Source organism: Rhodanobacter koreensis (genome assembly GCF_054782855.1).
The window spans coordinates 1-57,671 of the sequence record NZ_BAAGRR010000003.1 but is presented as its reverse complement, the minus strand read 5'-3'; the positions used below and the strand labels follow the sequence as shown (position 1 = coordinate 57,671).

The 57,671-nt window shown below is 61.1% G+C and carries 42 protein-coding genes; 15 read left to right on the top strand and 27 right to left on the bottom strand.

From position 1 onward, the window contains the following. Window positions 1-60 precede the first annotated feature (60 nt). Both ACYVKM_RS12070 and ACYVKM_RS12065 read right to left on the bottom strand, forming a co-directional pair. Window positions 61-687, bottom strand: coding sequence for a response regulator transcription factor (locus ACYVKM_RS12070; RefSeq protein ID WP_460877868.1), 627 nt, complete (start codon window positions 685-687; stop codon window positions 61-63). Beyond that, complete coding sequence (locus ACYVKM_RS12065; RefSeq protein ID WP_460877867.1) at window positions 684-3,551, bottom strand: PAS domain-containing sensor histidine kinase; 2,868 nt, start codon at window positions 3,549-3,551, stop codon at window positions 684-686. The genes ACYVKM_RS12070 and ACYVKM_RS12065 overlap by 4 nt, the downstream gene beginning before the upstream one ends. Before the next feature lie 345 nt (window positions 3,552-3,896). On the opposite strand from ACYVKM_RS12065, the gene ACYVKM_RS12060 reads away from it, so the two are divergent. The 8 genes from ACYVKM_RS12060 to ACYVKM_RS12025 all read left to right on the top strand — a co-directional run bounded on the left by ACYVKM_RS12060 (window position 3,897) and on the right by ACYVKM_RS12025 (window position 13,881). Beyond that, window positions 3,897-5,312 (top strand): aldehyde dehydrogenase family protein, encoded by a 1,416-nt coding sequence (locus tag ACYVKM_RS12060; protein WP_460877866.1) that lies wholly within the window; start codon window positions 3,897-3,899, stop codon window positions 5,310-5,312. A gap of 38 nt (window positions 5,313-5,350) precedes the next feature. Next, window positions 5,351-5,815: a nuclear transport factor 2 family protein gene (locus ACYVKM_RS12055; RefSeq protein ID WP_460877865.1), complete on the top strand. Its 465-nt coding sequence runs from the start codon at window positions 5,351-5,353 to the stop codon at window positions 5,813-5,815. After that, the gene (locus ACYVKM_RS12050; protein ID WP_460877864.1) at window positions 5,812-7,098 is read left to right on the top strand and encodes an efflux RND transporter periplasmic adaptor subunit; all 1,287 of its coding nucleotides are present in this window, start codon (window positions 5,812-5,814) and stop codon (window positions 7,096-7,098) included. The genes ACYVKM_RS12055 and ACYVKM_RS12050 overlap by 4 nt, the downstream gene beginning before the upstream one ends. Window positions 7,099-7,107: 9 nt before the next feature. Next, entirely contained in the window at window positions 7,108-10,254 is a 3,147-nt protein-coding gene (locus tag ACYVKM_RS12045; RefSeq protein WP_460877863.1) for an efflux RND transporter permease subunit, read from the top strand. A 3-nt stretch (window positions 10,255-10,257) separates the two neighbouring features. Next, window positions 10,258-11,709 (top strand): efflux transporter outer membrane subunit, encoded by a 1,452-nt coding sequence (locus tag ACYVKM_RS12040; RefSeq protein WP_460877862.1) that lies wholly within the window; start codon window positions 10,258-10,260, stop codon window positions 11,707-11,709. A 56-nt stretch (window positions 11,710-11,765) separates the two neighbouring features. Beyond that, on the top strand, window positions 11,766-12,473 hold the full coding sequence (locus tag ACYVKM_RS12035) for an MgtC/SapB family protein (protein ID WP_460877861.1): 708 nt from the start codon (window positions 11,766-11,768) through the stop codon (window positions 12,471-12,473). A 461-nt stretch (window positions 12,474-12,934) separates the two neighbouring features. Then, entirely contained in the window at window positions 12,935-13,231 is a 297-nt protein-coding gene (locus ACYVKM_RS12030; protein WP_460877860.1) for a hypothetical protein, read from the top strand. Window positions 13,232-13,335: 104 nt separating this feature from the next. Next, window positions 13,336-13,881, top strand: a complete 546-nt coding sequence (locus ACYVKM_RS12025) for an acyloxyacyl hydrolase (RefSeq protein ID WP_460877859.1) — start codon at window positions 13,336-13,338, stop codon at window positions 13,879-13,881. A gap of 105 nt (window positions 13,882-13,986) precedes the next feature. Here the strand turns inward: ACYVKM_RS12025 and ACYVKM_RS12020 are convergent, their stop codons facing one another. The 11 genes from ACYVKM_RS12020 to ACYVKM_RS11970 all read right to left on the bottom strand — a co-directional run bounded on the left by ACYVKM_RS12020 (window position 13,987) and on the right by ACYVKM_RS11970 (window position 29,550). Further along, window positions 13,987-17,934, bottom strand: a complete 3,948-nt coding sequence (locus ACYVKM_RS12020; RefSeq protein WP_460877858.1) for an NACHT domain-containing protein — start codon at window positions 17,932-17,934, stop codon at window positions 13,987-13,989. A 92-nt stretch (window positions 17,935-18,026) separates the two neighbouring features. Then, window positions 18,027-18,398, bottom strand: coding sequence for a DUF6375 family protein (locus ACYVKM_RS12015; protein ID WP_460877857.1), 372 nt, complete (start codon window positions 18,396-18,398; stop codon window positions 18,027-18,029). Window positions 18,399-18,430: 32 nt separating this feature from the next. Further along, on the bottom strand, window positions 18,431-19,336 hold the full coding sequence (locus ACYVKM_RS12010) for a radical SAM protein (protein WP_460877856.1): 906 nt from the start codon (window positions 19,334-19,336) through the stop codon (window positions 18,431-18,433). A 239-nt stretch (window positions 19,337-19,575) separates the two neighbouring features. Further along, the gene (locus ACYVKM_RS12005) at window positions 19,576-21,441 is read right to left on the bottom strand and encodes a TniQ family protein (RefSeq protein WP_460877855.1); all 1,866 of its coding nucleotides are present in this window, start codon (window positions 21,439-21,441) and stop codon (window positions 19,576-19,578) included. A 3-nt stretch (window positions 21,442-21,444) separates the two neighbouring features. After that, a complete protein-coding gene (locus ACYVKM_RS12000) occupies window positions 21,445-22,548 on the bottom strand; it encodes a TniB family NTP-binding protein (protein ID WP_460877854.1) in 1,104 nt (367 codons plus the stop codon). An 8-nt stretch (window positions 22,549-22,556) separates the two neighbouring features. Continuing rightward, complete coding sequence (locus tag ACYVKM_RS11995; protein ID WP_460877853.1) at window positions 22,557-24,488, bottom strand: IS21 family transposase; 1,932 nt, start codon at window positions 24,486-24,488, stop codon at window positions 22,557-22,559. Window positions 24,489-24,571: 83 nt separating this feature from the next. Next, entirely contained in the window at window positions 24,572-25,393 is an 822-nt protein-coding gene (locus ACYVKM_RS11990; RefSeq protein WP_460877852.1) for a hypothetical protein, read from the bottom strand. A gap of 354 nt (window positions 25,394-25,747) precedes the next feature. Next, a complete protein-coding gene (locus ACYVKM_RS11985) occupies window positions 25,748-26,488 on the bottom strand; it encodes a TSCPD domain-containing protein (protein ID WP_460877851.1) in 741 nt (246 codons plus the stop codon). Between the two features lie 130 nt (window positions 26,489-26,618). Further along, window positions 26,619-26,912: a hypothetical protein gene (locus ACYVKM_RS11980; RefSeq protein ID WP_460877850.1), complete on the bottom strand. Its 294-nt coding sequence runs from the start codon at window positions 26,910-26,912 to the stop codon at window positions 26,619-26,621. A gap of 148 nt (window positions 26,913-27,060) precedes the next feature. Further along, the gene (locus ACYVKM_RS11975) at window positions 27,061-27,324 is read right to left on the bottom strand and encodes a hypothetical protein (RefSeq protein ID WP_460877849.1); all 264 of its coding nucleotides are present in this window, start codon (window positions 27,322-27,324) and stop codon (window positions 27,061-27,063) included. Window positions 27,325-27,423: 99 nt separating this feature from the next. Next, window positions 27,424-29,550, bottom strand: coding sequence for an adenosylcobalamin-dependent ribonucleoside-diphosphate reductase (locus ACYVKM_RS11970; RefSeq protein WP_460877848.1), 2,127 nt, complete (start codon window positions 29,548-29,550; stop codon window positions 27,424-27,426). Between the two features lie 478 nt (window positions 29,551-30,028). Between ACYVKM_RS11970 and ACYVKM_RS11965 the strand changes: the two genes are divergently transcribed. The 4 genes from ACYVKM_RS11965 (at window position 30,029) to ACYVKM_RS11950 (ending at window position 35,059) form a co-directional block, all read left to right on the top strand. Beyond that, the gene (locus ACYVKM_RS11965) at window positions 30,029-31,429 is read left to right on the top strand and encodes a Do family serine endopeptidase (protein WP_460877847.1); all 1,401 of its coding nucleotides are present in this window, start codon (window positions 30,029-30,031) and stop codon (window positions 31,427-31,429) included. A 230-nt stretch (window positions 31,430-31,659) separates the two neighbouring features. After that, on the top strand, window positions 31,660-32,883 hold the full coding sequence (locus tag ACYVKM_RS11960) for a LysM peptidoglycan-binding domain-containing protein (protein ID WP_460877846.1): 1,224 nt from the start codon (window positions 31,660-31,662) through the stop codon (window positions 32,881-32,883). A gap of 12 nt (window positions 32,884-32,895) precedes the next feature. Next, complete coding sequence (locus tag ACYVKM_RS11955; RefSeq protein WP_460877845.1) at window positions 32,896-33,594, top strand: HAD family hydrolase; 699 nt, start codon at window positions 32,896-32,898, stop codon at window positions 33,592-33,594. Between the two features lie 85 nt (window positions 33,595-33,679). Further along, window positions 33,680-35,059: a leucyl aminopeptidase family protein gene (locus ACYVKM_RS11950; RefSeq protein WP_460877844.1), complete on the top strand. Its 1,380-nt coding sequence runs from the start codon at window positions 33,680-33,682 to the stop codon at window positions 35,057-35,059. On the opposite strand, the gene ACYVKM_RS11945 is transcribed toward ACYVKM_RS11950, so the two are convergent. Beyond that, window positions 35,047-35,658: a DUF4126 domain-containing protein gene (locus ACYVKM_RS11945; RefSeq protein ID WP_460877843.1), complete on the bottom strand. Its 612-nt coding sequence runs from the start codon at window positions 35,656-35,658 to the stop codon at window positions 35,047-35,049. The genes ACYVKM_RS11950 and ACYVKM_RS11945 overlap by 13 nt on opposite strands. 716 nt (window positions 35,659-36,374) lie before the next feature. Between ACYVKM_RS11945 and ACYVKM_RS11940 the strand changes: the two genes are divergently transcribed. Continuing rightward, entirely contained in the window at window positions 36,375-39,254 is a 2,880-nt protein-coding gene (locus tag ACYVKM_RS11940; RefSeq protein WP_460877842.1) for a TonB-dependent receptor plug domain-containing protein, read from the top strand. Window positions 39,255-39,356: 102 nt separating this feature from the next. Continuing rightward, window positions 39,357-41,216: a tetratricopeptide repeat-containing sulfotransferase family protein gene (locus tag ACYVKM_RS11935; RefSeq protein WP_460877841.1), complete on the top strand. Its 1,860-nt coding sequence runs from the start codon at window positions 39,357-39,359 to the stop codon at window positions 41,214-41,216. Between the two features lie 59 nt (window positions 41,217-41,275). Here the strand turns inward: ACYVKM_RS11935 and ACYVKM_RS11930 are convergent, their stop codons facing one another. From ACYVKM_RS11930 to ACYVKM_RS11875, 12 genes are all read right to left on the bottom strand, one after another. Next, window positions 41,276-43,531 (bottom strand): carboxy terminal-processing peptidase, encoded by a 2,256-nt coding sequence (locus tag ACYVKM_RS11930; RefSeq protein WP_460877840.1) that lies wholly within the window; start codon window positions 43,529-43,531, stop codon window positions 41,276-41,278. An 8-nt stretch (window positions 43,532-43,539) separates the two neighbouring features. After that, window positions 43,540-44,544 carry a lipoyl synthase gene (lipA, locus tag ACYVKM_RS11925; RefSeq protein ID WP_460877839.1) on the bottom strand — a complete coding sequence of 335 codons (1,005 nt, stop codon included), beginning with the start codon at window positions 44,542-44,544 and terminating at the stop codon, window positions 43,540-43,542. Between the two features lie 47 nt (window positions 44,545-44,591). Further along, window positions 44,592-45,266, bottom strand: coding sequence for a lipoyl(octanoyl) transferase LipB (gene lipB / locus ACYVKM_RS11920; RefSeq protein ID WP_460877838.1), 675 nt, complete (start codon window positions 45,264-45,266; stop codon window positions 44,592-44,594). A gap of 47 nt (window positions 45,267-45,313) precedes the next feature. Then, complete coding sequence (locus ACYVKM_RS11915; protein WP_460877837.1) at window positions 45,314-45,604, bottom strand: DUF493 family protein; 291 nt, start codon at window positions 45,602-45,604, stop codon at window positions 45,314-45,316. Continuing rightward, window positions 45,604-46,887: a D-alanyl-D-alanine carboxypeptidase family protein gene (locus ACYVKM_RS11910; RefSeq protein ID WP_460877836.1), complete on the bottom strand. Its 1,284-nt coding sequence runs from the start codon at window positions 46,885-46,887 to the stop codon at window positions 45,604-45,606. The genes ACYVKM_RS11915 and ACYVKM_RS11910 overlap by 1 nt, the downstream gene beginning before the upstream one ends. Before the next feature lie 74 nt (window positions 46,888-46,961). Further along, window positions 46,962-47,873 (bottom strand): septal ring lytic transglycosylase RlpA family protein, encoded by a 912-nt coding sequence (locus ACYVKM_RS11905; protein WP_460877835.1) that lies wholly within the window; start codon window positions 47,871-47,873, stop codon window positions 46,962-46,964. Further along, window positions 47,870-48,880: a lytic murein transglycosylase B gene (gene mltB / locus ACYVKM_RS11900; protein ID WP_460877834.1), complete on the bottom strand. Its 1,011-nt coding sequence runs from the start codon at window positions 48,878-48,880 to the stop codon at window positions 47,870-47,872. The genes ACYVKM_RS11905 and mltB overlap by 4 nt, the downstream gene beginning before the upstream one ends. Window positions 48,881-48,989: 109 nt before the next feature. Beyond that, entirely contained in the window at window positions 48,990-50,105 is a 1,116-nt protein-coding gene (rodA, locus tag ACYVKM_RS11895) for a rod shape-determining protein RodA (RefSeq protein WP_460877833.1), read from the bottom strand. Next, window positions 50,102-52,084, bottom strand: coding sequence for a penicillin-binding protein 2 (gene mrdA, locus ACYVKM_RS11890; RefSeq protein ID WP_460877832.1), 1,983 nt, complete (start codon window positions 52,082-52,084; stop codon window positions 50,102-50,104). The genes rodA and mrdA overlap by 4 nt, the downstream gene beginning before the upstream one ends. A 16-nt stretch (window positions 52,085-52,100) precedes the next feature. Further along, window positions 52,101-52,586, bottom strand: a complete 486-nt coding sequence (gene mreD / locus ACYVKM_RS11885; RefSeq protein WP_460877831.1) for a rod shape-determining protein MreD — start codon at window positions 52,584-52,586, stop codon at window positions 52,101-52,103. Further along, window positions 52,583-53,584, bottom strand: a complete 1,002-nt coding sequence (gene mreC / locus ACYVKM_RS11880) for a rod shape-determining protein MreC (RefSeq protein WP_460877830.1) — start codon at window positions 53,582-53,584, stop codon at window positions 52,583-52,585. The genes mreD and mreC overlap by 4 nt, the downstream gene beginning before the upstream one ends. 9 nt (window positions 53,585-53,593) lie before the next feature. Then, a complete protein-coding gene (locus tag ACYVKM_RS11875; RefSeq protein WP_077519223.1) occupies window positions 53,594-54,640 on the bottom strand; it encodes a rod shape-determining protein in 1,047 nt (348 codons plus the stop codon). 263 nt (window positions 54,641-54,903) lie between these two features. Between ACYVKM_RS11875 and ACYVKM_RS11870 the strand changes: the two genes are divergently transcribed. Continuing rightward, window positions 54,904-55,839, top strand: coding sequence for a carbohydrate kinase family protein (locus tag ACYVKM_RS11870; protein WP_460877829.1), 936 nt, complete (start codon window positions 54,904-54,906; stop codon window positions 55,837-55,839). Between the two features lie 58 nt (window positions 55,840-55,897). Here ACYVKM_RS11870 and glpK read toward each other — a convergent pair whose 3' ends face one another. Next, on the bottom strand, window positions 55,898-57,397 hold the full coding sequence (gene glpK, locus ACYVKM_RS11865; protein ID WP_460877828.1) for a glycerol kinase GlpK: 1,500 nt from the start codon (window positions 57,395-57,397) through the stop codon (window positions 55,898-55,900). Window positions 57,398-57,671 lie beyond the last annotated feature (274 nt).

Sequence of the window (57,671 nt, the reverse complement as noted above, 5' to 3'; positions counted from 1 at the left end):
CGGCTAGAGCAAAAGTAGGGGCTCTAGAGCACGCGATTCTCCTAAGGAGATGAGTTAGCGCTACTGAGGAAGGACAGGCTTGAGTTTATCGGTCATGCGGACCAATTCGATCAGCGACCTCGCTTGCATCTTTTCCATGACATTGCCTCGATGGATCTTCACGGTGGCTTCGCTGGCTCCGATTTCTGAGGCGATCTGCTTGTTGATCATTCCAGCCACTACTAGCGACATGACCTCCCGCTCGCGCGTGGTCAAGCAAAGATAACGTTCGTGCAGTTCGCGGACTTCGTCCTGTTGTTCACGTGCAGCGCGATCAAGCTGGAGAGCCTGCTGAATCGCGTCTAGCAAATCCTGGTCCCGAAACGGTTTCGTCAGAAACTCCACAGCACCCGATTTCAGCGCTCGGACGGACATGGGTATATCGCCGTGTGCGGTAATGAAAATGATGGGAATCTGTATGCCGGCATCAAGCAGTTTTCGCTGGAAATCGAGCCCACTCACCTGCGGAAGCCTTACGTCTAAGACCAAGCAGCTCGGGCCAGAGGTCGGCTTCTTGTTCAGAAACTCCAGCCCAGTCGCAAAGGACTCTGCATGTAGACCAACGGACTCGACAAGGTCCTGTACGGCCTGCCGCACACCATGATCGTCATCGACGATGAATACCGTGGGTGTGCCCGCTGGCTTCATACCTGAGTCTCGGTCTCGCGAGGGAGAACGAAGTGGAAGGATGCGCCTTTGCTCAGATTGGCGGTGGCCCAGACACGCCCACCGCACGACTCCACGATCGAGCGGGTGATCGTCAAGCCCATACCCGTTCCCTGCGGTTTGGTCGTATGAAAGGGCTCAAAAAGCTGTTCGACGGATCCCGTCGGCAAGCCTGTGCCGGTGTCGCTGATGGAAATTGAAAGAAGGCCGTCTGGAGTCGATCGCGATCGGATCGTCAATTCGCCCCCAGTATCTTTCATGGCCTCAATCGCGTTGAGCATCAGATTCATGAAGACCTGCTGAAGTTGTACGCGGTTTGCAAGGATTTTTGGAGTATCGCTCTCCAGTTCGGAATGGATCGCTATGGCGTGTCGATCCGCTTCCCAACTCAGCAGAACGGTCATGTCCCCGACTATTTCGTTCACGTCGATGATTTGGCGTTCTGCAAACGTCCCTGTCTTGTAAAAAGATCGCAAACTATCGATGACGTTGGCTGCGCGGTTGGCGTCCTGTTCAATCCTGGACGCTGTTGCGCGTGCTCTTTCCAGATCGGGCGGCTCGTGCGCCAACCATCTCAAGAGTGCGTTCGCACTCGTAATCGATGCAGCGATGGGCTGCTTGATTTCATGCGCCAGCGCTGCGGCAAGCTCACCCATCATGTTGACACGATTGATGTGTGCGAGGTCATTCTCCAATTGGCGTAGCCTTTCCCTCTCATCTTCGGCGCGTTTTCGTTCTGTTATGTCCATGGTGATGCCGACGTACTCACCTATTTCACCGAGCGGATTGTGGTGCCCTATGGTGCGCAGAAATCGTACAGTTCCATCGGGAAGACAAATCCGGAACTCGGGAATGTCGTAATCCGTTCTTGTGCGGATCGCATTCTCGATAACTGCTCTCACAGCAGGCCCATCTTCGGAATGAACGGTTTTCCAGAAATCTTCAAGCGACACAGGGCCCTGGCTGGGTTCAAAACCATGTAGGCGATAAATTTCATCCGACACATGGTGATTTTTGCCTGTGTGAAAATTGGTCGCCCAACTGCCGATGTGAGTGAGGCCTTGCCCTTCCGCGAGGTAAGCTCTCTCCCGCCGCAATTCCTGCGTGAGAAGCTCCTGCTCGGTGACGTCCATCGTGGTTCCGATGAAGCCTTTGAAGACCCCTTGCTCAACGACGGGAACCGCCACTGCACGAAGGTAGCGCAGCTGTCCGTCAGGTCGAATGATCCGCTCAATTTGATCGAATCCGCGATGTTCATCCAGCATGCGTTGAATGGACTCAGCGATGGCAGCGCGGTCCTGTGGATGTATGAGCGCTAGGTACTGTTCGACCGTTGGCGCACCGTTCTTCGGATCCAAACCATAGATTTTGTAAAGTTCGTCGGACCAGTAGTGACCTGAATCATTGAAGGCCCAGCTCCCGGTATGCGCGAGACGCTCTCCCTCGCTGAGATAGAACTGGCTCCGCTGCAGGGCTTCCTCTGCGCGTTTGCGATCGGTGATGTCCTGGGCCGTACCGAACATCTCGCATGCCACCCCCGATGCATCTCTTTTGACGGTACCGAGCCCTTGAATAGTGCGCACTTCACCGTCGGGACGAATGATGCGATGTTCCGCCGCAGTGTGCGCTCCTTCTTGAATGGCTTTCTCGGCCGTCCGAAAAACATGATCTCGGTCGTCGGGGTGGATCATTTTGTGGATCATCGCTATGTCGATGGAGCCGCTTTTCGGATCCAGCCCATAGATGCGATAGAGTTCATCAGACCACGTCACGCTGCCTGTGATGAGGTTCCATTTGTAATACCCGATGTGAGCCAGCCGTTGCGCTTCTTCAAGCCAATCCTTGCTCTCTTGCAGGTCGCGAGATAGAGCCTGTCGTTCTTCCTCAGCGCGTTTGCGCTCGGTGACATCCTGGAGGGTGCCAAAGAGTTTTCGCGGCCATTCCAACGACTCTCCGCTCGAATCAACCAGTGGCCCACCGCGTAGCTTTGAGGTGATGGCATGCACTGTGCGGACTTCGCCGTCAGGACGAACCACCCGAAACTCCGCTATGGGGTACGTGCCCGCCGAAAGGTCTACGTCTACTCCTCCGTAGAGGGCCTCTCGGTCATCAGGGTGGATCATGCCGCGGTTGGTGGCCATGTCCATTGGACGTTCTTGCGGCGATAAGCCAAAGATGCGATAGGTCTCGTCCGACCAGAGGATCACATTTGTCTCAAGATCCCATTCCCAGTGCCCTACATGAGCGACACGTTGGGCTTCTTCGAGTCTGGCGTTGCTTTCTTCCAACTTGAGAGCGAGCGCGCGTCGTTCATCGTCGGCGCGCTTGCGTTCGGTCATATCCGTAATTACGCCCATGTATTCGAGATTGCCCAAGCCATCTCTTCCGGCATGGGCAACCGCGTGGACGTATTTGATGATGCCATCAGGGAGAAGAATTCGATGCTCGACATCAAAGTCAATGCCGTTGTTGATGGCATGTTCCCTGAGCTTCTGCATGCGATCACGGTCTTCAGGGTGGATTCGGTCGAATGCTAGGTCGAGAGTAGGATTCGTCTCCCGATCGAAACACAGAATGTTTCGGGTTTCCTCCGACCAAACAAGTTCACCACTAGTAACCTTCCATCCGAAGGTTCCCGAATGACTAAGCTTCTGAGCCTCGGCTAGGTACTGCCAACGTCTTTGCAAGTCAGCCTGCGCCGCCTTCAAATCGTCATTGGCCTTCTCAAGCGCATTTCTTCGCTCCGCGTCCTTGGTTCTCAGGATGCGAAGTGCGTTGCCGAGCTGTTCTCGAACTCGATGCCAGCGACTGCGCAAGTCATTTGACGAAGCTGACATCTTAGACATCGCCTTTCGCTTGATCGGCCGTGTGCCAATCAAGCGACTGAATCAATAGCGAAGGGAGGCGAGCGTCCATTGTCGATTCCATCATCGACCGTGAAGTGATGCGCCAACGGTGCGTGCCAGATTCGACCGACCCTCTAACAGCGATGCGATCTGCTGCCGGATGCGAGAAAGGATGATGTCGTTGCTCATATGCGGTCTCATTGTCCGCTCGTTCAAGCGTGGCAAGGATAGCACTCGCGAATGGATCGCCGCGCCCGAAGCGCGTACTAGGAATATGTAATAGCAAGCCCTGACAGCGCCTCTTACGATGCAGCCGAGCTGTTCCATGTTTCCGGAGGAGATGTGATGAAGACCATCACGAAACACTACATTGACGGAGCATTTGTCGAATCCCATGGCCGAAAGGTCATGGAAAGCATCAACCCAACGAATCAACAGGTGCTTGGCAGCGTCATGCTAGGTGATGAGGAGGATGCGCGCCGCGCCATCGCCGCGGCCAAACGCGCATTCCAGACGTACTCTCGGACGACGAAAAAGGATCGCTCGGAAATCTTGCGTCGAATGTACGAAGTAACCTCAGCGCGCATCGGGGACCTCACCGACGCGATGGTCACCGAGTACGGCGGCGTCTCCCAATTTTCGTCGCTGATTGTGCAAACGGGAGTCGAAGCGTTCCGACAAGCGGAGAAGGCCCTCCAGGATCTTGAGTTGGAACGGAAGTGGGACAAAACGACGGTGCTTTTTGAACCTGTCGGCGTCGCCGGTCTGATCACCGCGTGGAACGCGAACGCGCTTTTCGTTTGCCTCAAGACCGCTTCCGCGCTCGCCGCGGGCTGTACCGTCGTGATCAAACCTAGCGAAATGAGTCCCTTGCAGACACAGGTTTTTCTGGACTGTCTGCACGAGGCGGGATTGCCGAAGGGGATCGTCAACGTGGTGAACGGCCTGGGTGACACGGTCGGTGCCGAGTTGGTGCGCAATCCCGATGTCGCCAAGATCTCGTTCACAGGGTCGGCTGCCGTTGGCCAACAAATCATGCGCGACGGCGCCGCCACGATGAAGCGCGTGACGCTGGAGCTGGGTGGAAAGTCTCCCAGCATCCTTCTGGACGACGCCGACTTCAACACGGCCGTTCCGCTGGCGCTCGGCATCGCGTTCTTGAACAGTGGGCAGGCATGCGCGGCGGGAACTCGCCTCTTGGTGCCGAAGAGTCGTCTTGACGAGGTCAATCGACTGATCGTCGATGCCGTGCGCGGTTTTGTCGTCGGGGATCCGGCGGATCCGAAGACCCTGGTCGGGCCGATGGTGTCGAAAAAGCAATACGAGCGCGTGCAGTCCTATATCCGCAAGGGAATCGAGGAAGGTGCCGAGGTACTGGTAGGTGGTGAGGGCCACCCGAAAGGCCTCGAACACGGCAACTTCATCAAGCCGACGGTGTTTACGAACGTTACGAACGACATGACCATCGCCCAAGAGGAAATTTTTGGCCCGGTTCTTTCCGTCATTGCGTACGACACGGCCGACGAGGCGGTGAGCATCGCGAACGATTCGAAATACGGACTACACGCTTTTGTGAGCGGAGCCGATGTGGAGCGAGCGCGACGCGTGGCGGGCCAAATCCTTGCCGGACGCGTCGTGATCAACGGCATGCGTGACGACCCACAGGCGCCTTGGGGAGGGTTCAAGCATTCGGGCGTTGGTCGTGAGTACGGCGCATTCGGCATCGAAGCCTTTCTCGAGCCGCGCGCAATTCTTGAGTGATCGCTTTTCCGACTCTTGAATCAACAAGAGAGAAAGTCATGAGCCAACACATTGTCATCTTTCCTGCTGAGGCTGCAGACCGTCTCGCCATTCGGGAGCTGGTGGAGGCCTATGCACATTGCGCCGATCGTCGCGATGCTAAGGGTCAGATGTCCTTGTTTACTGCGGACACTCACTTCGTCGTATTCATGGACGCCAAGGATCCCAAGCCTACATGGGAGCTTCGCTCGCGCGATGCGCTCGCTCCCGTCTTTGCAGACCTCAACAAATACGATGCCACCACCCATTTCGTCGGTCAGAGCACGATCCTCTCGCTGACCGACGACAAGGCCATTGGCGAAGCCTACTGCTTGGCGCACCACGTAACGGTCGCTGAGGGGAAGCGCCGTCTGATGATCGCATCGCTCCGTTACCTCGACACGCTCGTGAAACAGCACGGTAGTTGGTTGTTTGCGGAACGTTTGCTCTACGTCGACTGGACGGAAGAGCGCGCCATGTCGTGACGGCCGGGGATCTGTGGTGCGACTTCCCCCAGCACCATCCCCGCGCCGTCGCGGCAACCATCCTCACGCAGCCAATCGACGCGGGCGGCCGCGAGGCAAGAGAGGACGTGTCGAGTGTGTTGCTGCAGGGATCAACGATGAAAAGATTTGCGTTCGACATACCATTACAACTGGCGCTGGTTTTTGCGCTGGCTCTGTTCGGCTGTAGCCGGAAGCCGGCTCCTGCATCCGCATCACCTCCGCCACCCAAGGTGTCCGTTGTCACCCTCAAAGCGCAGTCGGTGCCGGTCACCACCGAGCTGCCAGGACGTGTGACCGCTTTCCGAGTGGCCGAGGTCCGCCCGCAGGTCAACGGCATTATCCTGAAGCGATTGTTTGTGGAAGGCAGTGAGGTCGAAGCAGGGCAACAGCTCTATCAGATCGATCCAGCGCCTTATGAAGCTAGCTATCACAGCGCGGTCGCGGCGGCGGCGGCGGCTCGCTCGTTGGCGGAGCGCTACAAGCCGCTAGCCGCTGCCAACGCGGTCAGCAAGCAGGACTACGACAACGCCGTCGCCGCCGACCTTCAAGCGCAAGCGGTGTTGGAGACGGCACGCATCAACCTGCGCTACACCAAGGTCCTGTCGCCCATCTCCGGTCGCATAGGTCGTTCCACGGTAACCGAAGGCGCGTTGGTCACTGCAAACCAGCCCACCGCGCTGGCGACGGTGCAACAGCTCGATCACGTTTATGTGGACGTCACGCAGCCCATCGGCACGCTGCTGCGCCTAAAGCGCGAGGCGGCAGCCGGGCAGCTGCACCAAAACGACGCCGGCCGAGCACCGGTGAGCCTGCGCCTAGAGGATGCCAGCGACTATGCGCAAACCGGGGCACTTCAGTTTTCGGAGGTAACTGTCGACGAGAGCACCGGCTCGGTGACGATGCGCGCGTTGTTCCCGAACCCTGACCGCATCCTGTTGCCAGGTATGTTCGTGCGCGAGCGCATCGAGGAAGGAGTCCGCCTGGGCGCGTTGCTAGTGCCGCAGCAGGGCGTCAGTCACAACGACAAAGGAGACCCGACAGCGCTGGTGATCGCCGCGGACAACACCGTGGCCCTGCGCGTCTTGAAAACCGACCGCGCAGTCGGCGATCAATGGCTGGTAAGCGCTGGTCTGCAAGAAGGCGATCGGGTTGTTGTGGAAGGGCTTCAACTCGTGCAGCCCGGCGCCAAGGTCCAACCGGAAGAATTCCGCGGGCCCTCGCAAGCGAGCCAGGGCGAACGCCTGTCGGCCAATCAGAAGTAGGAGATAGCGATGGTCAGGTTCTTCATCGACCGTCCGGTATTCGCCTGGGTGCTGGCGATCGTGGTCATGATGGCGGGTGCTTTGGCCATCACTGTCCTGCCGGTAGCGCAATACCCGAGCATCGCCCCGCCGGCGATATCGATCCAGGTCACCTACCCGGGCGCATCAGCGGAAACCGTTCAGAGCACGGTGACGCAGGTGATCGAACAGCAGCTTTCCGGTATCGACCACTTACTGTACTTCGGATCCGAAAGCGACAAAGACGGCACCATGACTATTACGCTGTACTTCGAGCAAGGAACGAATCCCGACATCGCTCAGGTACAGGTACAAAACAAGCTGCAGCTGGCTACGCCGTTGCTGCCGGCCGAGGTTCAGGCCCAGGGCATTCGAGTGGCCAAGGCGACAAGAAACTTCTTGCTCGTGATCGGCTTCTATTCCGCCGATGGCTCGATGAACAACGACGACATCAGCGATTACGTTGCGTCGCACGTCCAGGATCCGATCAGCCGCACTCCCGGTGTCGGCGACTACCAGTTGTTCGGATCCCAATACGCCATGCGTATTTGGCTCGATTCGGCACGGTTGGACAACTACGGCCTGACACCTGTTGACGTAACCAACGCATTACAGGCGCAGAACGTACAGGTTGCCTCGGGCGAGCTGGGAGGCCTGCCATCGGCCAAGGGGCAGCGCCTCAACGCCACCATCGTGGGCCCCCAGCGCCTGCAAACCGCAGAGCAGTTCGGACAGATTCTGCTGAAGGTCAACCCGGACGGCTCGCAAGTTCGCTTGAAAGACGTCGCCCGCGTCACCTTGGGTGGCGAGAACTATTCGATCTACGTCGAGTACAACGGCCACCCGGCGGCGGGGCTCGCCATCAAGTTGGCCACAGGCGCCAATGCGCTGGATACGGCCAAGGCGATCCGCGCCACGATGGATCGGCTGCAACCGTTCTTTCCGTCCGGCCTGAAAATGGTCTATCCCTACGACACCACGCCGTTCGTGAGTGTGTCCATCGAGGAAGTGGTGAAGACACTGTTCGAGGCCATCATTCTGGTGTTCTTGGTGATGTACCTCTTCTTACAGAACTTCCGCGCCACGCTTATTCCGACCATTGCCGTGCCGGTCGTGTTGCTGGGAACTTTCGGCATCCTTGCCGTCGCGGGATTCTCCATCAACACGCTGACGATGTTCGGCATGGTGCTAGCCATCGGCCTTCTCGTCGACGATGCCATCGTGGTCGTGGAAAACGTCGAGCGCGTAATGGCGGAAGAAGGTCTGTCGCCGAAAGAAGCGACACGAAAGTCAATGACCCAAATCACTGGCGCACTCGTAGGTATCGCTCTTGTGCTCTCCGCGGTGTTCTTGCCAATGGCCTTCTTCGGTGGTTCGACTGGCGTGATCTACCGGCAGTTCTCCATCACCATCGTTTCGGCGATGACGCTGTCGGTGCTGGTGGCCCTGCTCTTCACGCCTTCGCTTTGCGCCACGTTGCTGCGAAAGCCACACGGCGACAAGCACGAGCGCCGGCGGGGCTTCTTCGGTTTGTTCAACCGAGGCTTCGACAGCATGAATCGGGGCTATGAGCGCGGCGTCGGTCACGTCACGGCTCGGACCGGGCGCTACCTGTTGGGCTATTTGGCCATCGTTGTGTGCTTGGGGCTGCTATTCGCGCGAGTGCCCACATCGTTCTTGCCAGACGAAGATCAAGGCATTTTGTTCCTTCAGGTTGTCGAGCCTCCGGGCACGGCCAGCGAGTTGACGCAGCAAACGCTCAACGAAGTACGCGACTACTTCATGAAGGATGAAGCCTCCATCGTCAGCGACGTCTTCACCGTCAACGGATTCAGCTTCGGTGGTCGTGGCCAAAACGCTGGTTTGGCATTCGTACGGCTCAAGGATTGGAAGGATCGTCCGAGTAAACGAGATTCCGTGTTCGGCCTTGCCGAGCGGGCTAACCAGCGCTTCCAGCGCATACGGGGTGCGTTCGTCATCGCCTTCCCGCCGCCAGCCGTCCTCGAACTCGGTAACGCAACCGGCTTCGACTTCGAGCTGGAGGATTTGGGCAATGTCGGACACGACGCGCTCATGAAAGCTCGCGATCAGCTGATGCAAATTGCAGGAAAGGACCCGGCCATCGGCTCACTGCGGCCGAACGGCTTGTCGGATGAGCCGCAGTACAAGCTGGACATCGACTGGGAAAAAGCCAGCGCGCTCGGCCTATCGATCGACGACATCAGCCGAACGCTTGGCATAGGCTGGGGTTCGGCCTACGTGAATCAATTCGTCGATCATGGCCGCGTCAAGCGTGTATTCGTCCAGGGTGAGACGGCCTCGCGAATGCTGCCGCAGGACATGGACAAGTGGTACGTACGAAACGCCGTGGGCCGGATGACACCATTCTCCGCGTTCACCTCCGCACACTGGAGCGTCGGCTCGCCCAAGCTGGAACGGTACAACGGCACAGCGTCGTTGGAGTTCCTAGGCACCGCGGCGCCGGGGCGCAGCAGCGGTGATGCGCTGGCAGCGATGGAAGCAGCGGTGACAAAACTATCGAAAGGCATCGGTTACGAATGGACGGGCCTCTCCTACGAGGAGAAGAAATCGGGCTCGCAAGCGCCGGCGTTGTACGCCATCTCGCTTGCCATTGTGTTCCTATGCTTGGCGGCGCTCTACGAAAGTTGGTCGATTCCTTTTGCAGTCATGCTTGTGGTGCCTTTGGGGATTCTCGGCACCGTGAGTGCCACCTTGCTGCGCGGGCTTGGCAACGATGTGTTCTTTCAGGTGGGCCTGCTCACCACGGTCGGACTGTCTGCGAAAAACGCGATCCTCATCGTTGAGTTTGCGAAGGAGAACGTCGAGCACGGGATGGGTTTGATCGCGGCGACGATCAGCGCAGCACGGCAGCGCCTGCGCCCGATTCTCATGACCTCGTTTGCTTTCATCCTGGGCGTGATGCCGTTGGCGATTGCCACCGGCGCCGGTGCCGGCGGACGCATCGCCATTGGCACCGGCGTTATCGGCGGCATGGTAGCGGGTACGGTGCTCGCCGTGTTTTTCGTGCCGGTGTTCTTCGTCGCGGTGCGTTCGGTATTCAAAGGGCAGCGTGACCGAGACGAAGCGGTGCTCGCGCGGCCCGAGCTGGAGACCTGAGCCATGCAGTACAGATACCGGTTCGCTGTGATCGTTGTGGGAACGATGGCCTTATGTGCCTGCACGTTGGAGCCAAAATACGTTCGACCCGACGCACCCGTAGCGATGCAGGAGCGCAACATCGCTTCGGGTATACCTGCGGAAGACTTAGGTTGGCGAGCATTCTTCCCAGATCCACAGCTGCAGCAGCTCATCGTATTGGCTCTGGCCAGCAACCGCGATCTGCGCGTCGCCGCACTGAATGTCGAAGCCGCCCAGGCACGGTACCGGATCCAGCGTGCCGATTTATTCCCGACGATCGCGGCCAGCGCGACAGAGCAAGCCGAGCGCCTTCCCGCCGGCGTGCTGGCTGCATCGCTTCCCGGAAGCCCTTCTTCCGCACAAGGCGACATCGTCTCCCGTTCCTATACCGCAGGCATCGGCTTCACCAGCTTTGAACTGGATCTCTTCGGTCGCATCCGTAGCCTGAATCACGCCGCCCTGCAGGAGTATTTCAGCATCGAGGAGACCCGGCGAAGCGCTCAAATCACCCTTGTGGGAGAAGTGGCGAATGCTTACCTGGCGGTGCTCACGGATCAAACATTGCTAGACATCACGCGCCAGACACTACAGAACCAGAGCAACTCCTACGAGTTGACGGGGAAGATGTTCGAACGAGGGGCGACAACGCAGCTTGCTCTTCGCCAAGCCGAGTCAACAGTGGACGCTGCACGCGCAAGCTTGGCGCAGTACACCCGCGCGCTGGCCCAAGACCGCAATGCGCTACAGCTATTGCTCGGCGCCCCCATCCCGCAAGATATCGACTTTTCTGCGGGACTTGACAGGGCAAACGTTGTTTCCGCTGTGGTGGAGGCGATTCCCTCTGACGTTTTGATCAAACGGCCCGATGTGCTGGCTGCCGAGCACCTGCTGAAAGCATCCAACGCCGACATTGGCGCGGCGCGCGCGGCGTTTTTCCCGGTTATCGAACTGACCGGTAGTCTAGGCAGTGCCAGCACAGAGCTTTCCGGTCTGTTCAAACACGATTCCTACGCTTGGACGTTTGCACCTCAAATCAGTGTTCCGATCTTTTCAGGAGGCGCCAACAAAGCCAACCTCAAGGTGGCCAAGTTGGCCCGTGAAAGAGCGGTGGCGCAATACGAAAAAGCAATCCAGGTTGCGTTCCGCGAAGTAGCCGACGCGCTCGCGGCGCATGACTCGCTCGACGAGCAGTTGGCTGCGCAGCAGGCACTCGTAACTGCCTCGCAGGATGCGTACCGCTTGGCACAGATGCGCTTTCGCGGCGGCATCGACAACTACCTCAGCGAGCTCGATGCGCAGCGCTCTCTTTACGGCGCTCAGCAACAGTTGCAAATCGTGCGGCTCCAGCGCTTTGACAACCTCGTGACACTTTACAAGGCACTGGGAGGCGGTTTGCGCGAAACCACAGCTTCCGATGCTTCTGCGACCGACTAGGCCAACCCTTATCAGGCCGGCGTGTCGGCAGCCTGACAGGAGAGGAGAAATCATTCATGTTTCCCGAAGTTCCGGCAGAAATCACGGTGGTGACCCATGCGGTACTAGCCTTTGTTCTCGCCTGGGCAATCGGCTACGAACGGTTCTACAACGGCCGCGCGGCAGGAACGCAGGTGTATTGCTTGGTCTGCACGGCGAGTTGCGCACTAACCTCAGCCGCAGGCCTCGCCGCGCACTGGTTCGGAACCCCGTTATCGTCGGATGCCATCAGCAGCACCCAAGTGATTGGGAGCCTGCTGACCGGCATCGGCTTTCTCGGCGCCGGCATCATCGTCAAAAGCGGTGCCAGCGTCCGCGGCCTGACGACTGCGGCCTCCATTTGGTCATCAGCCGCGGTGGGAATTCTGGTAGGTGTTCACTTTGTGGTTGCCGCCTTTGGCCTGACCGCGATCTTCATCGTTTGCATGGCAGCGGTTCCACACCTGGAGCGCCATCTGCCTGGCAAAGCTGCGCTCGCGGTCAGGCTCCGCTTTCGCGAAGGTTCACGGCCACACACGGAACAAATTCTGTCGTTTCTTGGTGAGCACCGTTTGGTACCGCATTCGGATTCGGTATCCCTGACGTTCGACGGAGGACGGTTTGGTATGGAAATGATTGTCTCAGGCAGAGCCTTGCAGGGGCGTACTCTTGATTGGGTCGTAGAAGATCTGCCGAAGGTCCAATCCATTGAGAGCTTCACAGTGACGAGGACAACTCGAACATAACTAAGAGGGCCGTCACCATGACAACCGCTGCGGACTACGCCACAGATCCGGTGATCAGTTGCGGGAAATCACAAGAGCATTTTGGCTTCCGTAGCTACGACTAGCCCTCGAATCACGAGAGATTTCGCTCATGAAAAGAAGACCTGCGGCCGTGTTGATTGGATTGGAGATGCGATCAACTTATTCGGCTAAGCGCGTTCGATCGGGCATTCGTCTGCGTGGGAAAGTGTCATTAGATAATGCAACTTCCGATGATGCCGTCGTGTTACGGGTGGCCAACATGATCGAATCAGATCATCAAAAACTCATGGCATGGTATCGGGATGTACGGATCGTTGAGCTTGATGCACTTACCGCAGAGAGGCTTGTTCGATTGGGGCGTGCAAAGGAAGTCATCGCCTTCCTTAACTCCATACGAGCTAGCGGGAGAAGTTGAATTCTTCAACATCAAGAGGTATGCCATGTCCCAGGCGCAACGAATCTATGCCTCGATAGTTAGCGATATTGAGGCTCTCTCCAGGTTGAGGGAGAAGACCATCACGAAAGCTTTTGACGTGTTTGAAAGCCACAACAAAAAGCTGGCGAACGTTGTTTGCCAAATAAACCGTGACCGCCGTTCGGCTGCATTCTGGATGTGTTCACCACTTCGGCGACTGGGAGGCCGCCATGCCTATCAGGTGTTGGCGGAGGGCGAAGAAGACTGCCTCTGGGATGAATTGAATCCGGAGTCCATGTCGCTTGAGCGTTCATCTCGTTAGCGGCGAGTCCAGGGAGAGTCCCGAGATCACTACGGATGGTACTGCAGCACTCATTCGACCGAGTTGCTCAACCCACGGGCGGCCGAGCAAACAGGATTCAAACCATGTACCCACACACCAATCGTCGCTTGGTGGCGCTGGCTTGCGCCTTCTTGCTCAGAAGCCACGCATTGGCTGCGGAAGTGAAGCCGTTTCCCATCCGCGTCGAGGCTCAGCTTGGTCGCAGCTACATGGACAGCTACAGTGCCAACGCAGGCTTTCTTGAGGCTACCTTTCGTGAGCACCCCATAGGCCAAACAGCCTTCACATGGTCACCCGATGTTTCGATGGGATGGATCAACGGCCGCAACCTTGCCCGGTACAATCACTACGCTGTCAGCACAGAGGACAAGATCTGGATCGGCGCCGCTGGCATAAGGTTGCGATATGGGGGCGATGCCAGCTACATGCATCACTTTTTCTTCAGTATCCAGCCCTCGCTACATACCGGCCGAACCCAAGCGCTAAGTAGCTCCTACGAGTTCGTAAGCACGTTGGGTTGGCAAGGGTCACACGTCAGCCTGCAGATTCGACACATTTCAAATGGAAGCCTGCATGCGCCAAATCGTGGTGAGACTATGGTTCTTGTTGGCTTCGGATTGAATCACTGATCAACTCCAGCCTTGCGCGCAAGGTAGCGTTCCAAGCTGCACGAAGATCGCGCTCGGAGTCCATGTACGGGCCTTCGCTTGCAGCGTCTGTACGGCCGCTTAGATTCACTTGGCCCGAGATTTCCTCGGTATTCGGATCTCGGAATACTTGTGAATGTGTTTGTGCTTGTCGTACACATGATCCAGATCACGGTCGATCCCTGATCGGCCACGGTAGTGCTCCCCTCGCTCGCCCCAGATCAGCCAAACCAACGCCTTGTTCGACGCCTCCAAGTATTGGTCAAGCAGATCCGCTCGCACGTAGGCGATGTGCCCTCGCACCGACTCGTCTCGACCTTTGAGTCGGCGATAGAGCGAACCAACTCCCTCTTGCTCGTAGAGATCCCAATGATACGGTCGAAAACCCAATCCCGTTGCCTGGCAGATCGCTGGTGAGGGGAAAAATGCGCCACTCCCATGGTTCAACTTGCTGTGATAACTCTCCCAGGAGTAGACGTGTACAGGCACTTCGACGGGTACACCAATTCCGGTCCATCGATCCGAAGAGACCACCTCTTGCTCTGAATCGGACACAGGCGGTGGGACGCCTGGCACCGATTCGAATGGCATCTCTCCGGCGTACTTGTAGTACTGCTCGCGAACCTTCGCGATGGCGTCGTTGCCCGGATACTCCATGGAATCGAAGACCTTCTTGAGTTTTCCAACCTGATCCCGCTCAACCAATATGCCTCGCATAAAGGTAAAAACATTTCGATAGTCTGTTTTTGCGGTTTCTTCCAAGAACCCCTCAAGCAGCACCCAGTTCCCCACGACGTCGTCGACGACGCTTGGTTGCAGCAAGCTGCCGTAGTCCGGCACGGGGCCGTCAACAATCCACTGGGCAATGTCATGTGGCGACCCCACGAACAGTTCGGGAAGCACTGGGTCCCACGATTTGACCGCGCCAAGAAAGGTCGGATCAATATCTGCGTCTACGGTTCGTTCGTCGCCACGCCATTCGGACAGGAGGTTTTTGTCGCTCCTCACCCCCCACATCTCGAAGTAGGCAATCCATCCGTACTTCTTGCCGTACCTGTCGACTTTCGTGCCTTCTTCGTCATGGCGTGAGGAGGACCGCATAGTCTTGTCGACTTCTCGAAACAACTCTGGGTCGTAGCCCAACTGAAGCATTCTGACCACGATCGCTTTCCTAACCCCTACATACTCTGTGTTTTCGAAGTCGTAGTTGGATCGGTTGGCTATCAGCCTGCCGAGCGTGTAGTTGCCAAAATCCATAGATATGGCCGCGTGATCTGCTGCATCAATTCTCTTCGCACTTGTACGCGGCAGCTTGTCGAACGGAGACGGCAGATGGCTGAATGGTGGCTTGAGATAATTTGCCTCTTCGTGAGAAATGCAGGAGGAATCAATCCTCCTAGCTAACGTGATGATACCCAAGCAGTACTGACGCAGCAGTGCATGCCGAGTAGGCGTCGCTGCGTGATCAGAAAAGTACGAACTGAAAATATTTCTGGCTACTGTCGGCAGTATTGACCTGGTAGTCGCGTTCGACTCATCCGACCACGTAGACAACGCCGCTCCGTAGGCCGCCGCGAACATTCGTTCCGGCACGTAAGGATCCGAAATTGTGCTGGACTCCAGCGCAAGCTCGTAAAAGCCATCTGGCATCACTAGGGCGAACGTATGTAGTGCTTTCGTTGAAAGGTCACGTAGGTACCTTGAGGTTGTTGTCAACATCCACATGACCCAACGAGCCCGCGCCAACTCCTTGCGATCTATGCCGCCGCGCGCCCACTTCACATCGAGATCGATCACATCTTTTCTGCAAACCTCCTCATTCTTACGCAGCCACTCGGACCACGACAGATCGCGCGCCGAATTGGTCATGCGGCGAAGTACTCCATCCAAGAAATCTGCATCAAATGGGTGAGCACTGGCCGCGCGTGTCATTCGAAGCAACGGGTACGCAGCATGAGCGAACCCGGATGAAGTGATCATTTCGTCATGGAACCGGTCAACAGTCTCCCGGTTGATATGGGCCGGATCCCCTTTCGCAGAAAGAAGCAGCGCATTAGAAACAAGACTTGTAGGCATCACCTGCCATAGCTGACGCCCGCGCTTCCGAACCGGAAACAGCCCGGCCATAGCACCAAAGATGTCCGTGGCGAGCGGGTGAGAATCCAGGCCACCGGACGACAACTTCAAGATATTCGCTGGGGAAGAGAGCCACTCGTCGATGTCATCACGGTGGAGGAGATACTCCGCGATTACGTGACCAGCCATCAAGTCGTAAGTGAACGCAACCCCAAATCGCCCGGTGCCGTTTGACAATCGTACGAGCACGCCCTCCGACTCCAAGCTCCTTAGTAGACTTTCGTTCCACGAACCAGCGTCTTTGATAGTCTCGCGGGCAAATCGTTGCTCGATTCCACGAGTCTTTCGTTCCCACAGTAGCTCGCCAAGCTTGCGAAGGGCATCCTGCACTTCGTCCTGATAGAGACGCCTAGAGGAAGGCGACCGATCTGCAATTCGTACAACCAGTCTCCGGAAGTACTCGCTGAAAAGCGCGCTCATTGAGCGAGGAAGCGCTTCTACGCCGACAAGGTGCTTACGATCTGGATTTGCGACCTCGCAATAGATGCGAAGCGTAAGTGGATGCTGGAGGAACTCCAGAGGTAGGTCTTCGTCAGTGGCATCGATCTTGTAGTGCTCAAAATATTTGGCAATCGCCGCCCTTGGATTGTCTTCAAACCCATTCATTGCGAAGGAGGACATGCCTTCGGGAAGGCAGTCGTCAGAAAACTGGTCGCGAAGGGTCACTATGAGCAGGATATGGGGAAAGCGCTTCAGGATCTCGTCGGCCCTGAACAGCGGCTCTTTCCAATCTCTCGGATCCTCGGCCTCGTTCAGGCCGTCAATCACCACCGGTAGTCGTTTTCCGGCTCTCTCTCCAGCAGCATCGACCGCTTCAACAAATTGCTCGAAGCTCGGAGCGGCCTTTCCTCCAATCTTGAAACTACGTACTAGATCATCAAGATCCTGCCCGGCGTGCAAGTCCTTTCCAAATAGGACGACACCACCGATAAGCTCTGCAGTAGGACAAGTCAGTCTCAGTGATAGCTCAGACTTTCCGGCACCTGCAGGCGCAAGGACGGCCGCTGCGCGAATTTCAACCAAGTCTCGCAGCGCAGCAAGCTCCGAATCTGCTGCATAGATGTCTGCAAGCAGGTTCGCGCCAACAAGCGCACATGGGGATCGTGCAGATCGCAGTCTTGCAACAAGCTGACGATGCCTTTGGGGGTTGTCAATGCCTTCTGCGGACAACTGCTTTATTGCCGCAATGTCGCCGAGGCGAATGGCATCGTGAACATCCTTCAAAACACTAGCCACAGCTGCACTCTGCGTAAGCAATTCGCTCAGAGCCGGATGCAGTTTCGTCGGAACACTTCCGAAATATGCATTGATCTCACCTGTCTGAGCGTTCAACCGGTCGGCTAGGTGACAAAGGCTACTCCACACTGTATGGCTAAGCTGACACCGCAGTAGGGCTTCCTCAGTTGGAACAACATGGTGCACTTCGGGCTGGTATCGATGTCGAAATGGCGCGGCCGCGACCTTGTACTGGTCGGCAAGCGTTTGAGGAGTGATTACGAGCTCACCGAAGTATGATTCCCGTAGATTGGTGGCCACGCCCGACAACAGTAGCTCGACGTCGTCCGACGTATTCAATGCGAGCTTCACACCTGGATAGGCTGATGCAAGCCCGTAATACCACTTCTGGTCAGCTTTCGTCAGCGTGTGCTTCGTCCATAAGACCCAGTCTGTTAGTCCTGGAAGATACTTTTTGGACTTGTTCAATCCGTCGACAATCTTGTCGCGCCTAGTCTTTCCAAGGTTTTGGCCATTGCTGATCCCGTACCACTTGCACTGCCAACCGAACCAGCGCGGTGGGTCGCCTAAATCGCAGGCCGTGTGCAACTTGAGGTGGAACTCAACTCCGGCTTGGTTGGCGAGCTCTTGGAAATCTCCAAATTGTCCGTAGTGTCGCCGCATGACTGCGCGGCAGAGCTTCTCGAAGTTGACGTCCGCAGCGCCTGGCAGGCGAGCGAATGCTTCCCAATTCACTGCGGGCATCAGGTTCCGCCTCAATCCTGTTTGGATTTGTCTTCCGGGTAGTCATGTGCGGAGAAGATTTCTACCCGCGCGCCTGCTTCGACGAACACCTTGATGAAAGCCGATAGATCAGCTTCTTCAGTCCGAACTGTTATTCGATTGCCGTCTCTGTCGATGCTATGGTCCAACGCAAACTGTTCGAGATCAGTGGGTGATAGCGAATAAGCCCTATTGGCACGAAGCAACGAAAGCATATCGTCCGAGAATCGCTGATCCTCTGGCGCTGACCTCGAAATATCGAAGGCCTCGTCCTTAGCCGCTTGCTCGACAATTTTGTCAATGAACGTGTTGACATTATCGGCGTCGCGTTCCTGTTTGAACGTGCCTATCAACACCAAGTTCATTGAGTGCTCTGATCCATATGCGTTCCAGATTTTCAATGTACACCTCGACTCATCTCGCCTAGCTGATGTATTGCTGCCAACAGGCCTTCGGCTCCTATGTTGACTCCATCTGTCGCATAAGAATTAACCTTGACGACCCCTGATGCAGTTACGTGTACATAGGACCTCAGCGCCTTCTCTAGCGGAAGCGGATCGCATGTCATTAGGCCCCCCGACGATTCCTCGCTTATGGCAAGGCGCACGCGCCCATTATATCCAGCAACCCAATGCGACATTTTTCGGCCTACTACATCACTGGCCGCGCCTACGCTGGAGGTGGCACGTTGCGGAAGTAGCAGAATTTCTGACGCATCGATCTCATGAGCGAGTTCCGACAATTCGTCGAGCTCGTCAACGGTCTGATCATTGATTACTACGTTGATGCCAAGTTGTGCTTGTGCTCTGGCGTCACGAAGTCGAGCAAGCAGGCTTGCGTAGGGCCTGCCGCGATTATTTTCGTAAGTCTCTCTCACGCCATCGACGCTAACTCGGATGAAATGTACGTTCCCATTGAGCTTGTCCAGCAATGGTGCGCGCAGTCGGTGGCCGTGCGTCGTGAGAGTCACAGCCAACTTAGTCTTTTTCGCCGCATGACTGCAAATTTCTGCGAACTGCGCATGCAGAGTCGGCTCTCCTCCGCCGAATCCGACCCCTAGAGATCCAGCTTGGTCAATCTCAATCAGCCAGTCGGCGATCGCGTCTGCGCTCAACATCGCACGGTGCTTTGGGGCATAGCAATAAGCGCAGTGAAGATCGCAAAGATTGGTGAGCGCTAGTGAGACCTGGCGAGGCGCAGTGCTCCACTTCGACTCTTCGACTTGCACTTCATTGAACAAGACGTTCAGGCCTGTTCGTCGGTCAAAGACGTGTAGTCCGTCAGGACCGAGTCGTGTCTTCATACCTCACAGCTCCAAGGAAAGGCGTCGCAATTTGGGGCGATGCTCCCGATCTCCTGCAACTTTATCAAGCACAGCATCGCTAGCGTCGTATCCAACACCCGCTAAGGGTCGGTCAAATGTCCATCTCTCTTCCTACGCGCGCGGCCGCTCACGACCGGCAAGACATGACTTAGCAGTTTTGGACGCTTTTGGGCTAGTAGTTGATCAGGCCTGAGCAGAACTTAGTGTAGCCAGTAGCCCTACTCCTGGCGTAGTAGCTGCTCCGCCAACTGGCCAACTGCCGGAACGCTGGAACGCTTCACAAACCATCCGGCACGCCGCTTCAACCGTAGGAGCACCGGAGGACGACGCAAGGCGCCCAGCGCATGTACCAGATGACGATGTGACCAACCCAGCAGGTCGCCCACCTCCCTCACTGAGATGTATTTGCGCTGGAACTGCTTACACGATGGGAAAGTGATCTTGTGGAGATATCCGTGTTCGCTCTCCTGCAGATACCCCTTCTCCACCAATTCACGTACCGCCATGGTCGAGCACCAAAGCATCTGGGCGACGTGGGTGACTTCTAAGTGGTGGATCAGTTTTGTTGGCATGCTACCCAGCTCCACGGCCAATTCGTCGACAGCTAGCACCAGATCGCGAAACGAATCACCCTTACAGGCCACGGCGACGAGTCGCCCTTCCAGCAAATGTCGGACTAAAGCGGCCTTGAATGCAGTCGAGTAATGGGGACTGTTAAGCAGCTCCGCCATCGTTTTGCAGTGGGATCGGCCGCTCCGGTCCTCGCGCACTGGCGTTCGTGCGGCGCCCTCCGCCAAGGTCTGCTTGATGCGTTCGATTTCGCCAAGCGCGACGCCTCGATGTTGGCTGAAGTCGCCAAACAGATGGTCCTTCAAGCTGGCCTTCAGTGTGCGTAGGGGCAGCCTGATCGCTTTGGCCGCATCGCGATAATTGACCCGAAACAGCGCGCGCACTTGGTCATCCGTGATGCAGTCGGGATCAACCATGCGACGACACGGAGCCGCGCCTACGACAGTAACCACCTGCCCCTTATCAGCTAGTTGATTTAGCTTTTGCGTCCCGACACCCAATTGCCGGCCCACGTAGGATAACGATCGCCAGCGACCGCGCCGCGTTCCGAATAAACGTGACTGAACGCGCGGATCGACGAATACGGGGGCATCGCCGTTGAGAAACTCGAACACGGCCTCCGCTAGAAATGAGAGGCACTGACCTGGCCGGGCATTTGCAATCTGATAACGTGAGAATAGTCCCGCCTTGCGGTCAAATAACAGGCTGACCACGGCTTCGGCGCCCGCGGAAGCACGATACGACTCCAGAATGGAAATAAAGCAGGCTGGCCACTGCTCCAGAGCCTTCCCCGAAACCGCGATCCCGAGCGAGTTCGCGACCTCCGGCTCGACAGTGCGTACCAAACGGGCTAGATCCATTTGCAGTCGCAATGTATTCCGCAACGACAGTGCCCACAATTCCGACGGAAAGCCCAACTGTTCCGGGTAGCCCGGACCTTGGCGGTGCGTCGAGGCCCGCAGGATCAGTTCCGCGCTGGCCAGCACCAGCGCTGGGGGCACGTCGGCACGCACGCTGTCCGTATAGGGCGCCCCACAAGGACAATGGGTGAGACAGTTGCGCTCCCAGTGCACCGGCAATCCGCACGAGGCGCAGTGCGTCACAGCCCAGCAGCCGTGTAGAGGACAGGCGTGTACAGCGGACAAGTCCCAGACGCGTTCGATGTAACCATGCTCGTGGGCGCACATCGGACAGAACGCGGGCGCCTTCAAGCTACGAAACTGTTCGCTATTTAAGCGATCCGCAAACTTGCGCACGGTCCGCTCCCCATCCTGGAAGGTGCACGACTGTGCGATCTCCGCGAGGACGCTGGGAGACCACCCCGTCAGTTCGGACAGATCCTCAACCGAGAAACCAAAACCAATCCTATGACGGCGCGGTCCCGGGCGCACACGCGCGTAGATGGCCACCGGGGTGCGCAATCCGTTGACGGATGCCAGGCGCAGCAAATAACTCGGCATGGATTCGAAGGCCTCCGGCGGCGGCGTTACAGCCAGTAAGCGTGTCTTACCCATGAACTAGGCCTCCATGGCCGCACGCACCGCGACCTTGCGCGCCCGCGCTGAATTGCGGCGGATCCGATTACGATCCGGAGATTCTACGGGCATCTCAACGCCGGTTTGCAGCACCTCCTGGATGATCTTGTCATTCCACTCCACCGAGAACCTAGGCCCGAACGGTCGCTGGATCTCCGGAACCGATGCCGCATCAAAGACGCTCTTAAGCCACGCTGCATGAAAGAGCGACTTGTCCATCACACAGGTCTTCCGCTTGCGAGCCAGCTTGATCGCTCTTCGGGCAATCTTGATCACGAATCCCAGCCTTCCCGCGCAGGCCATATACCAACTGAATATCCAATTCGCGTCACATGTGGGTAGCCGGAACTCATTGCCGAGGCTGGCATGCACCCCTTCGATGATCTCTGTGAACTGTTTGCGATCTGCGTTGCGACGCCAGTCGAATCGTCGCAATCGAAGCTTGGCATCCATGCGACCATAGAGCTGTTCATTGAGACGAATGGCGCTCTGAGTCCGATCCAGACCACAGATGACCACCGCGACGCGCATCTGGATGACCAAGCGCTTGAGCCATTCAGTGAGTTCGTACTGGACAATCAGCCCGTGCTGATCGACGAAATGATGGAGATCATCCAGGCAGATCACACGCACGCCGGTGTTGCGGGCCAATACAACAATACGCTGCAACAAATCCTCGGCGTTGTCTCGACCGCCAGGAGTTTCCCCAAATTCACGTAACAAAGTCACCGCCATGATCTTGATGGTCGGGCTTTCTGGCACCTCGATGTAGAGAACGGGAATGACTAAGCCATTGGGCGTCCGATAGGGCATCCGCACTGCGATGTACTCCGCCAGCAATCGCGTCTTTCCAAGTCTAGATTCCCCTGTCATCAACAGGCCGTGCTCGCCTAATACCGCGCGGTCGATGTCGTCCAAATCTTCGAGCGCCTCCATAATGAGGTCGTAATTGCGATGCCGGATCAGCAGGTCATCAATGAGCGGCTCGTGCGCGTCCTCCGTCTTGGGAAACAGTAGTTCGACGAAGGGTGGGAGCCACCCTGGTGTATTACGCAATTGATCTTCAGATGTCGCAGACTTCTTCACGGGACCTCCTAAAAGCGCTGTCGGGCAGTGCGAACAAAAGTCACTGACGGCAGAGCGGACTCATTCGTATCTGCATCTTCGGGGGTTACAGTCGTCTGCGCCGGCTCGGCGGCGCAGGACTCACCGCCGCTCGGCGATGGCAAGGCTGGTAGTTCACGCTGGCCATTGCCCACCACGAAACGGGCCGCCGCCGCAGGCAGGCAGAAGTGAGGGAGGCCCCGGGCTTCGTTGATTATCTCTAGAATGCTGCGCTGGCCGTCCATCCAGGCTTCGATGGACTCCACACGACCGGGCTGGCTTCGGCGCATGTAGGCGCGCGTAACCTCGTGCTGATACAGGGTCAAATTTTGAGAATATTCGAAGGCAATCGCTTTCACCTCGATGATATCCCGCGTTCTCGGGTGCTCGACGCCGATGCCTCCCAAGTTCATCCGGTTAAAGAAAACCCGAACATCCAGTTCTGAACCCAGTTCATGGCGCAGTGACGTCAATTCCTCGGAATTCCAGTACAGCCCAAAGCGTTCTATTCCCTTGTGAGTCAAACGGCGAATCTCCGGCGTCCGACACACCTGCTCAATCTGCTTTGCGTCACACGGCAAAAGTAGCTGGTCGTTTCGCACTAACGTACGCCAAGCATGCGCCGGCGAACATTGCAGCGTGCGATGGCTCTTCTGGTGGTACACGTCCACGATCCAGATCGCCACGATCCGCTCCAGATCTCGCCAGCGGATTACTGCATTGGCCACAGAGTCATAATCGCCCCGCTCCAAGATGTTCGAGAAGGTCGTGCCAGGTAGGATTTGACACACCTGTTCGCTGAAGGTGCGAATGAAGCGCTCGATCCGCGCCTTGTACCAAGGGGCACGGCGCGGACACCACTGGATGTCGCCACCCCAAGTATCCATCAACGCATCCAGCGCATCGCTGTGATTCTCGAATGCGTTGTCAAAAACGAGCGTTTCACACACGCCATGGCAGGGGTAATCATGCTTGACGCCCCATGCCTTAAGTTGCACTGCGTCCTTAGGAAGCACCGCATGCTTGAGGCATTCGAACAGAGACGCCAAGCTAGGCGGCTCATACGAGATGTAATAGCCCAAAATGCAGCGTGTTCTCACGTCGATGCAGACATGGAGCCACGGACGCCCCAGCGGCAACCCATCATCGTCAATCGCAATAAAATCCAGCTTGGTGGCATCCAGCTCAACCCGCTCCAATGCTCGTTCTGCGAACACGTTCTTGAGTACGGCGCGAAACTTCCGAAGAGCGGCCTTCAATCCGTGGCGCGCGGAGAACTTGTCAAACTCCGGCAATCCTTGGATGTACTCCTTGATGCGCTCGAAGGGTGGTGCTACGAGCTTATCTTCCGCTTCACGAACGCTGTTTTCCGCGCGAATGCGATCAATGACTTCCGCTTCAACATCACGCATCGGCTTACGGTTCTGCGTGAGATATATCTCTTCGGTGGCCTCCTGGATGATTTCGGCAACAGTCTTCGGGATATCCACCTTTCTCCGGCCCTTAAGGTGGTGTTTGGGGATCAACTCGCGCGTGTCGAAACCCGCCGCCTCAAGTTGCCTTTGCCAGCGCCAGAGCGTCGCGATCGAAGGCAACTTCTCCGGCGCCGGCCGCTTGAAGATGCGTTCCCAGTGTTCGCGCATGGCGATTTCTTGGATAGCCGAGCCCAGTGGGTACTGTGCGGCCAGCTTGGAAAGCTCAGCTTTCTGCCTGGCTTCTTGCAATAGGCGCTTTCGAACGGTGAGTTCGTCGGCCGCGACGAGCCGGTCCACCTTCTTGGCGCGGCCTGTAAGCTTCAAAGGCGCCTCGACCGATCGCCTGAGCGCCTGATGCAGTTGCCCTGCATCTTTGTCTGCGACACGTAGGCGAATCTGACCAATACGATATTGGGCCAGCAGTTCGTCGTGGGAAAGCAATTCCACGCTCCCATCCGACAGTCCACGCAGCTCCCAATCCCCGCTGGGCAAATGATCGATCAGTCGAAAGGCCAAGCCCTTCCAATCGACTACTTGGTTACGCCGAATGCAGCTCGCAGCCATGAGATCTCTCCCTCAGCATAAGGTTCCTGCAACCAGGTGATCACCGCCTGCTCATCGACGGGCACGCGCATGTCTACGTGGAGATGGCCATCCAATATCAGGCGTGCGGTCAGACGCCAGGCTTCGCAGATGCTCCCGAATGCTTGCGTCAATTGACTCAGGCGCAACGAATGGGAACGGCCGTACAAGCGGCGCACGCGCTCCAGTTCAACCAACGAACACGGATGCCGACCATGTCGCAACAGCCACTTGGTGTTCTTTAGGTAGCTGTGTTGGCGCAGGGTACTACCGAGCACCACGAGGTACTCATAGCCCGCTTGTTTCAATACAGGTGCGAGAAGCTCCGCTCGGTGGTACGCAGCTTCCAGCTCGGGATCGTCATCCCTCTTGAACTCGACGATCCACGGTTGCGACAAACTTCCGTCGACCAGAAGATCTGGAACGTGCCGATACCAACCTGACGAGAGCCGGTAATGAATCGTAAAGGGCTGTTCGCCGTACGTGCGAACTGCACGGCAAGCATCGACCAGCTTTTGCCCATCGCGCTCAACCTCTGACTCCCAGTGAGTCGGCCGGCCCAGCGTCAAGCTTTGGCTTTTGCCGGTAGCGATCGATCGCGATCTCGATACGATGCGCCGTGCCCGAAGTTGTCCGCTTGGAGGCCAATCGATTTCACAGTCGAGTAACGGTTCCGCGACCGGATGCGAGCTTGAATAAGGGGCGGGAAGTTCGCCGATCCGAACCGAATCGGCTAGAGAGAGATAGATTCGATCGTCACGCGACCGCACGCCTTAATCGCCGACAATGCCGGAGCGATCTGCCGCAATAACTGCGACGTGCATACCGGGAAGTAGCATCTAGACTGAGCACAGAATTACGCCCCACCGATCTGTGCCGGAACCTAGCACTCGAAATACTTAAACGCAACTAGGGCGCAACGAGTCAATACTCAGCGCACGGACCGGGTACGCGGTGATGAGGTGCTCAGAAGCGAAGTGAGAGATCCAAGCAGGCTGGCATTGAAGGATGTGCGTGCTTATATTCTTTTCATCATTTCACGGCCGAGATTTCGTCTTCTCGTGCTGAATTTTCATTTATTCCCCTCTCCCACATTTTCTTTAAAAGCCAATCCACGCAAGCACTCAACCGCACTTCGAATACCCACAATTCAAGCACGTCTGACACCCATCCATCAGCACCAGCGCCTGCGTATTGCACTTCGCACACAGTGTGGCGCCAGGCGGGAAGCCGGAGTCGTTGATCTCGCCCTTGGTACCGGCAGCCGCGCTTACCTCAGTGTTTTTTTTTGCCCCGGCCGCCTCGTAGGCAGCGCGCTTGTCGGCGATCAGCTGACGCGTGGCGGCATCCATCTCCGGATCGTGGATCAGCCCGATGTTCTTCATGTGTTGTTCGATCACCGCACCGATCTCGGCGACGATGCTGGGCATGTAGACGCCGCCTGACTTGAAGTAGCCGCCGCGCGGGTCGAACACGGCCTTGAGCTCTTCCACGATGAAGGTGACGTCGCCGCCCTTGCGGAACACGGCGGAGAGGATGCGGGTGAGTGCCACGATCCACTGGAAGTGGTCCATGTTCTTCGAGTTGATGAAGATCTCGAAGGGGCGGCGCTGCTCGTGCGGGGTGCCGGCGTTGAGCACGATGTCGTTGATGGTGACGTACAGCGCGTGCTCGAACAGCGGCGACTTGACCTTGAAGGTGGAGCCGATCAGCGTCTCGGGACGCTCCACGCTCTCATGCATCTGGATCACTTCGGCCATCGGCGGCTCTTTCGGCGCGCTGGCAGTGACCGGGGGGGCGGCAACCTTGTCTTCGGGTTTGACCACGTTGTAGCCCGTGATCTTCTTTTCGATCTTGATTGCCATGGTGTTCGCTTCTTCTGTCGATGGATGCGCGGCGGCGAGGAGCGGCCGACATCTTGTTGCGCGTCACGCGCCAGTTGGCGCGAAGAAAAACATCCGGCCCGGCGCAAGGCCGGGCCGGATGCGGTGTGGCTTACTTCTTTTTACCGGCGGCTTTCTTGGCGGCGGGTTTCTTTGCCGACTTGACGCTCGCCTTCTTGCTGGCAGTGGACCTCTTTGCCGTCTTGGCGACGGCTTTCTTGCTTGCACCCTTCTTGGTGCTTGCACCTTTTTTGGTGCTGGCGGACTTCTTAGCTGCCGCCTTCTTGGGTGCGGCCTTTTTTACACCCTTCTTGGTGTTGGCCGTCTTTTTGCTGCTGACCTTCTTTGCGACCTTGGCGACCTTTTTCTTGGCGCCCTTGGCGACTTTCCTGGCCACCTTCTTCACCGCCTTCTTGGCGGCGGAGGCTTTCTTGGCAACCTTCTTGGCAACCTTCTTGGCTGCCTTCTTTACGGCTTTCTTTACGGCTTTCTTTGCGACTTTCNTTGGCAGCAGCCTTCTTGGCCGGAGCTTTCTTGGCAGCCTTCTTCGCGACTTACTTGGCGGCCTTCTTGGCGGTTTTCTTTGCAGCGGCCTTCTTCGGCGCAGCCTTCTTCGCGGCGGCTTTCTTCGGCGCGGCTTTCTTTGCTGCAGCCTTCTTCGGTGCAGCCTTCTTCTTGGCCGCCGGCTTTTTCTTCGCCGGTGCAGGCGCGGCAGCGACGACCGGCACCACTTCCGGCAGAACCGGCAGGGCGACGGCAGGTGCTTCGGTGACAACCGGTGCGGTGCTGCTCACTTCAATTTCGTTATCGATGGACATGCTGGTGTTCCCCTCCGATGAATGTCAGAACTTGCCGAGACCCTGCGGGCGTGCGCGTTCCTGGAATGTACGGTGACCCGTTCGGGAATGTACGCGTTCCTAGAACTTGCCGTAATACCCTTCCTTCAAGGCATCGAAGAGGTTGGCGGCGGAGTGCATTTCGCCGTCGTATTCCACCTGCTCATTGCCTTTCAGTTCGACAACACTACCGTCCTCCAGCTCGAAGCGGTAGAGGGTGCTTTCAAGATCGGATTCCTTGACCAGCACACCCTGGAATGCGGCGGGGTTGAAGCGGAACGTGGTGCATCCCTTCAGGCCCTGTTTGTAGGCGTAGAAGTAGATGTCCTTGAAGTCTTCGTAGGGGTAGTCGGTGGGCACGTTCGCGGTCTTGGAGATCGATGAATCGATCCACAACTGCGACGCGGCCTGGATGTCGACATGCTGCTTCGGGCTGATGTCGTCGGCGGCCACGAAGTAGTCCGGCAGCTTGTTGGCGGCCTCGTCGGTGAACGCCTTGGCGTCGGCATTGATCAGGGCGCGGTAGGCGAGCAGCTCGTAGCTGAGCACCTCGACCTTCTCCTTGGACTTCTTGCCCTCGCGGATCACGTTGCGCGAGTAGCTGTGCGCGAAGCTGGGCTCGATGCCGTTGCTGGCGTTGTTGGCCAGCGACAGCGAGATCGTGCCGGTCGGCGCGATCGAGCTGTGGTGGGTGAAGCGCGCGCCGGTCTCGGCCAGCTCGGCGACCAGGTTCGGCGCCACCGTGGCGATGCGCTGCATGTAGCGGCTGTACCTGGCGTGCAGCACGCGGCCGGGAATGCTGTCGCCGACCTTGTAGCCGTCGGTGACCATTTCCGGGCGCTTGCGCAGCATGTCGCCGGTGACGGTGAAGTCGCGCAGCAGGATCGGTGCGGCGCCCTTTTCCTTGGCCAGATCCAGCGCCATTTCCCAGCCGGCCACGGCCATCTCGCGCGAGACGTCTTCGGTGAAGGTCACCGCGTCGGCGCTGCCGTAGCGCATCTTGAGCATGGTCAGGGTGGAACCGAGGCCGAGGAAGCCCATGCCGTGGCGGCGCTTGCTGGTGATCTCGTTGCGCTGTTGTTCCAGCGGCAGGCCATTGATCTCCACCACGTTGTCGAGCATGCGGGTGAACACCTTGACCACCTCACGGTATTCGTCCCAGTCGAAGCGGGCCTTGGGACCGAACGGATCGCGCACGAAGGTGGTGAGGTTGATCGAGCCGAGCAGGCAGGAACCGTACGGCGGCAGCGGCTGCTCGCCGCAGGGATTGGTGGCGCGGATGTGCTCGCACCACCAGTTGTTGTTCATCTCGTTGACCTTGTCGATCAGGATGAAACCGGGCTCGGCGTAGTCGTACGTCGAGACCATGATCATGTCCCACAGGTGCCGCGCACGGATGGTGCCGTAGATCTTGCAGGCGACCAGGCCGTCCTCGCGGTCGACGTAGTTCTCGTGGGTCGGCCATTCGCGCCAGACCACCTTCGACGCATCGGCGAGGTCGATTTCGTCTTTTTCCTTGACGTGCACCGGGTATACCAGCGGCCAGTCCTGGTCGTGCTCGACGGCTTCCATGAAGCCGTCGGTGATCAGCAGCGACAGGTTGAACTGGCGCAGGCGGCCGTCCTCGCGCTTGGCGCGGATGAACTCGCGGGCATCGGGATGGCTGATGTCGAACGTGCCCATCTGCGCGCCGCGGCGACCGCCGGCGGACGACACGGTGAAGCACATCTTGTCGTAGATATCCATGAACGACAGCGGGCCGCTGGTGTACGCGCCGGCGCCCGACACGTACGCACCGCGCGGACGCAGCGTGGAGAACTCGTAGCCGATGCCGCAGCCGGCCTTCAGGGTGAGGCCGGCCTCGTGCACCTTCTCCAGGATGTCGTCCATCGAGTCGCGGATGGTGCCGGACACGGTGCAGTTGATCGTGGAGGTGGCCGGCTTGTGCGCCAGCGCACCGGCGTTGGAGGTGATGCGGCCGGCGGGAATCGCACCGCGGCGCAGCGCCCACAGGAAACGCTCGTACCAGTGGCCGCGCAGTTCGTCGCTGGCTTCCACATCGGACAACGCACGCGCCACGCGCTGGTAGGTCTCGTCGATGCTGCCATCGACCGGCTCGCCGGACTTCGCCTTCAGGCGGTACTTCTTGTCCCAGATGTCATAGGACGCGGGTTGCAGCGGAATGTCCACGGCGGCATCACGACTCATGCTGGGGTTCTGGGCTGAATTCTGGTTTGAGCCTGGGGCTGAATTTGTGGCTGGCGCACGCACTGTGCTCATCGGCTTCCTGACCTCCCGGTGCGGCCTTGCGGCGCCCGTTGCTTTTATTTATTTGATACGACGGCGCCGTTCACGCCGCGTGTGTGACTGTCGACAAGCCACGGAAGATTGCCCTCCGGCCCATGCGCCAGCTACTTTCCGACGACAACGACTCCCCCTCAAGAGTGCGCTGGTCAGCACCAGCTCTTGTTAAAGAGCCAGCACCCAACCACAAGATGTTGTGATTGCGATCGGATAGGAAAGTTAACCCTGCTGCCGCCGGATGTAAAGTGCCTGACGCGACAACGCCGGTCGGAAAGTGGTGACGATTCCCCGCTGCCGGATGAATGGAACCGCCGCGCCGCCATCGGGTCGAATCAGCGCAGCGTGCACCGCCCTATCCATCGCTCTACCCAAGGAGGACTCCATGTCGTCACGTCTTTCCCGCCTTCGGCACTGGCTGAGCGGCCTGCTGGCCGCGATCGTCATCAGCCTGGTGCCGGGCACCAGCCCCGCCGCCGCCCTGCCGGCAGCCGTCGATGGCCAGCCGATGCCGTCACTGGCTCCGATGCTGGAACACGTGACGCCGGCGGTGGTGAACATTTCGACGAAGACGCGGGTGGCGGTGAGCAATCCGTATTTCAACGACCCGGTGTTCCGCCAGTTCTTCGGCCTGCCCGACACACCGCAGGAACGTACCGAACAGAGCCTGGGTTCGGGCGTGATCGTGGACGCGGCCAGGGGTTACGTGCTGACCAACAACCATGTGGTCGGCGGCGCCGACGACATCACGGTGACCCTGCAGGACGGCCGTACGTTCAAGGCCAAACTGATCGGTACCGATCCGGCGACGGATGTGGCGGTGGTGCAGATCCCCGCACAGAACCTGCAGGCGCTGCCGCTGGCCGACTCGACCAAGCTGCGCGTGGGCGATTACGTGGTGGCGGTGGGCGATCCGTTCGGGCTCGGCCAGACGGTGACCTCCGGCATCGTCTCCGCGCTGGGCCGATCGGGGCTGGGCAGCTCCGATTCGGACAGCACCGGCTACCAGAACTTCATCCAGACCGACGCCTCGATCAATCCGGGCAATTCCGGCGGCGCGCTGGTGAACCTGCGCGGTGAACTGGTCGGCATCAACACGATGATCCTGTCGCCCTCGGGCGGCAACGTCGGTATCGGCTTCGCGATTCCCACGGCCATCACCAGCGAGGTGATGGCGCAACTGGTGGCGCACGGCAAGGTGCAGCGCGGCAGCCTGGGACTGCAGACGCAGGTGATCACGCCGCGCATTGCCCAGTTGCTCAAGCTGAAGGACAGCAACGGCGTGGTGGTGACCGGCGTCAGCGCCGGCTCGGCTGCCGAGCATGCCGGACTGCAACCGGGCGATGTGCTGACCACGCTCAACGGCAAGCCGCTGCGCAGTGTGCAGGAACTGCGCAATGCCGAGGGCCTGCTGCCGCTGGGCAGCACGGTGCAGCTGGGTGTGTTGCGCGACGGCCGGAGCCGCCAGGTCGACGTCAGCCTGAGCCCGCTCAAGCTGGCCAGCGTCGAAGGCGGCCAGCTCGATGCGCGCCTGGCCGGCGTGCGCTTCAGCGACCTCAGCGATGATCAGCGGGCACAAGGTCTGTATGGCGTGGCGATCAGTGCCGTACAGCCGGGCAGCCGGGCGGCACGCGCCGGCCTGAGCGCGGGCGACCTGCTGATCGGCGTGGGCAACCAGCGCATCACCGGTGTGAACATGTTGCGCGGCCTGGCCAAGGTCCACCTGCGCCAGCTGGTGCTGGTGGTGGCCGATGACGACGGCAGCCACTACGTGCTGATCAACTGAACCGGAGGGTGCTGTAAAGAGGCGTGAGCGCAAAACCGCGTCATGGATCGCCCGCCAGGCGTGCGCCACGGCACAACCTGGCGTCACGCCTGGCGCAAACGCATGAAAGTGCTTGATGTTTTGTATTCAGGTCGATGAAATACCCTGTCCACTTAACCGTATGTACGCCTGCGAGGCGGCATACTCGCGCCCTCAATCCACTCAAAATAACGCCGGGGTTTCCCACCGCCATGTCTGTACGTCTTGCCCGCCTGCTTTCCATCGCCCTGATCGGGGCCTGCTTTGTCACTGCACCTGTGCTCGCCAAAACGCACGCACGCACGCATGCCAAGACCAGCGCCCCCGCGAAAGGTCCTACCCTGATCTGGCGCGGCGATGTCGCCACGGCCACCGGCGTCCTCGACGAAGTGGCGCTTGCATGGCAGAAGAGCGGCAAAGGCACTATCGAGTTGCAGCCGTTCAACACGGCCTCGGGCATCGACGCGGTGGCCACCGGCACTGCCGATCTCGCCGGCAGCCTGCGCGCCAGCGACGGCAGCGCGGAAAACACCAACCTCACGTTCACCCCGGTGGCCTGGGATGCGCTGGTGATCATCACCCACGCCTCCAACCCGGTTCGCAGCCTCACGCTGAAGCAGGTGCACGACATCTACTACGGCAGGATCCACAACTGGAGCGAGGTCGGCGGCAACGATGCGCCGATCGATGTCTACGCCGTCGCCAGCCCGGGCGACGGCGTGGAATACAGCCTGCGCAACCTGCTGTTCGGACGCGGCAACCAGCCGGTCGCCGCACCGCGCCTGTACGTCAATACGCACAAGCTCGAGGAAGGCGTCGAACTCAACCCGAACGGCCTGGGTGCAGCCACCATGGCTGACATCAGCGGCAATCCCAAGCTCAAGGCCGTGGCGATCAACGGCGTCGCACCGAACGCCACCAGCGTCGGCAACGGCAGCTATCTGCTGTATACGCCGGTCTACCTGGTGACCAATCCGCGCAGCCCGAAAGCAACCCAGGTCCAGGCCTTCATCGACTTCCTGCAGAGCGATGCAGCCAAGGCCGCGATGCGTCTGCATGCGGTGCTGCCGTACCAGGATGGCATCGCGCTGACCTCGAAGGAGGACGCTCGCAGCAATCAGATCTTTGCAGAGCTGGGTGTGCGGCCGGGTCGCATCATCACGACGGCAAGTTCGATCGCCGCTGCCACTGCGCAGCAGGCTACTGCTCAGCAGCCTGCCGCAAGCAGCCTGGGCAACCAGTCCATCGCCAGTGCGCCGAATGTCGCCAGCAAGACCCACACCGCGGGCGGCAGCACCTATACGGTGGTCAAGGGCGATACCTTGTCGTTGATCGCGAAGAACAATACCGTCACCGTGGCTCAGTTGCGCGAGTGGAATCATCTCAAGGGCGATCAGATCAAACTCGGCCAGGTGCTGCGCGTCAGCGAACGCTGAGTCTGCCGCGTCGTGCAGATACTCGCGCTGACGCTGGATCTGGACGACACCCTGTGGCCGGTGCTGCCGGCTCTGGAACGCGCCGATCTTGCGGTCGACACGTGGCTGCAGCAGCACTACCCCGATGTCGCACGCGCATGGCCGATCAAGGCCATGCGCGAGTTGCGCGCCCAGGTCGCCGCCGAACGGCTCGACCTGGCGCATGACTTCACCACCCAGCGCCAGCTCACCCTGCAACATGTCTTTGCTGCCTGCGGGATCACCGTCGCGCCGGTGGATGCCCTGTGGGAAATCTACTTCGCTGCACGCAACAGCGTGGAGCTGTATCCGGACAGCCTGCCGGCACTTGAGCGCATCACGGCGCGCTGGCCGCTGGCGAGCCTGACCAACGGCAATGCCGACCTGCAGCGCATCGGCATCCACACGCACTTCGCCCACCACATCTGCGCGCGCGACAGCGGCGTGGCCAAACCCGACCCGCGGATCTTCCTGGCCGCCGCCGAACGGCTCGGCGTGGCACCGGCGCAGATCCTGCACGTCGGCGACGACCCGGTAATGGATGTGGCCGGTGCACGCGATGCCGGTCTGCGCACCGCATGGATCAATCGTGGTGGCGAAACCTGGCCGGCCGAACTGGGGGCGGCGCCCGAGCTGGATCTGCCTGACATGAGCGCGCTCGCCGACTGGCTCGAAGCGCAGCACCCACCGTAGGCAGCGCCGGGCAAAACGCGCATGATTGGCGATTGACTGTCACGCCGTCGCGCGACACACGCACTGCAAGCCCGAAGGATTCCGCATGTCCGCCCTGATCGAACGCCAGCCCGGCAACCGTCACAGCATCGCCATCGAGACCACCGACGCGGCGCACTACGCGGCCAGCCGCCGCCGGCTGAGCGCGGCGCAACGACGCTGGCTGAGCGATTGCGGCTTCGCGGCAGCGCCGGGCACGTTTGCCCTGCTCGCCGATGCCGGCGGCAAGCTGGAACGCGTGCTGGTCGGCGTCGATGTGCACGATGCGCTCGGTGCACTGGCCGCGCTGCCAGGCAGCCTGCCCGAGGCGAACTACCATCTCGCCGCCGAAGGCGTGCTGACCGATGCCACCCAGGCCGCATTGGGCTGGGCGCTGGGTGCCTACCAGTTCACCCGCTATCGCCAGCCGAAGCGCGCATCCGCACGGCTCGCCGTGTCCGCCGCCGAGCTGCAGCAGCTGGCGCCGCTGGTGCAGGCCACCAGCCAGGTGCGCGACCTGGTCAACACGCCGACCGAGGACATGGGCCCGCAGCAGCTCGCCCATGCGATCAAGCAGCTGGGCAAGACGCACAAGGCCAAGGTACGCGAATGGGTCGGCGACGAGTTGCTCAAGGCCGACTTCCCGACCATCCACGCGGTCGGCCGCGCCAGCCATCGCGCGCCGCGCCTGATCGAGCTGAACTGGGGCAAGGCCAGCCATCCGAAACTGGTGCTGATCGGCAAGGGCGTGTGCTTCGACACCGGCGGCCTCGACCTGAAATCGTCCGACGGCATGCGCTGGATGAAGAAGGACATGGGCGGCGCCGCTCACGCGATCGCGCTGGCCGGACTGGTCATGCAGGCGAAGCTGCCGGTACGCCTGACCCTGCTGATTCCGGCGGTGGAGAATGCGGTGGCCGGCAACGCTCTGCGCCCGGGCGAAGTCATTACCACCCGCGGCGGCCATACTGTCGAGATCGACAATACCGACGCCGAAGGGCGACTGGTGCTGTGCGATGCGCTGGCCTACGGCGCCGAGCAGCAGCCCGAACTGATCGTCGATTTCGCCACCCTCACCGGCGCCGCACGCGTCGCGCTGGGGCCGGACCTGCCGGCGCTGTTCGCCAACGACGACGCCATTGCCGCGGGTGTGCTGACTGCCGGCGCTGCGGTCAACGACCCGCTGTGGCGGCTGCCGCTGTGGCGTCCGTACCGCCGGATGCTCGACTCGTACCTGGCCGACTTCGCCAATGCCGGCCCCTCGCGTCATGCCGGTGCGATCACCGCGGCGTTGTACCTGGAACGCTTCGTGCCGGACAACACGCCGTGGCTGCACCTGGACACCTACGCCTGGAACGACAGCGACCGTCCGGGCCGGCCACGCGGCGGCGAGGCCATGGGCCTGCGCGCGCTGTTCGCGTTCCTGCAGCAGCGCTATCGCGGCTGAGCGCCGCCGGACAGCGTCAGGCGCAGACGCTGCAGACGCTGCCGCAACGTGCGCAGTCCGCGCACGATCCGCGGCAGCATCCAGCACATCAGCAACACGAACAGACCGAGCAGGATCAGCAGCGCCAGCGGGTGCCGCCACATCAGATACAGGCCGCCGAGCCAGCCGACATCCTCGCCCACACTGGCACCCCAGTTGCTGAAAGGTTCCGGCGAGGTGTTGATCAGCGCCCGCGTGCCGGCCTTGGTCAGATGCGTGCCGGCGACCAGCGCACCGCCGAGCAGGGCCGCCGCCAGCTGCGCCCCGGCGCCGGACTCCTTGAACACGCCCCAGGCCAGCAGGGTCCCGATCGGGATGCGGATGAAGGTGTGGATCGCATCCCAGACGCTGTCGAAGGCTGGCACTTTGTCGGCTAGGAACTCGCACAGCATCAGCACGCCCGACACCGCCAGCACCCAGGTATCGGTCAGCGGCAGCAGGCCGTCCGGCAGATGCACGTAGCCGAGTCGGCCCAGCATGCCGGCCACGAAGATCGTGGCGTACAGGCGGATGCCGCTGGCCCAGGCCAGACCACCCGCAAGTGCGACATTCGGCAACATGTCCATGCGAATCCTCTCGTGCGGGAATGGCAGGCAGACCGTGTTTACGCGTGATGCAGGCGCCTGTCCATCCTTGATCGAAGCTCATTGTGCATGAGACGTCTGGCGTCGCGCGGTCGGCGGGACAGCTCCATTCCATGCCCTTGCGGGCATCTATACGGCCACGGCTGATGCGTGCCGTCGCGGCCGGATTCCTGAACCCGAAGGGCCACCAGGCTACCCCCGAACATCAAAAAACTGTTGCCATGGTGCTATTTTTTTATGCGCTTCCGTGTGATCCTGAAAGCCGGCCCGTATTTTCCGTCGCTTGTGCCGGCTACGCCGCAGGATTCCGCGACCAGCCTGCCATCGGCAGAACACACCCGCCGTACGTCACACGAACCGGATCATGGCGACAAGCATGCCCTTGGGAGGGGGCCGCTCGAAGCGCTCATTAGGGATGTGTCACTAGAAGCGCCGCCGCCATGAATCCCGGACCGTCCATCAAGATCGGGGAGAGAACTTCATGCACCGTGTACTGCTTCATGGCCAGCCTCCGCTGGCACGGCCCACGGCACCTCCAGCCAGCATGTCGCTGGGTGCGTCCGGCCCGCAGATACAGAACCCGCCCGCAGTCACCTAGCCCGACCACAAGGCGCTCACCCGTCCGCAGACCGAGCACCGAGGCTGCAGCACGGGAAGTACAGGGGACTTTCTACTTCAACCGGGGATAACGCATGAAATACAACTTGAATCACTTGTCACTGGCCGTGCGACTGGCTTTGACCGTAGGCATTTTCGCGGCAGCGGGTATGGTCCAGGCACAGGACTCGACAACAAGCGATACCACGACCACCGGTCAGGCCAACCCGGCACCTGCGACGACGAAGAAGGCAAAGACCTTGCAATCGGTTGTCGTCACCGGCTCGCTGATCCGGCGTGTCGACGCCGAAACGTCCAGTCCGGTAGTGATGGTGGACCGCGCCGCGATCGCCAACAATGGCAGCCCGGTCCTTGGCAACGTGCTGCAGGCGCTGCCCAGCGTCTCGGGCGCCGCCACGAACCCACAGAACAACAGTAACGGCGGCGGCGTCGCCAGCCCCTTGCTGGAAGGCGGCGACGGTGCATCGCGCATCTCGTTGCGCGGCTTGGGCGTCGACCGCACCCTGGTGCTGATCGACGGCCAGCGCATGGCGAATGCCGATGTGAACATGATCCCGCAGAACATGATCGAGCGGGTCGACGTGCTGGCCGAAGGCGCCTCGACGGTTTACGGCTCCGACGCGATCGGCGGCGTGGTCAACTTCATTCTGCGCAAGGACTACCAGGGCGCCGAAGCCAGCATCAACGACGGCATCTCCAGCCACGGCGACGGCCAGCGGCACGGCATCAGCCTGACCGCCGGCGCCAGCGGCGATCGCTACAATATCGTCGGCGGCCTCGACTACAACAAGTACGATGCCGTGCTCGCCACCCAGCGCAAGTACTCCGCGCACCAGTTGTACCTGTCCAGCGGCGTGGCCCAGCCGGCCGGTTCCAGCACCATCCCGACCGGCAAGATCCAGACGCCCGCGTCGATCGCCGCCAACGCGGCAGGCACCTGCCCAACCCCGTATATCACGTTGGCATCGGGCAACGGCTCGAGCGTGAATGACTACCGCTGCGACCGCGGCGCCCCGGATGCCTACAACTACAACGCCTACAACTACATCCAGACCCAGCAGCAACGTATCGACGGCTTCGTGCTCGGCAACTACAAGCTGACCGACAACCTGACCTTCTTCGCCAACGCGTTCTTCAACCACACCCAGTCGAGCGGCCAGGATGCACCTGCGCCGACGGCGGCCGGGCTCACCAACGACGGTTGGTATGTGTCCAAGAACAATCCGATCAACCCGTTCGGCGTCACCTTCGGCACCGATCCCGCCAATCCGACCGATCCGGACGGTGGCTACGCTTTCAACACCCGCCTGACCGGCCTCGGCACCCGCCTGCACACCTATGACACCAAGAACGTGCAGGTGAACACCGGCCTGCGCGGCGCGTTCGGCCAGAGCAGCTGGAGCTGGGATGCCTCGTTCGACTACGGCTATTCCAATCGCGTGCAACGCGACTACAACGAGGTCAACGTCGCCGACTTCCAGAACGCGATCAACAACGGCGTGAACATCTTCGATCAGGCCAACCAGAGCGCCGCATTGAGGGCCGGTGTGGATACCCCGGAATACGTGTACACGAATGCAACGAAGCAGGCCCAGTTCGACGCCAACGGTGAATTGTGGGACCTGCCGGCAGGCTCCGTGCAGTTGGCCGCCGGCGCCCTGTATCGCCAGCAGTCGATGAACTACACGGTTACCCCCGACGCCGTTCTCAACCTCACCACCGGCCGCTGCGAGGTACTGCAGGAAGCCTGCGGCTCGCCAGGCCGCGGCAGCGACAATGTCAAGGAGCTTTATGCCGAAACGCTGATCCCGTTGCTCTCGCAGCAGCCGTGGGCGTATTCGTTGAACGTCGACCTGGGCATCCGCGCTTCCGACTACAGCACCTCCGGCACCACCACCAACAAGAAGATCGCCGTCGAATGGCGGCCAATCGCCGACCTGCTGGTCCGCGGCACGATCTCCCAGGTATTCCGTGCGCCCAACTTGGATGAACTCCACGATGGCGTGACCCTGGTCCAGCCGACCCTGAACGACCCCTGCGCGCATCTCTCGGCGGCCGAGCTCGCGCAGCACACCGCCGCCTGCCAGTACGTCCCGGTCAACTGGCCAGGCAACTCGCCCGCGCAGGTCAACACCTACTACTCGGGTGCCAGCACGGTCGGCGAGTCGCTGAAACCGGAGCAGGGCAAGTCGATCGATCTCGGCTTTGTCTACAACCCAAGCTGGGCAGAGGGCGTATCCACCAGCGTCGACTTCTGGCACATCTACCTGAGCGACCTGCTGACGCCGATCGCCGCGGCGACCGTGGTCGACTCCTGCTTCGCCAACAACAACAGCCCGTACTGCTCGTTCATCAACCGCCTGGACAACACCACCAAGCAGCCGGGCCAAGTGCGGGTGATCGATACGCCGGTGGTCAACCTGGGCAACCTGAGTACCAGTGGCATCGATTTCACCCTGAACTACAAGATCCCGCACTTCGACCTGGGCAGCGTCGACCCCGGCAACTTCAAGGCCGGCCTCTCCACCACCTATACCTCTACCTACAAGAACGATGCCGCCCCGGGCCAACCCGGCGCAAAGACGATCGATTACGCCGGCACCTACACCCAGCAGTTCGGCAACATCGCGCGCTGGCGCGGCACGCTCACGTTCAACTGGGAGAAGGGCAACTGGAGCGCCCAGTGGCAGTCACGCTACATCAACCATCTGACCAACCTCAACGCTGACGTTGTCACCGGGGCAAATGCGCCGATGGGTTCGGTGATCTATCACTCGATCCAGCTCGGTTATGCGATCCCGTCGTGGCATACCCGGCTCGACTTCGGCGTGGACAACCTCAGCAACAAGGCTCCACCGCTGGTCTACCAGAACGGCCTGAACTACAACGTGGACACTGCCACCTACGACACGATGGGACGCTATTACTGGCTGCGTGCCACGTTCAAGCTCTGACACCTGACCACACACTGCATAGCGTCACGCTGCAAGAGGGCCGCGAGATAGTCTCGCGGCCCTCTTGCATAATGGAGCCGAGCAGACGATCGATAGAGAAGCATGCCCACCCCACCCAGCGATCTCGCCAACGCCATGGCCACCGCCTACCACGCCGGCGAGATGGAGCATGTCGTCGCGCTCGCGGCGCAGGCGCAAGAAGAGGACGCGGATGAAAGCATCCTGTTCTGGCTTGGCCTGGCGCAGCAGGCGTCCCATCGCCACGAACAGGCTGTGGCAGCGTTCCGTCGACTGGCGCAGATGCGGCCGGAGGTCTCCGCGTACTGGAACAATCTTGCGCTTGCCTGCCAGCAGTCAGGCGACACCGCAGCCTCCGAACAGGCATTCCTGACCGCACGATCGCTGGCGCCGGGTGATGCCGAGGTGCTCTACAACCTGGGACTGCTCTACATCCAGCAGCGACGCTGGCTGCCGGCCCGGGAGACCTTGATGGATGCCGTGGACCTATCACCGCACTTCATCGAGGCTCGGTTGCAGGCGGCACATGCCTGCCATGTATGCGGCGACAACAGCAGCCAGGAAGCGATGCTGGCCGGCGCCATCGACTGGCCACCGCAACCCGCCGAGCAGGCCCTGCTCCTGGCCGCGATGCTGGCCGTCCAGGGCGATCCGGATGCCGCACTGCGCACGCTGGCACGCGCGGAACTGCCTGCTGGGCCTGCGGCCGACATCATGCGGCTGCGTCTTGCCACGCAGCGAACCGCCTTGCACGAAAGAAGCAATCGGCTCGAACTTGCGCAGGAGGAGTTGCGCAAGCTGCCACTGAGTACGCTCGACCTGCTGCCGCCCGAGGCACAATACGCACGCGCCGAAGGCTGGAGCATTCATGCCGCACTGGCCATGCGCGCGGCCGACCATGCAGGCGCCGCCGCGCTGTACCAGCGTGTACTCGCGCTCGCCATCGATGAGCAGAGCCGCGCCGGTGCCGCCTTTGGCCGCGCCGCAGCATGTGACAAGCAAGGCCAACACAACGAGGCATGGCAGGCTCTGCAAGTCGCGCATGCAGCACAACTGGATATTGCGCGGGATGTGCTGCCGGAGCTGCTTGCAGCTGACAGCCAGCCGCTGCAGATGGCCAGCCGCGTCGTCAGCCGCGTTGACTACGCTTCCTGGGGTCCGTTGTCCTCGCCTTCCGCGCGTCAAAGTCCGGTATTCGTGGTCGGCTTTCCGCGTTCCGGTACCACCTTGCTGGAACAGATGCTCGATGCCCATCCGGATTTCCGCTCGATGGACGAGCGCGCCTTTGTGCATGAGCTGATCGAGGGCATGGAACTGGTCGGCCAGCGCTATCCCGAGGATCTGGCCAGCCTGACCCAGACGGAAGCCGATCAGTTGCGCGCCGTCTATTTCCGCCGGGTCGATCATGTGCTGCCGGATCGGGGCCAGCGCCGACTGGTGGACAAGAATCCACTCAACATGCTGTGCCTGCCGATGATCAGGCGGCTGTTTCCCGAGGCGCGCATCATCCTGTGCCTGCGTCATCCCTGCGACGTGTTGCTCAGCTGCTACATGCAGCCGTTCCGCTCACCGGCCTTCATGGTGCTGTGTTCATCACTGTCGCGCCTGGCGCACGGCTATGTGCAGGCCTTCGAGCAGTGGTACCGGCAAGTCGAAGTGCTTACGCCACACGTGCTGGAGTGGCGTTACGAATCCGTGGTCAGCCACTTCGACGACCACGTCGCACGGCTGGGGCAGTTTCTCGGAATCGCGGATGCCTCGCCGATGGCACGCTTCGCCGAGCACGCGCGCGGCAAGGGCTTCATCAGCACGCCCAGCTATGCCCAGGTCACCCGCGGCATCAACTCCGCGGCGGTCAATCGCTGGCATGCCTATCGGGACCGTTTCGAACCCGTGCTGCCCATACTGCGCCCCATGATCGAACGCCTCGGCTACACCACATAAGGCTGCAGTGCATAAAAAAAGCAGCGCGGGTGCGCTGCCTTTTTATCTGCCGACACCATTCAATGCGTGGCTGTCGGCACCACCGGGGCCACCGCAGGTGTTGCGGGCTTCGTCGCCGCAACGTCCGAGTACTTGCCGCCATACGGCAGCACCTGGGCAGCCAGTCTCGGATCGGCCTTGATCAGGCCGACCGCGTCGAACAGGATGTGTGCGGTCTCGTTGAGCTCCACGTCCTTCGCCTTCTTCGCATCCTTTTCCTGCTTGAGCTCGCTCTTCAGGCTTCGCTCGTTCGCATCGAGGCCGTCGTCCAGCGCACTGTCCTCGTCGCTCAATGCCGCATCGGTACCGTCGATGGCCTTGTGCCGGTTGCGGAACTCGCTCTGCATCGCGTCCTGCTGCTTGCGCTCTGCCTCGCGCGTGGCGAAATTCAGCGAGACCGAGGTCTTGTTGCGCATGATCTTGTATTGCGACAGCTCGTCCAGCATCAGCTTCCATGCCGGCGACTTCGCCGTGCGATCGTCATGCATCGTCTGCAACTGCGGCAGATAGGCATTGAGGCTGGCCACCGGCTGGTAGTCGGCCGGTGCGATCTGCGTCCACTTCAAGGCATTGTCATAAGTCGACTCGCCGAAATCCTTGTCGTCGCCGTTCTGCGGGAACTCGATATCCGGCGTCACGCCCTTCAGCTGGGTGGAACCGCCATTGATGCGGAAGAATTCCTGGATGGTCATCTTCAGCTCGCCGAACTGCGGCTTCTCGCTGTCGCCACTGGTAAAGCGGTCGAGATCGACCAGGTTCTGCACGGTGCCCTTGCCGAAGGTGGGCTCACCGATGATCAGGCCGCGATGGTAGTCCTGGATTGCCGCGGCAAAGATTTCCGAGGCCGAGGCCGAGCCGCGGTTGACCAGCACCGCCAGCGGGCCGCTCCACGCCATGCCCGGATCGTCGTCGCCCTGCACCTCGACGTGCCCCTTGGAGTCGCGCACCTGCACCACCGGTCCCTTGTCGATGAACAGCCCGGTCATCGAAATGGCTTCGGCCAGCGAGCCACCGCCGTTGTTGCGCAGATCCACGATCACACCCTGCACGCCGGCTGCCTTCAACTCGCCGAGCAGTTTGGCGACATCGCGGGTGGCGCTCTTGAAGTCCTTGTCGCCCTCGCTGCGTGCGCCAAAGTCGGAATAGAACGTGGGCAGCTCGATCACGCCGATCTTGCGGCTGACATCGCCGTCCTTGATGTCGATGATCTTCTTCTTCGCCGCCTGTTCCTCGATGCTGACCTTCTGGCGCACCAGGCTGATGATCTCGTGCTTGCCGTCCACGCCGGCATCGGCCGGAATGATTTCCAGCCGCACGGTGGTGTCCTTCTTGCCGCGAATGCGGTTGACCACATCGTCCAGGCGCCAGCCGATCACGTCGGTGATCGGGCCGTTGTCGCCCTGGCCGACGCCGACGACGAGGTCGCCGACGTGGATCTTGCCGGACTTGCCGGCCGGACCGGCCGGCACCAGCTCGCGGATCTGGGTGTAATCATCGCGTGCCTGCAGCACCGCGCCGATGCCTTCCAGCGACAGCTTCATCGCGATGTCGAAATTCTCCGCCGCGCGTGGCCCGAGGTAATCGGTGTGCGGATCGGTGGTCTCGGCATAGGCGGTCATGAAGGTCTGGAACGCATCTTCGTTGTCGAGCTGCTTCACCCGCTCGATGTAGCCGGCGTAGCGCTTGTCCAGCGTCTTGCGGATCTCGGCATCGTCCTTGCCGGCGAGCTTCAGGCGCAGCCAGTCGTTCATCGTGCGCTTGCGCCACAGGTCGTCCAGCGCAGCCTGGTCCTTCGGCCAATCGGCATTCTTGCGATCGAACGTGTAACTTTCGTTGGCGGAGAAATCGAAGCCCTGCTTGAGCAGGCCGCGCGCATAGTTCATGCGGTCGACCGCGCGCTGCACGTACGCGTTGAAGATCGAGAACGGGGCAGACAGGTCCTGGTTCCAGATCGCATCATCGAGCTGAGTCTTCAGCGGCGCGAACTTGGCCATGTCGGCCTGGGTGAAGAACACCTTCTCGCCATCGAGCAGCTTGAAGTAGGCCTTGTAGATCCGCGCCGACATCGCATCGTCGAGCGGCTGCGCGTCGTAATGGAAGCGGGTCAGGAAGCGCGCCGACAGCTGCGCGGCCTGCGCCTCGGTGGCGGTGGGCTTGAGTGGCCAGGTGGCCGCCTTGCGGCTGCCGTTGCCGGCACCGAGATCGGCCGCCGACTGGGCCATGGCACAGGTCGTGGTGAAGGCAAGCAGGAACACCAGCGCGTGGCGAAGTTTCATGTAGGTTCTCAGGCTGACTCGGTGACACCGGCTGCATGGGCCTGCAGGTCGGCGTGATAGGACGAACGCACCAGCGGACCGGAGGCGACATGATGGAAACCCATCGCCTCACCGGCTTCACGCAGCGCATCGAATTCTTCAGGGGTCCAGTAGCGCACGACCGGATGATGATGCGGCGTGGGCTGCAGATACTGGCCGATGGTGATCATCTCGACGTCATGCGCGCGCAGGTCGCGCATCGTCTCGAGTACCTGCTCCAGCGTCTCGCCCAGACCCAGCATGATGCCGGACTTGGTCGGCACCTCCGGATGCTGCGCCTTGAAGCGCTTGAGCAGGTCCAGCGACCACTGGTAGTCGGCACCCGGACGCACTTCGCGGTACAGGTGCGGCACGGTTTCCAGATTGTGGTTGAACACGTCCGGCGGGAAATCCTTCAGCACTTCCAGTGCACGTTCCATACGACCCTTGCCGCGGAAATCCGGCGTGAGGATCTCGATCCGGATGTTCGGGCTGGCGTGACGCGTCGCCCGAATGCACGCAGCGAAATGCTCGGCACCGCCGTCGCGCAGATCATCGCGGTCGACCGAGGTGATCACCACATACTTCAGACGCATGTCGCGGATCGTCTCGGCCAGGCGTGCCGGTTCCAGCGGATCAGGGGCCGCCGGACGGCCATGCGCCACGTCGCAGAACGAGCAGCGACGGGTACACACCTCGCCGAGGATCATGAAGGTGGCAGTGCCCTTGCTGAAGCACTCGTGGATGTTCGGGCAGGAGGCTTCCTCGCACACCGTGACCAGCGCGTTCTCGCGCAAGCGCGCCTTCAGCTGCTGCACGGCGTTGCCCTGCGGCAGGCGCACGCGGATCCACGACGGCTTGCGCAGCGTCGGCACGGTCGTGTCGAACCCCGCACGGTTCAGCGCGATCTTGTCGTTGCCCTGCAGCTTCTCGGGAGCGCCGGCGACAACACTGATCGGGATGGTTCGGGATGGAGAAGTGGAGGTGTTGCTCATCGGGAAGCCTGGATCAATCAAGCGTGGGTCAATCAAGCATGGGGCAATCAAGCATGGGCCGCTGCGCGAACAGGGAGCTCAGGCAATACAGGGGCGGCCGGCTCGGCATCGAAGCCGAACTGCCGGCAGAACGCACCGATCAGCACTTCCTCGACGTCCGCCAGTCGCGACGGACCGCCCAAGTCTACCATCTGTGTGACCGCCAAACCCTTGTAACCGCAAGGGTTGATGCGATGAAACGGCTCCAGGTCCATGTTCACATCGAGGGCCAGACCGTGAAAGCTGCAACCGCGCCGCACACGCAACCCCAGTGCAGCCACCTTGGCGCCACCGACGTAGACGCCCGGAGCACCTTCCAGCCGTTCCGCATCGATATGCCAATGCGCGAGGGTATCGATGATCGACTGCTCGATCCGGCTGACCAGCTCGCGCACGCCCACGCCGGCACGGCGCAGATCGATCAGCGGATAGCCGACGATCTGACCCGGCCCGTGATAAGTGACCTGGCCACCGCGATCGACCGGCACCACCGGGATATCGCCCGGCGCCAGCACGTGCTCCAGCTTGCCGGCCTGCCCCAGGGTGAACACCGGATCGTGTTCCAGCAACCACAGCTCGTCGACCGTTTCCGCCGTGCGGTTGTCGGTGAACGCACTCATCGCCCGCCACACCGGCTCATACGGCTGGCGGCCAAGGCGACGGATTTTCAACGGCAACGACATGACAGAACCTTGAGGCGGGGGTCGCAGGAGCGCACCTGCGAGAGGGACTACATCGTGTAACGGATGTCCGGGCTGGCACGCAGCGCGACGTGCGCCGCCTCGTACTGCTCGCGGTTGTCGCAGTGGAAACTCACCGTTACCGAAACGAAATTGCCGGCACCGGAATGCCGGTGCCGCACGCTCTCGTGCAGCACGCGCAGACCGGCACGCTCCAGCAGCTGCGGTACATGGGTCGGCAGGTTCGCGCTGGCACTGCCGACCGCGGTGATCTCGAACTCGCCGGGAAACTGGAAGCCCTTGCCATCCTGCTTCGCCTTGCTGAAGTCGATCGGCTGCATTACTTCGTACTCGGGGCACTCGGAGCCTGTGAAGTGGTCGGAGTCTGTTCGCTGCTGCCCTTGCTGCTGTGGAACCACAGCATGATGCTGTCCCACAGGCGCGAGAAGAAACCGCCCTGCGGCGCAGCGTCCAGCGCGATCAGCGGCACCGTCTGTACCGGCTGGCCGGCCAGCGTGACGCGCAACGTCCCGACCTGCTGGCCCTTGGTGAACGGCGCGATCAACGTGGCCGGAATATCCATGGTGGCCTTGAGCTGGTCGTACTCGCCACGCTTGACGGTGACCAGCACGTCCTCGGCGACGCCGATCGGCAGCTGGTTCGCCGCCCCCTTCCACAGCCGCGGCGTGGCCAAGGGTTTGCTGGCGTCATACAGCTTGTGCGTCTCGTAGAAGCGGAAACCGTAGTTGAGCAGGGCCATCGCCGAGTCGGCGCGCGCCTTCTCGCTGCTGGCGCCCATCACGATGGCGATCATGCGCGACTCGCCCTGCTTGGCCGATGCCGCCAGGCAGTACCCGGCGGCCGCGGTATGGCCGGTCTTGATGCCGTCCACGCTCGGATCACGCCACAGCAGCGTGTTGCGGTTGCCCTGCTTGATACCGTTCCATTCGAACTGCTTGATCGCGGAGATCGCGTAGTCATCGGGGAAATCATGGATCAGCGCGCGCGACAGGATCGCGATGTCGTGCGCGGTGGTGTAGTGGTTGGCGATCGGGTAACCGGAGGCATTCTCGAAGTTCGTGTTGACCATGCCGAGCTGCTTGGCATACGCATTCATCAACCCGGCAAACGCCTGCTCGGAACCCGCGGTGTGCTCGGCCAGCGCGATCGCGGCGTCGTTGCCGGACTGGATGATCAGGCCGTACAGCAGATCCTTCAGCGGCACCTGGCTGTTGAGCTTGAGGAAGCTGGTGGAACCGTCCGTGCCTGCCCCGCCACCACGCCACGCGTTCTCGCTGATGGTGACCGGGTCGGTCATGTGGACCTTGCCGTTGGCGACCTCGGCCGAGACCACGTAGTCGGTCATGATCTTGGTGATCGAGGCCGGCTCCACGCGCAGATCAGGCTCCTTGCTGGCCAGAATCTGGCCGGTGGCGTAATCCATGAGCACCCATGCCTTGCCGTCGACATCCGGCGGCGGCGGCACCGGCGCGTCAGGCACCGCCGGGCGCGGCACCGGCGACGGATGCGGCGGTGTCGGGGGCGGCGGGGTCTGGGCAAGGGCAACACCGAACAGCAGGGCAGCAGCGGCGAGCGGGATCAGGGTGCGGCGGAAAAAATTCATCGTGGTCTTCAGTCCAGTCTTGGATGCCGGCGGAATCAGCTGCCCGCATGGTGTCAGTGTTGAAACAAACCCGCTCAGTCTACCGCGACCTGCGGTCTGGGCAGACCCATGCCTTCGATCCGGGCACTCACCCGATCGGCGCTATCCACATCCGCCAGCGGCCCGACCCGCACGCGACGCACGCGGCGGCCGTTGATGTCGGCATCGGTCACCTGCACCGTGCCCAGCCCGGCCTGGCGCAGGCGCTGCGCCACCCGCTCGGCATTGTCCGCATCGGAAAACGCGCCTACCTGCAGATAGATTCCCGGATGTCCGCTTGTGACCACGGCCGGCGGCGGCAGTTCCGATGCCGGTTCGCCGGGATCGATCCCGCGCACCTCGACCAGCCCGGTGCCCTTGGGCCAGATGCCGATCTTCACCGCTGCCGCATAGGACAGATCGATCACACGGTCCTCGTGAAACGGGCCGCGATCGTTGACCCGCACGATCACGCTCTTGCCGTTCTGCAGGTTGGTGACCCGGGCATAGCTCGGCAGCGGCAGGGTCTTGCTGGCGGCGGTGAACGCGTACATGTCGTAGGTTTCCAGGCTGGACGTCTTGTAGCCGTGGAACTTGTTGCCGTAGAACGAGGCGATGCCGCGCTCGTCGTAACCGCGTGCGCTCGGCAGCACCCGATAGGTCTGCCCGAGCACGGTGTAGGGTGACTTGTTGCCGTACAGCGCACGGGGCTCGACCTTCGGCACCGGCTCGACCAGCTTGCTGATGTCCGGCGCCGGACCATCCGGCACGCTGTCCTTGCCGTCGCGGTAGCGACTGCCCTGCGGCTGACTGAGATCATCGCGGAAGCTGTTGTCACCGCGACCGGGCGACACTGGCGAAGAACCCTGCTGCTGCCTGCCGCTGCCGTGCGACGGCCGGGTTTTCGTACCGCTGCATCCGGCCAGCAGCACCGCCGTCAGCATCGTTGCCGCGTACAGCCTCTTCATCGTGCCGCGTCCGCCTGGCCCACGCCGGCGGCGATGGCCTGCGCCAGCTGGTTGACTGCCATCGCATACAGCGGGCTGCGGTTGTAACGGGTGATCACGTAGAAGTTCTGGAAAGTGAACCAGTATTCCGGCCCGTACACACCTTCGAGCTTCTGCAGACTGGTCGGCTGCCCCGGATTCATGGCCTGCAGTGGCGTGTAACCCCACGCCTCAAGCTGTTCCAGTGGCCATTGCGGCGTGGCGTCCTTTACCGTGACCGCTTTCGCGGCAGCATCCGGTTGCGCCCACGCAGCGACCGGGCCGCCGCTGACCCAGCCATGTTTCGCGAAATAATTGGCGACACTGGCCAGGATGTCCGGCAACGAGTTCTGCAGGTCGATATGGCCGTCACCATCCGCGTCCACGCCGTAATCGCGGATGCTCGACGGCATGAACTGGCCCCAGCCCTGTGCGCCGGCGTAGGAGCCGGTGAGCGTATCGAGCGGTCCGGCCAGATGGTTGTCGGGCAACTCCAGCAGGGTTTTCAGTTCGCTGCGGAAGAACGTGGCGCGCGGCGGGTAGTACAGGGCCAGCGTGACCAGTGCATCGAGCACCTTGTACTTGCCGGTGATCTGGCCGTAGCTGGTCTCCACGCCGATGATCGCGACGATGTATTCCGGCGCCACCCCGTACTGGCGGCCGATGCGCTCGACCAGATCGCGATGGGCGAGATAGAACGCGACACCGGCATTGATCCGCTGCTCGGTGACGAAGATCGGCCGGTAGTCCTTCCACGGCTTGCCCTCGGCAGGGCGGCTGATCGCATCGAGGATGCTCTGCTGCATCTTCGCGCCATCGAGCAGTGCATTCAGCGCCTGCGGATCCTTGCCGGTATCCCGTGCCACTTCGCTCACCAGCTCGGCCTGCCCGGGATGGGTGTCTGCCATCGCCGGTGCCAGCGTGCCCAGCCAGCACAGGCTCAGGGCGGCGAGGAAACGGACCGGACGTGGCGCGGAAATGACGGTCATGAAGAGGCTTCGCTGGCAGTGATGGCGGCTTCGTCGAAAGCCTAACACGCACGTCACGGCTTACCTGTCCTGCATCGGGCCATCTGCTGAACAGCAGCCGGCATCGCGTTCATTCATGCATCTTGCGATTGGCGTGGATCGACATCAGCACGCCGAAACCCACCAGCAGCGACACCGCCGAGGTGCCGCCGTAACTGATCATCGGCATCGGCACGCCGACCACCGGCAGCATGCCGGCGATCATGCCGCCATTGACGAAGACATAGACGAAGAAACTCATGCCGATGGCGCCGGCGAGCAGCCGCGAATAGGTATCGCGTGCCTCCATCGCGATCCACAGGCAACGCCCGATGATGAAGGCGTACAGCAGCATGATCGCGATCACCCCGATCAGGCCGAACTCCTCCGAGAACACCGCGAAGATGAAGTCGGTGGTGTGTTCGGGCAGGAAATCCAGCCGTGATTGCGTGCTGTGCTGCCAGCCCTTGCCGAACACGCCGCCGGAACCCACCGCGATCTGTGACTGGATGATGTGCCAACCGTTGCCAAGTGGATCGGATTCCGGATTGAGCAGGGTCAGCACGCGATCACGCTGGTACTGATGCATGAAGTGCCAGCCCACCGGGATCATGCCGCCAACCGCGGCCACCAGCAGGCCGATGCGCCACCACGCCATGCCGGACAGGAACAGCGCGAACGCACCGGCAGCGGCCACCAGCAACGCGGTACCCAGATCCGGCTGCTTGGCGATCAGTGCGGCAGGTATCGCGATCAGCAGCCCGACCACCACGATGTCCTTCCAGCCCGGCGGCAGCTGCCGCGGATGCAGATACCAGGCCACCATCATCGGCATGGTCAGTTTCAGCAATTCGGATGGCTGGAAGCGCATCACGCCCAGGTTCAGCCAGCGATCGGCGCCACGCCCCTCGCCCAGGATCGCCACCACCACCAGCAAGGCCGTGCTGCCGGCGTACAGCCACGGCGTCCAGCTGCGCAGCACCGATGGCGGGATGCGCGAGACCAGCAGCAGCAGTGCGCCACCGAGCACGAAGCGGCCGGCCTGGCCACCGACCAGGGCGATGCTTTCGTCACCGGCGCTGTACAGCGTGATCAGGCCCACCGCCGCCAGCAGCAACAGGCCAAACATCAGTGGCAGATCGATCCGCGGGCGGGTGAGGATGCGATTCAGGAATCGACGCACGCGGGCATGCATGGTTTCGATCATGGTGTCGCCCCGTTGCTGCTCGATGCATCTGCCGGAACGTCTTCGACAGGAACTGCCTGATCAGGAACCGCCTGATTGCCCGGTGCCGCTGCCGGATTGGGCAAGGGCGCATCCACCGGCGGCGGACCACCCTTGGCAAACACCACCCACGCATCGAAAATCTTGCGCACGATCGGGCCGGCGTCCTCGGCGCCCCACGCTCCCGACTCGAGCAACACGGCGGCGGCAATCTGCGGATCATCCGCCGGCGTATAGCCCTCGAACCATGCGCGATGGCGTGCCGCCAGATAGGCGGTGTTCTTGTTGGTGTTGTACGCCTCGGTGGTACGCGAGAAGCGCTCGGCGGTCCCGCTCTTGCCGGCGATCAGATACGGGAAGCCACTGTTCATATTCAGTTTCTGGGCGGTGCCGTCGGTGATCACCGCCCGCATGCCTTCGTTGATCACGTTCCAGTCGGAAGCCTTGCTGATCAGCGGCGGACCAGCGGCCGGATTGGCCAGCGGTTGCGGCTGTGTTTCGGCAACAGCCCTGGTAGCCATCACCAGCCGCGGCTGATAAGGCACGCCATGTCCGGCCAGGGTCGCCACGGCATGCCCGATCTGTAGTGGAGTCACCGCCCAGAAACCCTGGCCGATGCCGGAAATGACGGTATCGCCAGGAAACCAGCCCAACTTGCTGTGCTTGGCCTTCCACTCGCGCGAGGGCAATACACCCACGGATTCGCCGATCAGGTCGATGCCGGTCTTGCCACCGAAACTGAAACGGCTCATCCATGTGCTCAGCCGGTCGATGCCCAGATCCAGCGCGAGCTTGTAGAAATAGGTATTGGTGGACTTCGCGATCGCGCGCACCATGTTCACCGTGCCGTTGCCGTAGCGGTCATCGTCGCGATAGCAACGTGCATGCCCAGGCAGGCAGAACTGGCCGGTGGACAGCACCGTGTCTTCCGGGCGGCGCACGCCATATTCGAGCCCGCCCAGCGCGAGAAACGGTTTCACGGTGGAGCCAGGCGGGTAAACGCCGTTCAACGCACGGTTGAGCAACGGCTTGGCCGGATCGTTGGTCAGTGCGCTGTAATCGGCCTGGCTGATGCCATTGACGAACAGGTTGGGATCGAAGGAGGGGACGCTGACCATCGCCAGCATCTGTCCATTGCGTGGATCGATCGCCACTGCCGCACCAGGCCGACCGTCGAACGCTTCCACGGTGGCCTTCTGGATGCGCGCGTCGATGCTCAGATACAGATTCCTGCCGGGTATCGGCGGATGCGTTTCCAGCACCTGCTGGATACGCCCATCGGCGTTCACCTCGTCCAGTTCGTAGCCCGGCGTGCCGTGCAGTACATCCTCGTAGGATCGCTCGATACCGGTGCGACCGACATGGCTGGTGCCCTTGTAACGGACCGGATCGAGCCGGTCGAGGTCATCGGCATCGATGCGGCTCACGTAGCCCACCACATGTGCAAACAGCGCACCCAGCGGATAGCGTCGGGTCAGATAAGGCACCACATCCACGCCGGGAAAGCGCCAGCGATTCACCGCGAAGCGATCGATCTCGTCCTCGGTCAGGCGCATCTTCAGCGGCACACTGTCGAAGCGCCGGTTCTGCCTGAGCTGCTTCCTGAACGCGTCCAGGTCGTCCTGGCCCAGCGGCACCACCTTGCCAAGCTCGGCCAGCAAGGTCGGCATGTCCTTGATCTTGTCGGGTATCACCTCGAGCCGGAACGCCGGCACGTTGTCGGCCAGCAGCACGCCGTTGCGGTCGTAGATCAACCCGCGGGCCGGCGGGAGCACCCGCGGCTTCACGCTGTTGTTCGTCGAACGGGTGACAAACTCGTCGTGACGCGTTACCTGCAGGAACACGAAGCGGCTGACCAGCACGCACAGGCCGAGCAGGATCAGCACGAAACCCGCCAGCGCGCGACGCCGGAACAAGGCGCTTTCGCCGCGGGTGTCCTTGATCGAACGCCGGATCCTCATGTCACTGGTTCATGGCTCATTGAATCCGCAGACGCATGCGCAGGTCATCGAGCAGCAGGAACAGGAACGGCCACAGCGCCGCACCGACGAACGGCGAAATCCACCAGCTCGCCGGCGGCAGCGATGCGCCAGCCAGCACACGCACGATCAGCAGCAGGATACGATCGTTCAACAACAGCGCCAGCACGGCGAGGGCCTGTTGCCACATCGGGAAAAAGCGCAGGCGCGAACGAAAGCGCAGCGCGATGAAGACCAGCGCGCACAGGCGCAGCGCCTGTTCGCCCAGCACCACGCCATTGAGCAGATCCGCGCCCAGTCCGATCACGAAGGCCAGCCCCAGCGTGACACGATCCTCCGACTCCAGCGACCAATACAGCAGGAACAACGCGGGCCAGTACGGCTTGAACGGTTCCAGCACGCCGGGCAACGGCACCAGCATCGACAGCAGCGCAAACACCAGCGTGCCGACGAACCACCACAGGCTCAAACGCTGCCGGTTCATTGCGGCACTCCGCTGTTCCTGGCTGGCGTCGACGACTGGACAGCAGCAGGAAGCGCACCGGCCTTGCCGGCTGGCATGGTCGGTGCGTCAACCGCGGGCGGCGCGAGGTCGCGTGGCGGACCCATCGGCTTCACCGGTGCTGGCGGCCCGTCCGGCTCAGCCTGGTCGTGCAGCAGCAACACATCCTCGCTGCGATCGATATCCGCCGCTGGCCGTGCCTGTGCCACCAGGAACATGCCGGTGCTCGCCGGCGCCACCGAACTGATCTCGCCCACGGGAAAGCCCGGCGGAAAGCGCCCACCAAGCCCTGACGTCAGCAGGCGGTCGCCGACGCGCACGTCTGCCGCCAACGGAATGTTCGGCAGGGTCAGCTGATCGCCATCGCGCGAACCGTAAGCCACCGTGCGCAAGCCTGAGCGTTCGATCACTACCGGAACGGCATGGGCCGGATCGGTCACCAGCATCACCACCGAGGTGGTTGGCAGCACTTCCTTCACCTGCCCCATCACGCCGTGCGCGTCGATCACCGGCTGGCCGGGTTTCACGCCGTCACGTGCACCCAGGTTCAAGGTCAGCTGGTAGCGGTACGCACCCAGATCCACGTCGATCACCCTCGCCAGTTGCACGTTCAACTCGAGGCTGTGCTGGGTATCGAGCAATTCCTTCAGGCGCTGGTTCTGTTCGGCCACCGCGGACATGCGATTCAACTTGGCGTTGGCCAAGAGCAGGTCCTCGCGCAGGCGCTGGTTCTGCTCGGTAAGGCGCTGGCGGTCGGCGAATGCCACGCTCAGGGTGCGCACGCCGGCCGCCGGCAGACCGGCGAGCCGGTATACCGGCTCCACCACAGCCGCCGCACCAGAGCGCAGCCGCCACAGCCAGCCGTTGCGCTGGTCGAGCACCATCAGCACCATCGCCAGTGCGAGATAGAAAATCAGCCGCAGTGTGCCGGCCGCATTGCCGGCAAACAGCGGCGAGGACTCATCGCGCGCGCGCGCCATGGCCTCGCCTTATTCGGGTGCGAAGAAATCGCTGCCGTGCTGATCGATCAGCTCCAGCGCCTTGCCGCCGCCGCGTGCCACGCAGGTGAGCGGGTCGTCCGCCACCTGCACGTGCAGCCCGGTCTCTTCGGAGATCAGGCGGTCCAGGTCGCGCAACAGCGCGCCGCCGCCGGTCAGCACGATGCCACGCTCGGCGACGTCGGAGCACAGCTCCGGCGGGGTCTGCTCCAGCGCCGACTTGACCGCCGCCACGATGCCGGCGAGCGGCTCGTGCAGCGCCTCGAGAATTTCGTTGGAGTTGATCGTGAACATGCGCGGCACGCCCTCTGCGAGGTTGCGGCCGGAGATCTCGATCTCCTTCACGTTCGCCTGCGGGAACGCGCAACCGATCTCCAGCTTGATCCGCTCGGCGGTGGACTCGCCAATGAGGGTACCGTGGTTGCGGCGCACGTAGTTGATGATCGCCTCGTCGAAACGATCGCCACCGACGCGCACCGACTGCGAGTAGACAATGCCGTTGAGCGAAATCACCGCCACTTCAGAGGTACCGCCGCCGATGTCCAGCACCATCGCACCACGCGCCTCGTGCACCGGGATGCCGGCGCCGATCGCCGCGGCCATCGGCTCCTCGATCAGGAACACGTCGCGCGCACCGGCACCCTCGGCCGATTCCTTGATCGCACGGCGCTCGACCTGGGTCGAACCGCACGGCACGCAGACCAGCACGCGCGGACTCGGTCGCAGGAAACGCGACTTGTGCACCTGCTTGATGAAGTGCTGCAGCATCGCCTCGGTCATGGTGAAGTCGGCGATCACGCCGTCCTTCATCGGACGTACGGTGGCGATATTGCCCGGTGTGCGGCCAAGCATGCGCTTGGCGTCGCCGCCGACCGCCGCAATCGTACGCGGACCACCGGGACCACGGTCCTGACGAATCGCCACCACGGACGGCTCGTTCAGCACGATGCCCTGACCGCGTACATAGATCAGCGTGTTGGCCGTGCCGAGATCGATGGAGATGTCGTTGGAAAAGATCCCGCGAAACTTCTTGAACATGGGTCCGCCGTGGCTCGGCTTGGCTAAAAAGTAAGCTCGCCAGTCTAGTCAGCGTAACTCGCATGCGCAAGGACCATGACGTTAAGAAATCCTTCTACAACACCGCGATATGTACGATTCCCACCTTTGCCGATGAGCAGCGCGCCGGCGCAAAAAGTCGCCAACGGATGCAGATGTCGGTACGATTCCACCCTTTGGCCGGGGCTTCCGGCCGATCGCGACTGCCGCGACCTTTTCATCCTGCCCGGGGGCTCCCGCACATCATGTCTGCCGTTATCTGCGGATCGCTGGCCTACGACACCATCATGGTGTTCCAGGACCAGTTCAAGAATCACATCCTGCCTGATCAGATGCACATCCTGAATGTGTCGTTCCTGGTGCCGCGGATGCGTCGTGAATTCGGCGGTTGCGCGGGCAACATCGCCTACAACCTCAAGCTGCTCGGCGGCGACCCGCTGCCGGTGGCTGCCGTGGGACAGGACTTTGCACCGTATCGCAAGCACCTGGAGCAGTGCGGCATCCGGCTCGACTGCGTGCGCGAGTTCGACGACCAGTTCACCCCGCAGTGCTTCATCACCACCGATCTGGACAACAACCAGATCACCGCCTTCCACCCTGGTGCGATGTCCAGCGCACAGGAAAACCATGTGCGAGACATCCCGCAGATCGACTTCGCGATCGTCGCTCCCGATGGCCGCGAGGCGATGCTGCAGCATGTGGACGAATTTGCCGCACGCGGCGTACCGTTCATCTTCGATCCGGGCCAGGCGATGCCGCTGTTCAGCGGTGACGAGTTCCGCTCGATGATCACCAAGGCGACCTATGTGATCGTCAACGATTACGAGTCGCAGCTGCTGCAGGCCCGTACCGACTGGAGCGCCGCCGAGATCTCCGAGCGAGTGAAGGCGTATATCGTGACTCAGGGACCGCGTGGATCGATCATCCACGTCGGCAGCGAGACGCACGAAATCCCGCCGGCACGCGAGCGCCAGGTCGTCGACCCGACCGGTTGTGGCGACGCGTATCGCGCGGGCATGATCTTCGGCATCATGCGCGGCAAGGACTGGCCCACCGTGGGCCGCATGGCCTCGCTGATGGGTGCGCTGAAGGTGGAGCATCCCGGCACTCAGAACCAGCGTTTCAACTACGCCGAATTCGCTGCGGAGTTCCTCGAACAGTTCGGCTACGCGCTGGATTGATCGCCACATCAGCGATGTAACCTCGAGGCTCCCGTGTCGCGTGGGAGCCTCGTTCGTATCAGACGACGCGAAATCCGATGGTGGCATTCACCGCGTCCTGCCAGCCGCGATACAGGCGCTCGCGGGTGGCTTCGTCCATCTCGGGCTGAAAGCGCCGATCCATTTGCCATAGCGCCGCGATCTGCGCACGACTCTCCCAGAACCCCACTGCCAGTCCTGCCAGGTAGGCAGCACCGAGCGCCGTGGTTTCGGTCACTCGCGGGCGCAGCACCGGCACACCGAGCATGTCACTCTGGAACTGCGCCATGAAGTCGTTGGCGATCGCCCCGCCATCGGCGCGTAATTCCTTCAGCGGAATGCCGGCATCGGCCTCCATCGCCGCCAGCACGTCGCGCGACTGATAGGCCATCGATTCGAGCGCGGCGCGCACCACGTGTTCCCTGCGCGTGCCGCGTGACAGACCGAACATCGCGCCACGCACATCACTGCGCCAGTACGGCGCACCCAGTCCGACGAACGCCGGCACCAGATACACGCCTTCGCTGGACGGGATACTTTCCGCACAGGCCTGCGAGTCGCTGGCGTGTTCCAGCATGCGCAGGGCATCACGCAACCACTGCACCACCGAGCCGGCGACAAAGATGCTGCCTTCCAGGGCGTACTCGACGATGCCGTCCAGCTCCCAAGCAATCGTGGTCAGCAAGCCATGCCGCGAAGGCACCGCCACGGCACCGGTATGCATCAGCATGAAACAGCCGGTGCCATAGGTATTCTTGGCCATGCCCGGCTCGAAGCAAGCCTGACCAAACAGGGCCGCCTGCTGATCACCGGCGACGCCACTGATCGGCACACCGGCGGGGAAGCCATGCGCAGCCTCGGTATGCCCATAGATTTCACTGCAGGAGCGCACCTGCGGCAGCAGGCTGCGCGGAATATCCAGCATGCGCAGCAGCTCGTCGTCCCAGCATCGCGCATGGATATCGAACAACAGGGTGCGCGCGGCATTACTGACGTCGGTGACATGCAGCTTGCCTCCTGTCAGGTTCCAGATCAGCCAGCTGTCGATCGTGCCGAACAGCAGGTCGCCACGTTCCGCACGAGTACGCGCGCCATCGACATGATCGAGGATCCAGCGGATCTTGCTGCCGGAGAAATACGCATCGATCAGCAGCCCGGTCTTCTCACGCACCAATGGAGCATAGCCATCAGCTTCCAGCCGTTCGCAGATCGCCAGGCTCTGTCGCGACTGCCACACGATCGCGTTGTGGATCGGCTGGCCGGTATGACGATCCCAGACCACCGTCGTCTCGCGCTGGTTGGTGATGCCGATGCCGGCCAACGCACTGGCATCGACCTGTGCGGAGGCAAGCACCTCCACCACCGTCGTCCGCACGCCTGCGAGGATCTCGTGCGGATCGTGCTCCACCCAGCCCGGCTGCGGGAAAATCTGGCGAAATTCGCGTTGGGCCGATCCGGCAACATGACCGGCACGGTCGAACAGCATCGCACGCGAACTGGTCGTGCCCTGATCAATCGCCAGGATGTACTGCTTGTCCAAGTGGCCACCACCCGCTTCGAGTTGCTGCTGAGCCGAAACCAGAGGTTACCAACAAGCAGCGACATCACCACCATGGCAAGCCAAGCAGCTGACTTCTACGAATGCACAAAGAACCCCCAACGTTTTGGTGAGGTTTGTTGGGAATCAAGCCCTGGCCGTGGCCGTCAGTGGGTTGCGCTCTTCGATCGCGTCAGCCATGTCGCATAAAGAAAAACCCCCACCGTTTCCGGTGAGGGTTTTTGGGATAAAGCCCCTGGCGGTGACCTACTCTTGC

What these genes read in the sequence shown, in the direction of transcription:
- ACYVKM_RS11940 (WP_460877842.1), top strand. Translation starts at nt 36,375, where the DNA reads ATGAAATACAACTTGAATCACTTGTCACTGGCCGTGCGACTGGCTTTG.
- lipB (WP_460877838.1), bottom strand. Translation starts at nt 45,266, where the DNA reads ATGTCGTTGCCGTTGAAAATCCGTCGCCTTGGCCGCCAGCCGTATGAG.
- lipA (WP_460877839.1), bottom strand. Translation starts at nt 44,544, where the DNA reads ATGAGCAACACCTCCACTTCTCCATCCCGAACCATCCCGATCAGTGTT.
- ACYVKM_RS11975 (WP_460877849.1), bottom strand. Translation starts at nt 27,324, where the DNA reads ATGTCCATCGATAACGAAATTGAAGTGAGCAGCACCGCACCGGTTGTC.
- rodA (WP_460877833.1), bottom strand. Translation starts at nt 50,105, where the DNA reads ATGATCGAAACCATGCATGCCCGCGTGCGTCGATTCCTGAATCGCATC.
- ACYVKM_RS11870 (WP_460877829.1), top strand. Translation starts at nt 54,904, where the DNA reads ATGTCTGCCGTTATCTGCGGATCGCTGGCCTACGACACCATCATGGTG.
- ACYVKM_RS12070 (WP_460877868.1), bottom strand. Translation starts at nt 687, where the DNA reads ATGAAGCCAGCGGGCACACCCACGGTATTCATCGTCGATGACGATCAT.
- ACYVKM_RS11970 (WP_460877848.1), bottom strand. Translation starts at nt 29,550, where the DNA reads ATGAGTCGTGATGCCGCCGTGGACATTCCGCTGCAACCCGCGTCCTAT.
- ACYVKM_RS12035 (WP_460877861.1), top strand. Translation starts at nt 11,766, where the DNA reads ATGTTTCCCGAAGTTCCGGCAGAAATCACGGTGGTGACCCATGCGGTA.
- ACYVKM_RS11915 (WP_460877837.1), bottom strand. Translation starts at nt 45,604, where the DNA reads ATGCAGCCGATCGACTTCAGCAAGGCGAAGCAGGATGGCAAGGGCTTC.
- ACYVKM_RS12065 (WP_460877867.1), bottom strand. Translation starts at nt 3,551, where the DNA reads ATGTCTAAGATGTCAGCTTCGTCAAATGACTTGCGCAGTCGCTGGCAT.
- ACYVKM_RS11945 (WP_460877843.1), bottom strand. Translation starts at nt 35,658, where the DNA reads ATGTTGCCGAATGTCGCACTTGCGGGTGGTCTGGCCTGGGCCAGCGGC.
- ACYVKM_RS12040 (WP_460877862.1), top strand. Translation starts at nt 10,258, where the DNA reads ATGCAGTACAGATACCGGTTCGCTGTGATCGTTGTGGGAACGATGGCC.
- ACYVKM_RS11875 (WP_077519223.1), bottom strand. Translation starts at nt 54,640, where the DNA reads ATGTTCAAGAAGTTTCGCGGGATCTTTTCCAACGACATCTCCATCGAT.
- ACYVKM_RS12010 (WP_460877856.1), bottom strand. Translation starts at nt 19,336, where the DNA reads ATGAAGACACGACTCGGTCCTGACGGACTACACGTCTTTGACCGACGA.
- ACYVKM_RS12045 (WP_460877863.1), top strand. Translation starts at nt 7,108, where the DNA reads ATGGTCAGGTTCTTCATCGACCGTCCGGTATTCGCCTGGGTGCTGGCG.
- mreC (WP_460877830.1), bottom strand. Translation starts at nt 53,584, where the DNA reads ATGGCGCGCGCGCGCGATGAGTCCTCGCCGCTGTTTGCCGGCAATGCG.
- ACYVKM_RS12060 (WP_460877866.1), top strand. Translation starts at nt 3,897, where the DNA reads ATGAAGACCATCACGAAACACTACATTGACGGAGCATTTGTCGAATCC.
- ACYVKM_RS12015 (WP_460877857.1), bottom strand. Translation starts at nt 18,398, where the DNA reads ATGAACTTGGTGTTGATAGGCACGTTCAAACAGGAACGCGACGCCGAT.
- ACYVKM_RS11985 (WP_460877851.1), bottom strand. Translation starts at nt 26,488, where the DNA reads ATGGCAATCAAGATCGAAAAGAAGATCACGGGCTACAACGTGGTCAAA.
- ACYVKM_RS11960 (WP_460877846.1), top strand. Translation starts at nt 31,660, where the DNA reads ATGTCTGTACGTCTTGCCCGCCTGCTTTCCATCGCCCTGATCGGGGCC.
- ACYVKM_RS11905 (WP_460877835.1), bottom strand. Translation starts at nt 47,873, where the DNA reads ATGAAGAGGCTGTACGCGGCAACGATGCTGACGGCGGTGCTGCTGGCC.
- ACYVKM_RS11950 (WP_460877844.1), top strand. Translation starts at nt 33,680, where the DNA reads ATGTCCGCCCTGATCGAACGCCAGCCCGGCAACCGTCACAGCATCGCC.
- ACYVKM_RS12030 (WP_460877860.1), top strand. Translation starts at nt 12,935, where the DNA reads ATGTCCCAGGCGCAACGAATCTATGCCTCGATAGTTAGCGATATTGAG.
- mltB (WP_460877834.1), bottom strand. Translation starts at nt 48,880, where the DNA reads ATGACCGTCATTTCCGCGCCACGTCCGGTCCGTTTCCTCGCCGCCCTG.
- ACYVKM_RS12020 (WP_460877858.1), bottom strand. Translation starts at nt 17,934, where the DNA reads ATGCGGCGACACTACGGACAATTTGGAGATTTCCAAGAGCTCGCCAAC.
- ACYVKM_RS11930 (WP_460877840.1), bottom strand. Translation starts at nt 43,531, where the DNA reads ATGAAACTTCGCCACGCGCTGGTGTTCCTGCTTGCCTTCACCACGACC.
- ACYVKM_RS12055 (WP_460877865.1), top strand. Translation starts at nt 5,351, where the DNA reads ATGAGCCAACACATTGTCATCTTTCCTGCTGAGGCTGCAGACCGTCTC.
- mrdA (WP_460877832.1), bottom strand. Translation starts at nt 52,084, where the DNA reads ATGAGGATCCGGCGTTCGATCAAGGACACCCGCGGCGAAAGCGCCTTG.
- ACYVKM_RS11910 (WP_460877836.1), bottom strand. Translation starts at nt 46,887, where the DNA reads ATGAATTTTTTCCGCCGCACCCTGATCCCGCTCGCCGCTGCTGCCCTG.
- ACYVKM_RS11935 (WP_460877841.1), top strand. Translation starts at nt 39,357, where the DNA reads ATGCCCACCCCACCCAGCGATCTCGCCAACGCCATGGCCACCGCCTAC.
- ACYVKM_RS12025 (WP_460877859.1), top strand. Translation starts at nt 13,336, where the DNA reads ATGTACCCACACACCAATCGTCGCTTGGTGGCGCTGGCTTGCGCCTTC.
- mreD (WP_460877831.1), bottom strand. Translation starts at nt 52,586, where the DNA reads ATGAACCGGCAGCGTTTGAGCCTGTGGTGGTTCGTCGGCACGCTGGTG.
- ACYVKM_RS12005 (WP_460877855.1), bottom strand. Translation starts at nt 21,441, where the DNA reads ATGGGTAAGACACGCTTACTGGCTGTAACGCCGCCGCCGGAGGCCTTC.
- ACYVKM_RS11965 (WP_460877847.1), top strand. Translation starts at nt 30,029, where the DNA reads ATGTCGTCACGTCTTTCCCGCCTTCGGCACTGGCTGAGCGGCCTGCTG.